Genomic DNA, 57,671 nt, shown 5'->3' with positions numbered 1-57,671 from the left:
GAAGGAAAAGGTTCAAGAATTCGTAATTATCTGAATGGTAAAGGCTGTTTTCCACAGGCCTCATCCTCAGAGGGATACTGAAAGTCGCCCTTTGATCCGTGAGACGTTTTTTAAAGGAGGCTGGTATAACCGATGTTAAAATATAAAGGATATTCTCAAGCAAGCCGTACAATAGTTGCTTCGGTAAAGCCTGTAACAGATGGCTGAACTTGACCCGTGATTGGGTTTTTATGGGGGATTTCAATAGAGTCATTGCTTATATTTCAAGTATGTAACAGTTGACACGAATCGGACAGTCTAGATACGTTTGTGGGTTACAGGTATCTGATTTTTAAAATTGACCATTTGTTTTTACATACTTTAATTCGAACCAGCTATTTTTTCTTATTGGGGCCGGATTTTTGGGATAGCTTATACTGCTGAGGATTGATTGTAAATAAGCGAATAAGGTTGTCCGGGTGGGAGGTCGGATGCTACCAAGTCATTCCATTTTCTGAAATGATGCGCCGCAGCAAAGCCAGGCACAAGAACAAGGATGAAAATTTCTCTCTTTTCACGGATACTGTTGATCAAATAAAAAATAATTTAAAAATAATCTTGACTTTCGTAAAAAAAACTGTTAATTTAACGATTATGAGAGAAGAATTGCTGAAATATCGCTTTTTAAATCAGTTGTTACCTGATTCAAACCAAAGAACAATCGTTTTAATTACAGGTGCCAGACAAACCGGAAAAACAACTATAGCAAGGGAAAAATATGCTGAAATGCCCTATTATAATCTTGACGCTATTGAATATCGGGAGGGTTTAAAAACCATTTCAACATTCGCCTGGGGGAAAGATATTGGAGAAGCAGTTTTTGACGAAGCACAAAAAGAACCATCGATTTTTGAGAAAATAAAATATTGTTTTGATGAAAAAAATATAAATTTTTCTGTGCTATTAGGTTCCAGCCAAATTCTATTAATTAAAAAAATTAGAGAAACTCTTTCCGGCAGAATTAATATCTATGAGCTTTGGCCTTTATTATTGTCGGAATTATTTTGGAATAAAAACTCGAAAACTGTTACAACTCCACTCATTCAAGAACTATTGGAAACAGATTCTATAGACGATCACTTTGACAAAATTCCATCGATCATCATGGGATTGGAAAAAGAGAGAAGAATAAAAATACAGAATTATTATCTGAACTGGGGAGGAATGCCGGCACTGATCAGTTTAAATGCAAATGAAAGAATCAAATGGTTAAAGGATTACGAATATACTTATCTTGAGAGAGATCTTTCTGATTTAGCAAGATTAGATGACCTTGCTCCATTTAGAAAATTCCAAAAATTATCCGCATTAAGATCCGGAAATCTTTTAAATTATTCAGAAATCGCCAGAGATGCTTCTCTGAGTGTAGATTCATCAAGGCGATATCTTGAGTATTTAGCTTTGTCTTATCAGGTGATTCTTTTACAACCCTATTATGAGAATTTAACGAGTTCAATCATCAAGACCCCCAAACTTTATTGGTCAGATATAGGTATTTTACGTCAATTAAGTAATCATTGGAGCGAATATGATGGCAGGATTTATGAGACTATGGTTGTGGGTGAAATCTTCAAAACAATCCGAACATTAGGTATGAATATTGAATGTTATTTTTATCGAACCCGTTCTGGAATGGAATTGGATTTATTGATTAAAAATCAGCATGGTTTTATCGGGATTGAGATCAAAAAAAGAAATAAAGTATATCATTCCGATATTACTGTGATGAAAAAAGTTGCATCTGCATTGGGTAAAAGATGGTTGGGTGGCATAGTTGTTTATAACGGAGATCAATGTAAAAAAATCTGTGACCCGGCAATTTGGTCAATTCCCTCATACAGGCTCTTTATCTGACTCGTTTACCAATCAATTTTTTCAAATCTTAATATTTTTTAGGTTTTATTTTATTGATTATAAAATTGGAAATAATTTGTCTGTCCCAAAAATTCTCTACCTTTATTAGCTTTCCACTAAACATTAAGGTTTATGGATAGGGTTACATGAAAGAATAATAATCCTAAATTTTGTTGATATCAATGGATAGAAGAAACATATCAAGCAAATGCAGCCGATTTTAACCGCCGATTCGTTCAGGCACAATTCGGGGCAATTTCTATTTTAGTTGCTTTGCGTTAGTTTCTCTGATGCGGTTAAAACGGCTGATTTAATTGTTATAAATAACTATATATGTTATCAACTTTGAGCCCGTGTCAAACGCCAACCACAAATTCCCCACGAAAACCCCTATTGATCCCCCCAATCCGGGCCCCATTCTTTGTCTCATCCGTCCCCACCCGTTCTTTACATTTCCCAAACGTTTCCATGTTTTGGATATACCCTCTTGTGAATCCCTTAAAAACGCCTTGAAAAACAGCACACGAATAATTATATTAATAAAGTGTTGTTACACTTATTTTTGCTTTTAACTTATACACAGGAGACAATCCTGAATACGTGCTATAATCCTGCATATCCTGTCCAGTATTTCGGCTAAAATTTACAGCTTTTTATCACACAAGGACCCATCATGAATATTCCCCAAACCCGAAGAGATTTTCTCAAACGCGCCGCAGCCCTTACCGGCGGCATTGCTGCAGCCGGTCTGCTGTCGTCCTGTGCAAAACCGCGCAAACAGCCGAATATCCTGTTCATCATGTCCGATGATCATGCCTATCAGGCACTCAGCGCCTATGACACGACCTTGATGAAAACCCCGAATATAGATCGTATTGCCGATCAGGGTATAAAATTCACCAATGCCTGCGTGACCAATTCCATTTGTGCGCCTTCGCGTGCTGTGATCCTGACCGGTAAACACTGCCACATCAACGGCAAAGTCGACAACCGCTTTCCGTTTGATGACAGTCAGATCACCTTTCCGCAGATCCTGCACGAACAGGGTTACCAGACCGCCATGTTCGGCAAACTGCATTTCGGCAACAATCCCAAAGGTTTTGACCAGTTTAAAATTTTGCCCGGACAGGGCCATTATTACAATCCGGATTTTATCACCAAACATGATGGAGAGATCTATCTCGAAGGCTATACCACCGATATCATCACCGATATGACTCTGGACTGGCTGGAAAACGAACGCGCGCAGAATCAGCCGTTCCTGCTCATGTATCTGCACAAGGCGCCGCACCGCGAATGGCTGCCCGCCGAACGCCATTACAAGGAATTTACAAAAAAGACATTCAAAGAACCGGAAACTCTTTTTGATGATTACAAGGGACGTGGTTCCGCCGCCAAACAGGCGGAAATGAATATTCTGGAACACCAGAACTGGGCTGGCGATTCCAAGGTTTATCCCGAGGTCATGGATGAACTGGGAATCCCCGAAACCTCGGACTGGGACAAACACGCGTTCGAACGCACAGTCGGACGCATGACAGAGGAACAGCGCGCCGACTGGGATGCGGTGTACAAACCGGTGATTGAGGATTTTAAAAAGAATTATCCGAATATGTCACGCAAAGACCTGATGCGCTGGCGCTATCAGCGTTATATGCAGGATTATCTGGCCTGTATCGCCGCAGTGGATGAGGGCGTCGGCAGAGTCCTGGATTATCTCGAAGAAAACGGCCTTGCCGATAACACCATTGTTGTGTATACCTCGGATCAGGGATTTTATCTGGGTGAACACGGCTGGTTTGACAAACGTTTTATCTATGAAGAATCTTTCAAGACGCCGCTGCTGGTGAAATGGCCGAAGGTCATCAAAGCCGGAAGCGTGAATACCAATATGGTGCAGAATCTGGATTTCGCCCAGACGTTTTTAGATGCCGCCGGCCTGGAAGCGCCGTCCGATATGCAGGGCGAGAGTTTGCTGCCGCTGTTCAAAGGCGATGTCAAGAATTTCAGGGATGCGGTGTATTATCATTATTACGAGTATCCGGCGGTGCATAGGGTCAAGCGTCATTATGGTATTGTGACCGAGGACTATAAACTGGCGCATTTCTATTATGATATTGACGAGTGGGAACTGTACGACCGTGTAAACGATCCGCATGAGCTCAACAATGTCTATGATGATCCGGCGTATGCTGATGTGGTCCAGGACTTGAAACAACGTCTGGCGGATTTGCGCGTGAAATACAAGGACAGCGAGGAACTGGATCAGAAATATATACAGAGAACATTATCTGAACAGTAACTGTCTCAACGAGGCGCATATCAGGATATTTTGAATTGACAAATATATTATCCCTACCTGAAGAGGAGATAAAATGAGGCGATCGGTATTATTCATTCTGTTTGCATTAGCACTCACCAGACCATTAACCGCCAAGGTTATTTATCACACATTTCCGCGCATCTGTCCGCGTTCAGAACAATTCAATGTGCGGGTCGAGGCGAAAGAGACCTCTGTCTATCACACCTCGGCGGGCAATTTTGTCTCGTTTGAGAGTGACGAACCGGTATCCGTGCAGGTGCTGTGTTCCGAACCGCCGCAGGGCGTCCGGATTTTGCCTCTGCGTCTGGGCATTGAACCGGTCATCGAATCAAGCAGCATCCGCTTTGAACTGCCGCAGGGCGAAAAGGTTTTAGTTGAAATTGATAATATGCAGCAGCTGTTCGTCTATTCCAATGATATTCAACCCCGGCCGGATCCGGATACACCGGGACTGCGGTTTTACAAAAGCGGACAGGTGTACGAGGTCGGAAAGCTAAAACTTGAGGACAATGAGCAGGTCTATATCGAGGGCGGCGCTGTGGTCCGGGGTACGATCCGGGCCACATCTGCGAAAAATATTACAATATCCGGTTACGGCGTTGTGGATGGCGGTTATTACAGTCATTATGGTGAACATTCGCATTTCATCCGGCTGCAGGACTGTGTCAATGCCAGTGTTGAGGACATTATCATGATCGAACCGCCGGGCTGGATGTTGGTCCTGTATCACAGTTCGGATGTGAGTATTGACAATATCAAACAGCTGGGCAGCGGACATGGATCGGACGGCATCGATATCGTCGCATCGCATAAAGTCCGGATCAACAACTGTATGCTGAGAAACGGCGACGACTGTATCGTGGTCAAATCGTTCACCCGCGACCGCTACAGTGTACCGATTCTGAATACCCACAGCGGTGTGGATGATGTTCTGGTTACGAATTGTTCGGTGCAGTCCAACGGCGGCGGACAGGCGTTTGAGATCGGGCACGAACTGGTGGATAATCCGGTTACCCATATCCGCTATATCGATTGCGATGTGCTGGGCGTACATGGACAGGGCGGGGTGTTCGGTATTCACAACTGCGATGGCGCGATGGTGTCTGATGTTTTGTATCAGGATATCCGCGTGGACCATTATTACAACAAACTCATTGACATGCGCATCGTCAAGAGCCGTTGGTCCCGGATGCCGGAACGCGGACATGTTGAAAATGTAGTGATGCAGGACATTCATGTAACCAATACGATCTATAATCCGGGTTACTCGATTTCGCTGATCGGCGGCTATGATGCGGAGCACAAAATCAAAAATGTGACCATTGAGAATTTTTATATAAACGGTGAAAAAATTATCAATGCGGATGACCTGGATCTATACATCAAGCAGGCGGAGGATGTGGTGATCCAGTAGGTCTTTATAGTCGACTTGGTTGTCGCTGAAATATAAAGATTTCAAAATTAAAACAAGCGGGCATTGTTCAATATAAAGTTCAGGAGAAAATCCATGGTACAGCACGTCAAGTTGATATGCATGATTCTTGTTTTGTCGGCCGCTGCCGTTCCAGCCGGTCCCAATGAGGTAATCCGTGATGAAGCAAAAGTGCCGGATTACAACCTGCCGGATTTGCTGGTGCTGAGCAGCGGTGATACGGTGAATCGTCCCGAGCTGTGGTTTCAAAAACGGCGTCCGGAAATTTTAAATTTATTCAAGACAAATGTCTACGGGGAATCTCCGGTTTTGCCTGACCGTGTCGAATTCAAAGTCGAATCGGTTGAACAAGGGCTGTTCGGAGGCATTGCCAGCCGCAAGCAGGTGACCGTATATTTGCTGTCAAACGATAAAAAACTGAGCGTGGATCTGCTCATGTATATCCCTGAACATGTCAAGGGACCGGTTCCGGCATTTCTGGGACTCAATTTTGCCGGTAATCAGGCGGTACAGCACGACCCGGGTATACCGTTGGCGGATTGCTGGGTAAAAAACAGCGCCACTTATCAAACGGAGAACAATCGTGTCACCGAAGGCTCACGCGGGGTACGCAGTTTTCGCTGGCCGGTGGAAATGATCGTGGCGCGCGGCTATGCGGTGGCGACGGTCTGCTATAATGATATTGTAGCGGATGATCCGGAATTGTTTGCCGCGGCCATGGACTCGTTTTTTCCGGATTATTCGGGACCGGATTCACCGGGCGCGATTTCCATTTGGGCGTGGGGACTGCGGCGTATCCTGGATTATCTCGAACTTGATCCGCAGATTGATCCTCAGCGCGTGGCGGTCATCGGGCATTCGCGTCTGGGCAAGACCGCGTTGTGGGCCGGAGCCCTGGACGAGCGCTTTGCGCTGGTGTATTCCAGCTGTTCGGGCTGCGGCGGCGCGGCTTTGTCGCGTCGACAGTTCGGTGAAACGGTCAAAATCATCAATGAAAAGTTTCCGCACTGGTTCTGCGGCCGGTTTAAAGACTATAATGACAAGGTATCCGATCTGCCGCTGGATCAGCATATGCTGCTGTCATTGATCGCGCCGCGGCCGCTGGTGGTGGCCAGCGCCAGCAAAGACCTGTGGGCGGATCCGCGCGGTGAATTTCTGTCCGCTGTGCACGCGGGACCGGTCTATCGTCTGCTGGGCGAAGCAGGCCTTCAGACAGAGACGGTGCCGCAACCGCATCAGCCCGTCGGCAGTCGTATCAGATATCATATCCGCGAGGGCGGACATAACATCACGCCGCTGGACTGGCATTTTGTGCTGAATTTTGCGGACGAATGCTTGAAATAATAAATGCCGTGCGAACACCAAAAAGGAGCCGGCATGTTGAATCGAAAATCCAAATACCTGACAGATCAGGCGCCCTGGGAGAATATATTCAAATGAATCTCAAAACAACCATTCTGATCTTGTTGTCGTTTGTCATTGCGGTGCCAGCTGCAGATCGTGATGACATAATCAAACAGACGGTGGTTTACAAGACCATAAACGGAATGCAATTAAAGGCCGATGTTTATCTAACTCGAGACAAAACGGATGAGGCAAAACCCGCCATGGCCTTTTTTCACGGCGGCGGCTGGGCGTACGGGAATCCGGACGAGTTCCGCGTCGCCTGTACCCGCTATGCCCGCAAAGGCTTTGTCTGTTTTTCTTTTCAGTACCGGCTTTCGATCACAGAGGAGGGCACAGTCCCGCATCCGGATATCTCACTGATCGAATGCGTCAAGGATGCCCGTTCCGCCATGCGTTGGATTCGGGGACATGCCGACGAGTACCATATTGATCCGGACAAAATCGTGGCCAGCGGCCAGTCCGCCGGCGGTCAACTGGCGCTGGCTACAGTTTTATTTCATGACATCAACGAGGCCAGCGATGATCTGGCAGTGAGTCCGGCGCCGAATGCGTTTGTGCTGTATTCCAGTACTGTCAACACCCTGGAAGCCTGGGCGGATCTATTGATGGGCGACCGCCGTGAACAGATCTGGTCGGTGTCCCCGTTCCACAATCTGAAATCCGGACTGCCGCCAACGATTCATTTTCACGGCACAGCCGACCGCATGGTGCCTTACTGGGTGGTCACGCGCTTCCGGGACAAGAGCGTCGAGCTGGGAAATCATTATGAACTGGTGACGTTTGAGGGTCGTCGGCATTATCTCGGCAACGAGGATCAGGAGGTAAAAGTGTATTACGATGAGGATATTTTGAGACAAACGGATGACTTTTTTGAGAGAATGGGTTTTCTTGAGCAATCAGGCAGCAAAATAAAATGAAGCTTTACGACTACCGCAAAAGACGAGTTCACAAAGACCTGAAGGAGGCTGTACAAATGAAAATGGTTAAAGTCACCTTGAGTATTCTCTGTGTATTAATCCTCGCTGGTTCAGTTCAGGCTGCAACCGTGACGGGAAAACTGTGCACATGGCATCTCCTGGAACTTCATTTTCAGGGTGCCAACGCCCATGAAATGGACGATGATCCGAATCCGTTTCTGGACTACCGGCTGCAGGTGACGTTCACATCTCCGATTGGTGAGTGTTACAATGTACCGGGATTTTTCAACGGTGACGGCAAAGGCGGGGGAAACGGCAATATCTGGACGGTGCGCTTTATCCCGGATCAGTCCGGACGATGGACCTATGTTGCTTCGTTTAGAAAGGGAATGAACATTGCCGTGAATTTGAATCCGCAGGCCGGCGATGCGGCTGCCTTTGACGGGGAATCCGGGTCGTTTACCGTCCTGCCCAAAGATCCTGATGCGCCGGGATTTTTAAAATACGGGCGGCTGGAATAGGTGGGCGGACATTATCTCAAATTCGCCGACGGTCCCTACTGGATCAAGGGCGGAACAGTCCCGAAGATCTGCTGTCCTACGTCGATTTTGATAACACCCCGAATCCGGGACATTATTACAAGGCGCATTTATCCGACTGGCAGGAGGGAGACTCGACCTGGAACGGCGGCAAAGGCAAGGCCATGATCGGTCTGTTGAATTACTTTGCCTCCCGGCATGTGAACTCTTTATTTTCTTAGCATGAACATCGGCGGTGACGGAAAAAACGTTTGGCCGTTTGCCGGCGTGATTAATCCGGAGGGCAGTCCGGAAAATGATAATCTGCATTACGATATCAGCAAACTGCATCAAATATCGAATTTATACTGCTGCATTATTTGCGCAATGATAATTTCAAGACTGTTGAGGATATGTGGAATTACACCTGGTACGCGCGACGGTTTATGCAGGAGCATCTGCCGTTCTGGGAGATGGAACCGGATGACATGTCTGTGATCGGTGCAACAAAGGAGCTGGGCGGCGCGCAGGTGTTTGCCAAACCGGGGGAAATATGCGCCATTTATCTGCCGGTCGCCGAACCGACCGGTTCCTTAACCATGTGACGCATTCCCGGCACCTTTGAACAGCGCTGGTACAATCCGCGTATCGGTGAATTTCAGGGAGATATCCGGCGGTTTCAGGCCGAGGGAACCGTGCCTCTGGGATCGCCGCCCGCAGATCCGCAGGAGGACTGGGTGGTGCTGATTGAAAAGGTTGAGGATAATTAAAGGCTGTTTATACGTATAATGAACAGGTTTTTATACGGTTATAACCCGTATTCATTTCCTGATCTGATCAGGGTGGTCGGCGCGTGATCTGATCGCGCGGGGGTTCAACCCCTGCGCGCAGCATTTCCGGAGGTTCTATCTCCATGTGATCGCGCAGGCGTTTAATCCTTGTGCGCAAAATATATGGAGGTTATTCATCAGTATATTGTAAAGCGATGCGATACAGTTCTGATGATGTTCAATATCCGTTGTCCAGATGAATTCCTGTTATTTGCTGTTTAATTTTTACCTTCTGAAAATTACCTTGACATCCAGATATGAATTGATTAATTTCTTTTTGTCACGAGTAAGTCAATTGAATATAGCATCAGAGATGCTTTTTAGAATGGTTAAAATATTTTTCCGGCTTAAATAATGGGTGTTAAGACTTTGAAACAACCAACTTTTAATTCAAGTGATGAAGAGTATGAACTTGAATTGAAAAAAGTGGAAAAGTTATTCAAAAAGTATTATGATTCGTTAATACATTATGCATACCGCTATGTAAATGATATATCGATTGCTGAAGATATTATTCAGGATATTTTTTTCCAATTGTGGAAAAATAGACATAGCATAAGATTTGGTGTAAACATTAAAACCTACCTGTTCAACAGTGTTAAAAATAATTGTCTAAAGTATTTGGATCGCAAAAAAACTCGAGATAACTACAAGATGCAACAGGTTGAAATCGAGTATGATATTTATTCTCCTGATCATATTATGTTGCGAAAGGAAATGCAGGAATCGGTACAACAAGCAGTCAATTCCCTGCCTCCAAAGCGTTATGAGATATTTTGTATGAGCCGTTTTGACGGATTATCGTATCGTGAAATAGCTTCAATTCTGGATATTTCAATTAAAACTGTGGAAACTCAAATATCTCGGGCGCTTAAAGTTATTCGTAAACGTGTGAAATTTTGAAACATTAGCAAGCCCCTCCTTTTTTTATAATTCCTAGCCAGTCCGAAATATCTACTCTACCCCGAAAAACATTTTCCTTGAAAAGACTGAACTCAGACCTTTATAAATTTTAGATATTTTTTATTTATTTTGTAGGGGGATTATGCTCTTTACCGGTTTAATATATAGAAAGAGAAAAGATCATTAACTCGGATTTAATCATTACTGTGACTGGTCGAGGCGAGGCTATTTTAAGGTAGGCCGTAAAACCAGCCGCAAGAAATATACAGCCAAATGCACGGAAATGAATGTGTGGCTTAAATCTATCAGGAACCAGATAGCAACGAAAGACTGGTGGAAGATATTGAGAGCCAAATTACGAGGACATTTTCAGTATTATGGAGTGAGTGAGAATTACAGAGGGATAGCCAGGTTTTACAGATTCACCCTGAATATGGTGAAGAAATGGTTAAACCGACGTAGTCAGAAACGGAAAATGAACTGGAAGAGATTCAAAGAATATCTTGATCATTATCCGTTGCCCGAACCGAAAATCGTGCACAGCTTTTATGGGTCACGTGTAAGGTGAGATAAACTGAGGAGCCGGATGTGGGAAATCCACAAGTCCGGTTCTGTGAGGGGCATTGAAGTTCCTCACAATAAAGTTAAATTTTGGAAAGGAACGATATTATGTCTACTCGACAATTTATACTGTTATTAATCATTATTTTACTCGGTTTTTTCTATCCCGGAGTTGCCATCCCGGAATATCATTTAAACGGAACCAAGTTTAGTGCAAATGCCAACTCTGACTCATTTCAGAAAGAAAAACGTCGTACTGAACTGTTAAAGATGATGGGGATTCCCTTTGACCGGTGCGATCTTGACCCTGAGTTCAGAGGTAGTTTTGAACATAAAGGACTCGTTATTGAGAGATGGATTTACACAAGTGAACCGGGCTCAAAAGTGACATCACTTTTATACCGGCCAAAAGAATCCAGAGGTCTCATGCCGGGTATGGTAATAACCAACGGGCACGGAAATTCCAAAAGCACTGCCAATAATATTTATACGGCTCAACTCTATGCGAAAATGGGTATAGCCACATTAGTGTATGATACAATTGGAGAAGAGGAGAGGCATATCAAGGGCAAAAAGGGTACCAGGGCACATGATGCTTTCTCTGCTGATGAAAGAGCTGCAAAGGCAGGAAGACTAATGATGGGTAAGATGGTTTTTGATGTTATGAGAGGAGTTGATTTTTTACTGGAAAGAGATGATATTGATCCGGAAATGATCGGTGTTGCCGGAAATTCAATGGGAGGTACAAAAGCTACCTGGATGTTGGCTTTGGAACCGAGGTTAAAAGCTGTTGTTGTATCAGGATGGGGATTTGGTTCATACAATTCAGAAATGGGGAAAAGATGTAGCAGGGTGCCGGCTCTGTTACGTGAAGACATACTCTCATGGCCGGAATATCTGCTTTTGGCAGAAAAGAATGCCTCTGTATTGGTTATGAACGGAGGTATTGATGAAATTATCGACCAGAATGGATCGGGTAAAATTTGGAAGCAGACAAAAGAAAATGTAGCCAAGACTGCCTCAAGGTTTGCAAATTACGGCAATGTGATTGAAACATGGTTTGATCCAGAGGGAGGTCACCGCTCTTACCATAACCATAAGGATGCTTTTCTGTGGCTTTATGAGCATTTCAACACACCGGGATGGTCAAAACAGAATATTGAGCAATTACCGGAAATAACATTTGACCAGTGGCTTGAAAGAAATAATCTGCATTTCGAGAATAGCCACTACAAGTTATACTGGCCGGATCGTCATATGCGTGGTGGTCGGTATTTAGATTTAAATATAAAGTTAATTCCGGAGGAAAAATTAAAGTGCCTTAACCCGGATGAAATCGGATTGCCGGAATATACACTTGAAGGGTGGTTGGATTTAATTGAGAGGAAACAATAATTAAGGAAATCAAAAATTGCTTATAAAATGGAAAAGAATTGCCCGGGTACTCTCTGGTGAGGAAACGAAAAAAGATAGAAAAATGCTTAAAAAACGCCTCAAAAATCCGGATTTTTCGAAATACATGGCGAAACTGCAAACAATATTTTCAATGAAACAGAAAAAAATGGATTTGACGGATGCAGATGATGTCTGGAACAGAATAAGACAGGATATTGATCATATCAGAATGCAGGGAGAAAATCATCTGGAACTCCCTTTTCATGATCAATTTGGGGTACGCAAAAAGAATATGAAAATGATCTTTCGCATTGCCGCAATGCTCATTTTAACAGCGGCCGTCTCAGGGTATTTTTTTATGGATGATATAAATCAGGTGTTTACAACTACAAAACAAACTTCAGAATACCGGGTTGTCAGCGCCGGTGTGGGCGAAACGATCCGCATCCAAGCAAGCGATGGCACCCGAATCATACTGGATGCCGGAAGTGAGCTTCGCTATCCCAAGGTGTTCAAAGATCGGCGTGATGTATATCTTGAAGGAGAGGCATATTTTGAAGTTGTGGCAAACAAGGATGTACCTTTCTATGTGCACGCAGATCATGCTCTGGTAAAAGTCGTGGGTACGAGATTCAATGTACGTTCCTGGGATGAAGCCCCCGAGGTATCCGTGACCGTAATGGAAGGAAAAGTGGCTGTTTCCAATAAAAAAACGGAACGTTTGCGGTATTTGGTAAAGGGTGAACAGAGCAAGATACAAACCAATGGAAATGTAACAGAACCGGTAAAAGTGGATTCTGAAAAACAAATCAGCTGGATGAATCATGAGATTCATTTTGAAAATGCCTCTGTAAAAGAAGTGTTGGCTCAATTAGAGCGGTGGTATGGGTACAAGTATTCTTTTTCAGATACATCGATCTTGAATCAGAGGCTTACTGTTCACCTTGGTGAAGAAAATATATCCGATGTGTTTATGCTAATTGGCTTGGTTACCAATACCGGAATCAGTCACAAAGACAGTCTGATCCAATTTATTTCTAAGCGGAGGTAAAAATCATGCGGTTTTGTTTGTTTAAAATTATCACTTTGGGTGTTTGTGTAATTATGTTTGGTTGTTTTAATGCTGGAACATTAAAGGCTGAATTTTCTGAAGCGGTTCAAGGAGCTAAAATTCCTAAAACATTGAGCAGAAAAGTATCGATAAATTTTGAGAATATATCCTTAGAGACGGCATTGGCGAGTATTACCAAACAAGGTCAGATCCCCCTGAGTTACAATCGTGATATGATACCTTTGGATCAAAAGATTAATATTGATTTGCAGAATGTCAGTGTTCATACCGTTCTGCTGGCTGCCTTGCAAAATACCAGCACGAGTTTGCGGGTAACCCCGAATGGTACGCTTGCAGTAACTCCGCAATCAACGCAATCGGCGAGCGGCAAGAGCAAACGTAAATTGGCTACGGTCACGGGAAAAGTCATCGAAGGCTCTACCGGAGAACCATTGCCGGGAGCCAATGTCTATCTGGAAGGAACCAGTTTTGGTGCTGCGACGGATAGAGAGGGAGAGTACATTATTAGTAATGTGCCTGTCGGAACATATACGATCAAGTTTAAATATATTGGTTATAAAGAGCTGGAAAAAACCGTTCAGGTTGCAGCAGGGAAGAACATATTGCAAGATGCTGAAATGGTTTTTGAAATTGTAAAAGGCGAGGTGGTTACAATTACCGCCCAGGCAGAAGGGCAGCTTGCCGCTATTAATCAACAATTGAGTGCTGAAAAGATTGTAAATGTTGTATCTTCAGACCGAATTCGCGAATTGCCCGACCAGAACGCAGCAGAGTCAGTGGGACGTTTACCGGGTGTGGCAATTCAAAGAAGCTCGGGAGAGGGACAAAAAATTATGGTGCGGGGCTTGTCGCCGAAATACAGCGTGGTCACAATAAACAATCAACGCGTTCCTTCAACGGACAGAACTAATCGCTCATTGGACTTGAGTATGATTTCATCGGAAATGCTGGAGGGTATTGAACTGAGCAAGGCCTTGACTCCGGATCAGGAAGGAGATGCGATTGGCGGCGTCGTCAATTTTACGGTAAAACAAGCGGACCCGGGGTTCCAAAGCCGTGTGAATCTGCAAGGTGGATACAACAGACTCCGTGATAACTATGGTAACTATAAAGCAAATGTTACATTAAGTAATCGTTTTTTTAATAATATGCTGGGTATTCTAGCAACGGGCAGCTATCAGAATGTGCAAAGACCCAATGATGAATTTTCCGCTCAATATAGTGCAAGTGGGATTGATCTTGAAAAAGATGAATATATCATGCAGACCAGTTCTCTTAGTCTGGAACATTCTCAGCAAACACGTGAACGCTATGCCATGAGTTTATATGCTGATTTTGAAATGTCGGCGAATCAACTGTTACAATACAGTGGATTCTATAGTGTACTCAACAAAGACGGGACAAACCGACGAAAAGATTATGAAGTAGGTGACGGAAGCCTGAGCTGGGGTATTAACGAGTGGGAAAATAACATTCTGCTTTGGAATCAAACCCTTTCCGGTGAGCATTCCTTATTTAATGATATAAAATTGGACTGGGCACTCAGCCAGTCTTCGACTAAAAATAAAAGTCCCAACAACTACTCACTCAATTTCAGACAGGAGGGTGGTTTTTATGGTGAACTACTTGATGTGAAAAAAGGAATTGATTTTGTACAACAAGCTGCGAAAAATGATCTGAGCAAGTCACATTGGAGTACAAAAAGTGCGTTTTCAACAACGGATATCATGGAAGCTCATCAGTCGGCACAGACAAGCCTAAAGGTTCCATTTGCACTTGGTAATATGCTAAGCGGGTATCATAAAGTGGGATTCAAGTATCGTCGTATGTATCGTGAAAACAGCCGTTATACAATGGGTATACGAACGGAAGACCGCTCAAGATTATCGAACCAAATACATTCCGATAATCCTGACAAGTATAATCTCTATAACAGTTATTTAACGGCTGAAGGGTTCGTGGATCCCGATTTTAAAGATGATGATTTTTTAGATGGACGATTCGATTTTCCGAGAGGATTGAGAACAGGAGTCGCAGAATGGCTCTATGAAGACCACACGAGTTATTTTTCAGTGTTAAATAGTTCACTTGGCGATGACTATGACGCCATGGAAGCTGTTACCGCTGCTTATTATATGACTAATATTCATTTATGGCGTCGTTTGATGATCATTGGCGGCCTTCGTTATGAGCACACCCATAATGATTATACCGGAACTTTTTCAAAGGGTGGTGGAGAATGGAGTCGTGTTTTTACTGATACATCGACTACGTTTGATTACGAAGACTGGCTGCCGATGATACAGGCTCGATACAAGCTTACCAGTTTTCTGGATATGCGAATGGCAGCGACACGCACCCTCGTTCGCCCTGACTATATGTTACAGGTTCCCAGAATACATATTGACGTCGAGCAGTCTCAGGCGACCCAAATCCGGACTTGGAACATATTAAAGCCTGGAATTATGACCTTTCCTTTTACCTATTATTCCGGACGATTCGGTTTGTTTTCGGTCGGAGGATTTTTTAAACGGTTGGAAAATATAAGCTATAGGGCAAGAAGAGTACAGATGGATCCCGATAAGGAATATTACGGCTATAGTATTTATGAACCGCAAAACACTGACGGGATTACAGATGTGTACGGTTTTGAGGTTGACATGCAGACCAATCTATTGTTTTTGCCCAGCCCGCTGGACGGGTTTGTGATCAACGCCAATTATACGCGTATCTATGGGCATAGTTATTTCCCCGTAAACAAAAGCATTACGGGTCCGCCTCCTTATTATTCCGTGATCTATGTGACCGAAGAGCGTAAAGGACGCATACCCGGACAGTCCGATTATATTGCCAATTTGTCTTTGGGCTATGAGAAAGGCCGTTTTTCAGGTCGTGTGACTATGAACTATCAGTCAGATATGACTTACGAGTGTGGGTGCACAGGCCCTGGAGGATCACTACCAGCATGGTTTTGTCCGATGGGACGCCACAGCTTCTTTCCGGTTGATTGATGGATTACTATTATATTGGAATCTGAATAATTTTACCAGTATGACCGAGCGTGTTTTTGAAGGTAGAAAAAGTTTCCGACGCATGAACAACATTACATGTGGACGACTGATCTTGGAATTCGATATACATTATAACTTTGAATCGGTTTGGAAGGGAGTATGCCTATGGAATGAGATTCCTTGTACTGGAACCTGAACCTATTTATATTCTATTAATGAAATATGAAGATTTTTAAAAAAGGAGCATTGAGATGATGAAAAATTTCACAAAAAACAACGTTTTATTATTGGCAACCATGTGCCTGGTTATGTTTTACGCGGGTTCTTTTGTTTACGCTCAAAAAGTTATTGAACCCGGCTTGGGAACGATCAATGAAACCATTATGGGGGACACACTTTCTGATGGGTCTCGTGCTGAAACGCATTATATCCTGAAACAAGACGGCTGGTACATTTATACGGAGACCATGCATATTGATTTTTCATTGACCTTGGAAGCAGAAGCAGGTGACGGTGCAAGGCCGGTCATCAAACCGGTTGCCATGGAGGGCGGAGCGACACGACCCTTTGAAATCAGAAATAGCGGTGTGACGGTAACCTTTCGCGGGTGTCATGTCGATGGACATGATAACTCTTTACCGGCACCCGGATTGAGATCTGATGAATATGCTCTTCGAGTATATGCTGATGATGTTCGAATCGTTATTGACGACTGCCGCTGGGACCGTGTGCCAAAGTATATATTTCGCACGGACAATCCCGGAACCGATTTTATATTAACAAATTCCACATTCGGGAACTTTTACAAGGATGGATGGCCCCTGAGTAGTGGTTTCATACGAAACAAATCCGAGGGTGATACGTTGGTTGTATCAAACTCTACAATATACAACGGCGGCGTTTTTTGTCGATCTGATAACACCATGTGGAATTACACCAAAATTGAACATTGTACGTTTGTCAATCTGATGGGATGTGGTGATTGGGACCGTAACAAAACGGATTCACTGCGTGCGGAAATTTCTCAAACATGGGCTGTTGTCAATACTCATGAATCCAAAATGGTTGTATTTCGAAATAATCTTTTGGTAAACACCGGAATTCTTGGTCGACACACAGAGGAAGCGCTGGTCCCTCAGTATGTTGTCGGTACTGAAATGATTCCGGTTGATACGCTGGGTAATTATTCACTTCCCGATGGAGTGGATATTCGAAACAATAATATTTGGTTCGACTCTGCACTGGAAGGAGCCTATGGTGATTCAGTGGAACTTTATACACAGGATCGTTTTTATGACCCCACAATGCAGACCTTTATTGATTCATTGGATCGAGCTTGGTTCTTTGATGAATACAGAAGTTACCTTCGTGGACGGCCCCAGAACCCCGGTCGAATGGGTTGAAGCGGCGTACCATGGTATAGAAACAGCTGGTGGAAATGTTGATGGCATTGTTGCCACGAGACTCACGTATTATGGAAGGACCGGATGTGGAGGGAACACTGGACTTTTCTTATTCCAATGAAGCCCTGATGACGGCATCGACACAGGGTCAGCCTTTGGGAGATTTACGCTGGTTCGAAGAAGAAATGCTTCCGACAAATGATGACTTTTCAAGTATGACAGGTGTTAAAGATCTTGACCTGAATACACCTGATAACTATACACTGAGTCAAAATTATCCCAATCCGTTCAATCCCAATACCACTATTTCCTATCAGCTTGGAAAAGCTGCACAAGTTGATCTGGCCGTTTATAATTCTCTGGGTCAAAGAGTGAAAACACTTGTGAATGGTGTAAAAAAGACTGCAGGAAATCACTCTGTGAAATGGAATGGCCTTGGCGAATCAGGTCAGGCAATGCCCACCGGTGTCTACTTTTATCGTCTCGAAGCGGATAATCACACACAAATGAAAAAAATGATTCTGATGCGATAAAACAGATTTTAATTTGTATTTGATCAAAAAAACCTGAGAGGAGAATCTTCTTCTCGGGTTTTTTATGCTGTCATTATTTAATTTACCTCTCAATGTGTATACCAAGTTGACAAAGGCAAATTTTAATTTTTGTTGAAAGCTTTGAACTGGAAGTGAATTTAAAAAAGTACTTTTGGGTTGCACGGTGCAAAATTGGTTTATGAAATGGTATTGTGATGAAAACAAGAAATTCATTCGGACTTTTTATTATATGTTATGTCTGCCTGTCCAGTTTAATTTCGGCAAATCCTGTAAAGGTCACAGATGATCTTTCTCATTCGGGATTTGGGTATTATAATACCTGCCCGGAATCGCCGAATGGCCATAAAATAGCTTTTACAAAAATGCTTGACCATTCAAGCAGTGACCGGTATGCGGTGTATCCCGCTGAATTATGGGTATGCAACCGGGATTTGACCGGGCATGAAAAAATATTTGCTATATCAGGATGCAGCAATCATAATTTTTCAAGAAATATTTGGATCGATGATAAAACGATTGTGTTGCACGATCAGGGGGCAAACAAGGTTTATATTATTGATATCAATACAAAATCTGTTAAATTCTCCGTAAACGCAAAAAATATTGGACATAATGTTTTTAATGATAAATTATTATTAGGTGATGCCGGGTCTGTCGATGGGATATACACATTTGATTGTGCAACAGGACAAAAAAAGCTCATCATCAGCAAAGATAAAGTCGGAACTCTATGCAATCCATTGATCGGGGGCAATGATGATCCTTCAACATGGGGATTGGGGCATTTTCAATTTTCTCAAGATGGGGCAGTCATCGCAATCAAAATTAAAGCTGGTGGGTCCGAGAAAAACAAGTATTTAATAACCTGCAAGGTGAATGGTGAGGATCTGGAAAATTTCGGACCGAAACCCATGCACTTTTTTTGGTATGATTCCAGCACAATTGCGGGACATGATAATCAAATTGCAGACGGCCAAAGAAATAACCGACAAATGCGCAGATGGGATCGTTCGCATCAATTGATCGAGACGCTTGCCGGCAGTGGAAATCATGCGGCCATGTCATTTGATAAACAATGGTACGCTTCGGATTCCTGGTATCATTCATCTTCAGTCAAATTAAGTTTGTATAAAAAAGGCACCACCCAACCCCGGGCGGTATTAAATCTGGGTTCATTCTCAAATACAGTCTGGACATTGGGAAATCATTTGAATCCAGCTTTTTCACGCGATGGTAAACGTGTTTATTTTATAAAACCTGCCAATAATGACGGAAAATCACAGGCTTATTATTGGGATTTGACCCGTCAAATACAAATTGATACTATTCCCCCGTCTGTACCTTGTAATCTCAATGCACAACCTTTTTACAATAACTGTTGGATTGATCTGAGCTGGTCTTCTTCAACAGACAATGTGGATGTGGTTGACTATCATGTCTATCGTAATGATGAATTGATAGACCGTGTCTCTGATACAACTTTTATCGACAAAAATGTTTCTAGTGAAAAAACATATCATTATCGAGTTGCTGCAATTGATGCGGCTGGAAACATATCCACAAACAGTTCTTTAGCAACAGCTGCGTCCCAGTCAAATAAAAAGCCGGAAATATATCGTTATAGTTCAGAGTATGATGCTAATAGAGCTGAAAATTTACTGGACGGTATTACCAAAGAGTGGTCAAGGTGGTCTGCAGAGGGATTCCCGCAATGGGTGATTATCGATTATGGTCAACAACTATCGATTTCAGGAACGAGGCTGTGGACATGCCAGCATCGATCTTACCGATTTACTATTGCATTGTCCAATTCACCTGATAGCAATTATAAAACTATTGTTGATCATTCCGCTGCAAATATCCATTATGAACAGCTTTTCAAAAATGAATTTACGCCTGTTAATGCACGTTATGTGAAAATTAATATCATTGGAGATGATTCCAATATAGATTCCTGGTGCCATTTATCTGAATTTGATATTGTTTTAAACAGCGTAACCAATGTGTCAATGGAAAATGACGGTTTATTACCGGAGAACATTGAGCTCTGTCAGAATTACCCCAATCCTTTTAATCCGTCAACATCAATAAAGTTTTCAATCCCTTTTCAAAGCTGGGTACAGTTAGCTGTCTGTGATTTATTAGGTAGAAAAATCAAAACATTGATCAGCGGCACGCTGTCACAAGGCAGATATGAAGCAGTATGGAATGGAATAGATTCACAAAATGATCAAGTGACAGCCGGTATGTATCTATTAACCTTAAAATGTAAAAATCAGTCATTGTCCAGAAAAATGCTGTTAATTCGATAGTATCGAAAGGAATTGGCTAAAGTTTTAACCTATGAATATTGAAAATGATCTATCCTGTTTGGGAGAAAGAAAATGATTCGTCCCCTGTTTTTAATTTTATTGTTCGTGGCAATACATTTACATGCCGGGTCAATCTCTGAAAAGAAAGTTATTAATTATCTTGAATACGTGACCAGTTGCGCCGATCATTTGCTCGAGTTCGGCACGGATCATTACGGCAGCAGAAAAACAGCCATGTGGGCGAGCATTATCGATACACGTGATTATTCGGTTCCCGAATACGGCGTCCCGGCCACAAAGGGTGTGCGCAGCCATGATCGTGCGCATGGGGGCAGTAACCTCTATCAGGATGTGACAACGCTCAAGGTGTTTTACGCGTTAAGCGATATTTTAAATACAGATACATACAAGGACGCTGCGAACGCATATGTCACAGACTATTTTAAATTTGCTCAAAGTAAATATAATGGATTATTGGGATGGGGAGAACATCTTTATTATAATTTTTACGCAGATTCCGTAATGATTGATCAAGAAAAAATGGAAAATAAAGGAACTCGATACTTTCCTCACGAATTTTTAGGTTGGACGCCGCCCTGGAAAAAGCTATGGAATATTAATCCTGAAAAAACAAAAAGAGCGATCAGAGGATTGAAATACCATTATAATGGTCCTGATCCAAAGATTTACCTTTTCAATCGACATGCAAATTATTTTAGCACATCTCATCAGAAAAATATCATGCCCTGGATCAAACACTCTGCACTTTACGCTTATTCCTATGCCGTCCTTTACAATAGAACCGGTAATTCAAATGCACTTTATTGGAGTCGACATAGCGGGAATCTCTATTGGAAATTGCGTGATACTGAAACCAATTTAACGCTGAGCTGCCTGTTCCATCATAATGCTTCAACCGGAAAGACATCAAGTATTTCCGGCACATCTTTACTTGCCTACTGGCTTTACAAGGCGTATGAATTAACCGGTGAGGAAAAGCAAAAAATCAAATCACTCGCTTTATTTAATGCATTGGATGAATATCATTGGAATAATGAACAACAGCAATATTATGCATCATTGAATCTTGATGGAACCCTGCATGAAAATTCCAAGATTTCCACCGCCTGGAAAAAGGGGTATGGCTCTTCCAGTATTTTACGATTTGGAAGAGTCGCCGCCTATTTGGCAAAAAAAGAAAATAATCCACATTTTATCCTTATGGCGAAAAGATCTGTAACAATGTTAAATCAGGAAACTCTGCCGGATGAATTTACAGCACAGAATATCGCGGATGTGATGAATATCAATTTGGATTTTTACGATATAACAAAAGATAATTGTTATTTACAGACAGTAGAAAAATTTGCCCATATTGCCGTTGACCAGCTCTGGAACAACGGGTTGTTTGCCCGTCAAAATAATCATGATCCTTATTATGAAGCAAAGTTGGCCGTCGGAGATCTGTTGGTGGCTTTTCTCAGACTGCATTTAATTTATCATCCCGATAACAGTAAAAATATTAAATATGATTGGAGTTTTTGATTATGAAATCTGCAAAATTAGCTTTATTGATGTTGATGTCCTTTTTTACGATTTCTTTGTTGGGTCAGGCTGAAAAAGATGTGTTCTCGGAAAAATTTATCAAAAAACAAATGATAATGACTGCTGACTGGCAATTTGAAAATTTATTTACAGAAACCCCGCTTTCGGATGGCGGAATCGAACCCGTACCGGAAACCGGTTGGATTCGCGGTGCCTTTTATACCGGGGTGATGGCTTTGTATAAAACCACAGGTAATGAAAAATATCTGAATAAAATGCTGGAATGGGGTGAGGGGAATAATTGGCAACCCGGTAAAAGAGAACGTCATGCTGATGATCATGTGGTGGGACAAACTTATCTGGACCTTTTTTTTATCAAAAAAGACAAAGCAATGATTGCACCGTTGAAAAAAAGATTTGATAAAATGATAAAAGATCCAAAATGGGGCCCGGTTGCGGGCTGGACAAAAAAATGGAACTGGAGTTGGTGCGATGCCCTTTTTATGGCGCCTCCCGCCATGGTTAAAATGAGTGTGGCAACCGGTGATGAAAAATATATTGATCTAATGAATCGTATGTGGTGGAATACATATGACCATCTTTATTCTAAAAAATATCATTTGTTTTATCGTGATGATAACTATATATCGCATAAAGACGGTAGCCAGGTAAAGACAAAACACGGAAAACCCGTTTTCTGGGGGCGTGGAAACGGCTGGGTGATGGGAGGCTTGGTCCGGGTTTTAGATCATCTTTCAAAAGATTATAAGGATTATGAAAGGTATGTGGATTTGTACAAGGAAATGTCTGAAAAAATAGCCTCTCTTCAGGGCAAAGACGGATTATGGCGCTCCAGTCTGCTTGATCCCAAAGAGTTTCCGCAACCGGAAACCAGTTGTAGCGGTTTTTTCTGCTACGCGTTGACCTGGGGAATCAACAATGATTTATTATGCAAAGATGAATATCTCCCGGTGGTGAAACAGGCATGGGTAGGGCTGAATGGAGCTATGCATCCTAACGGTAAACTGGGTTGGGTCCAACAGGTCGGGCATGACCCCCGTTCCGTCTCAAAGGATGATACCATGGAATATGGAACCGGAGCATTCCTTTTGGCCGGTAGTGAGATTATCAAACTCGATCTGCAGGATGATCAATAATTAAACCTCCTCAAAAGGTGATCCAATGATATACAAGAAAGTTTTATTGATTCTGATCTTGTGCGCGATAACAAGTGCGGAAACAATTGAATTGTCGCAATGGAAATTCAAAGGCACACAGGACCTTACAGGTGCCGAAAATATCAATTTTGACGACAGTGCCTGGGAAACTGTGAAGACACCGCACTCTTGGGTAAAGAAAACAAATCAGCGAAATGTCAAATATAAAGCAGCGTGGTATCGTACCACATTTTCATTTACAGAAGATATAAAGTCAAATACTGTTTATATTTTCTTTGAACGTGCCTCTCTCAATAGCACGGTGTTTTGTAATGGTCATAAAGTCGGTACGCATCGGGGAGGTTACACCAGTTTTATCTTTGATGTTACAAAATATATCAACCCGAATAAACCCAATCTTGTGGCCGTGAAACTGAATAATACCCAGGATCTGCAGGCAATGCCCGCCAATTCCTTTGGTGGTTTGTGGGGTAACGTGCGGATTATTATGAAATCTGCTGTTCATATTGATCCCACATTTTATGCCGCTTCCGGTGTGTTTATCACACCACAGGATGTATCAGATGCCGGTGCTGCTTTGAACCTAAAGACGTTGTTGAGAAACCGAAGCGAATCACTTGCCCGTGTGCAGGTCAAACAAATCCTGGCGGATGAAAATGAACAGCCTGTGATACCTGAAATAGAACGTTCCGTACAACTTGAACCACAAAAGACTGCTGCTGTTGAGTACGTATTGGATGTCAAAAATCCAAAATTGTGGGAGCCAGAGAATCCTTATCTATATACGCTCAAAACTGAGCTTTTTGTCGATGGTGTATGTGTTGATAGTCTCATCGAAAGAACTGGCATTCGAACAGTAAGAATCAGCGCGGATGAATTCCAATTGAATGATCGGGCGCTGAAACTATATGGCGCCTGTTATTGTCATCCCACGAACGAATCCCTGGGTGCCGCTTTGACAGATCGTGCGATTCGGTTTGATCTAAATGTTATGAAGCATGATTTGGGTTTTAATGCGGTTCGCTTCAGTCATTGGCCATTCCCGAAAGCCGCCTATCAATACTGCGATGAGATCGGTTTGATTTCCATGGTGGAAAATGGATACGCCTGGCATGAAGAGATCGAAATCGGTCCCGAGGGAGATCGTCAGACCCGGGAGATGATTTATCAGGCCTGGAATCATCCCAGTATTGCTTTCTGGAGTGCAGGGAATGAAAATCCGCATCCGGGCTATTATCATTATGCTCAAGTGATCAGTGCAGCAGACTCGAGCCGGATCATAACGTGTGTAGATGACAAGAATGATTTTATTACAGGCGGGACTGTACGTGTCCCCAGGCAGCACCATGATGTTGTTTTTCAGAATAAATATTTCGGTTGGTATGAGGGAAAGCCTTGGGATTACGAGCGTTTTTTTAAACGATTCCATTTTATTGGTGAAACCGGAGGCGGTTCTCTGCGCACAAACCATCAACCTTATTTTAGTACAAATTTTGAACCCAGTCAATTTGAACCGGAAGAATGGTCGCAATTGCTTTACGAAGCATTGTTACAAACGGCTTTTGTGACGCAACCGGAAGATGTAAGCGCCTTGTTCATATGGCACTATCGTGATATTTTTTCCGGAAAGTATAAAGGCTATAACACAAAGGGATTATTCGCAGCGGGGCAGTTTAAAAAAGACAATTGCATTTTGTATCAATCCTTTTTGAAGCCGGATAATCCGATCCTGCGTATTGTCGGAAAACATTGGTACGTACGTCGGGGGGAGAATGACTTGAAAGTATATGCCAATGCTCGTCAAGTTCGATTATTTGTCAATGGAAATAATATAGGGGTACGATCAAACGGCCAGTATCATCATCATATGTATAGAGATCGTACTGTCAATAATGTCTTTTATTGGTTGGATGCCCTGGAATCAGGACGCAATGAAATACGGGTAGTGGATGATAGTGGGCATACAGATTCAACCGTGATCTATGTTGCTGATGAACATTATAACTTACCATCTATTAAAGAACCACCGATTAAGAATCTTTCCTGTACAAACTCCAAAAATAAAGCACTATATCTTAACATGTCTCCAGAGAAGAACTGGCCTGTGTATTTAGACGCCGGAGATTCCCGTTTAACTGGTGAAGAAAGTGACAATACGTTTCTGCATATCCCGGAAATTCTTCATGGAGCTAAAAGAATTATTACTAAACGGCAGAGTGATCCAAAGCTTAATTCAGAGATTTCATTTAAAATCGCCGGGCCGGGCGGTCTCACGATTTATGTGATGGCTACCGATAAACATATTCCCGTGTCGTTAAAACAATCCGGATTTGTGGATACATATACTCGCGCCCGTTGGAGAAATAATAACTCGGTTCCTGTTGACTGTAAGATTTTCAGTAAAAAGGTACATTTGGGTGAAACAATAAATCTCAAAGTTGACTCTGTGGACTGGGTCATATTTCTAAAAACAGAGATGTAAATGAAATAGAAAGGTAACGGCATGACTTTTATTAAATATGCAATTATAATGGCACTCGGTGCTGCACTTATGACGTGCACTTTTGGTATTGAATTATCAGGCAGGCAAAGTTCAAGCATGACCGGAGACTGGACATTTAACTATTTCCCGCAGTCAGAGTTTGATACACGTTTTGTACAACCCCAATTTGACGATTCTAAATGGCAGGCTGTTGCCATACCTCACACGTGGTCGACATATGAAACAACAGGGGAAGTCCACCCTTTTATTTATACTCCCTCTGAACGCGATGATACATATTGGTGGTATGGTTGGGGATATTACCGAAAAACATTCCGGCTTGATCCCTCTTTGAAAAATAAAAGAATAACAGTAGAATTCGACGGCGTACAGAAATATTCCAGAATTTATCTGAACGGCAAGTTTATCGGTGATCATAAAGGTGGATTCACCAGTTTTTATTTTGATCTGACAGACGAAATCAACTGGAAAAACGAGAATGTTTTAGCTGTTCTGGTGAGCAATCGCCGTAATGATGAACATCAGATACCGCCAATGACGGCCGGAAACTGGAATGTTTACGGCGGTATATACCGCAATGTTCGAATGGTTGTAAAGAATAATATCCATTTTCCTTATCAGGGATCATACAAGCATGAGGGAGGTACATTTATTACAACATCCGGTGTTTCCCAACATGCAGCCACTGTACATATAAAAACATATGTACAAAACAGTTCGTCGAAAGATGAAAATGCTGTTTTAAAAACAACTGTTATTAGCCCGGAAAATAAAAAGTTTACTTTGACTGCTTTAAAAAAAGTTAGTGCCGGAGATATGGCCTGCTTTGAACAGGATAATAAAATATTGGATCCTATATTATGGTCTCCCGACTCGCCATCCCTCTACAAGGTAGTGAGTACACTAACCGTCAATGATCAGATAGTCGATGAAATCAAAAGTCCGTTAGGTATACGCTGGTTCAGATGGGATTATGATACAAACGATCTTTATGTGAATGGAAGCAAAATAAACATCAAAGGAATCAACCGGCATCAGGAATATCCGTGGCTGGGAGATGCCATTCCCAAATGGATATCTCGAATGGACATGGTAGACATTAAACAAAACCTCGGGCATAACTTTATGCGGTTGGCCCATTATCCAAATGACGCGTATTTATATCATCTGGCTGATTCACTCGGGATCATTATGGTAGAAGAAGCGCCCAATATTAAATCCATTGATTTCAATGAAAAGGTTCAGGAGCAGAATGTCCGCGAGATGATTCGCCGTGATCGCAACCATCCGTCCATATTTTTCTGGAGTATGGGGAATGAGACACATGATGCTGCCGACTCGAAGTGGGCAGTGGAAGAGGATACGTCCCGGATTATTCACCTGAGAAAGGGACAAGACGGCGGTGACTATATTCAGCACACCCACAAAAATCTTGATATGGAGCAATTGTTGCGGGTTACGATTCGAGGGTGGTTTGATGAAGATGATGCCCCTGAAGGATTCAGTTCAAAACCATCCAACGGGCAATGGGCAAGCAACAATACCTGGCAGCATCAGGCAGCTCGTATAAGAGAAGCAAGTGTCAGAGGTCTTTTGGGTGATAATTGCAATGCATGGCTTTATGAAGACCATGGTGCGGACCGTGAATACAAAAACTGTATCTTGAAACATATCAATCCAAAAGGCTGGGTTGATATGTATCGGCAGCCAAAATATATTTACTGGTTAACCAAAGCGTTTTATACAGATATTCCAACAGTATTTGTACATCCGCATTTTTGGAGAACCGAATATATCGGTGAGAAGAAAGACATTCAAATTGATGCCAATACCGAGGATATTGAATTGTTTGTCAATGGCAAAAGTTATGGTGTGCAATATCCTTCAAAACAATCATTCAACACGGTCACTTTCAAAGATGTTTTGGTTGAAAGGGGAACGTTAAAGGCGGTCGGGAATATCGGTACCAAAAAGCTTGAACACAAGGTGACCATGCCGGGGCAGCCGTTTAAACTTACCTTGACAACCAGTCATGATCAAATTACTGCTGACCGCAGCAGTGTTGCCATCGTGACGGCTAATATTGTTGATGATGCCGGTAACCCCGTCATTGATGCACAAAACATACTGAAATGGCAGGTAACAGGACCTGCCACGCTTGTTGGACCTTCTTTGTACAAGTCCGATATTATGAAACATGAAGAACCCCAAGGTACAGGCTATACCGTGGTTCCCGTGTCAAATGTTATCCGGGCAACCAATCAAGCAGGTAAAATCACTGTAACCGTCTCTTCCAAAGGTCTACAACCGGCAACTGTGATGATTAATGCAATACCACCTCAACCAAAAGACTCATGGCTGATTCAGAAAGCACTTGATGATCAGAATCGTTCAAAAGTTACTCGTGACACCAGTTTTGTTCGCAAATCTGACGCGGTTCCGCAATTTATTTTGCCAACCAGAGAAAACCACACATTTAAAGAACATGAGAACACTGATTATGAAAAGATAATTGAAAATTTTATTCATGATCGGAACAGGGGAGTATACGAAGACATGATTGCTTTTCCTGTTTTAATTGATGTATTGGCAAATAAACTTGCGAGCAGTAATGGATATCTCATTGCTGATGATTATAATTTTTTCATTCATCAATTTAATGTTCTGTGCGTTTTGGAAAAGGCAATAGACAGCGCACTCTCAGACCCGGCCAAAGCAGACAAACTCAAGAAAACCTATGCCGTAAATGTTTTGGAAAAAGGTCAGCAAATTGACCTGGAAGAAGAGATAGAAAAATTGTAGACATGACCAAATGACAATAATGCCTTGTTTATTAGAAATGTTAAAATTGAATGATTTTCTAACACTAGCCTGGATTTACGATGTTGAAAATAAAATTACGCATGGATCATAGTTTTTATTTTATTTTATTGGCTGTTTTTGTTAAATGTCTTTTGGCACAAACAGATTTGCCGGAACGAAATTTTGGACCCAGTAAAGGGCGAATACCGATCGATTATTATGAAAAGATCATGAATTGTCTGGAGGAGAATGATAAATCTGCAACAAAATATTTTTGTAAACTTGCTATCAACCATTTTTTAGATGACGATAGTCCGCTGCCGAAAAATATTTATGGTATTTTTCGTGATGAAAATGGCAATGATGTCGCACCATTGTATCGGTCGCATGAAGGGTGTGATGACTTGATGTATGCGTTATTGCAGGGGGTTAAAAGATATCCCGAGGATATTGATTTTCAGAATTATTATGAAAAAATTCTGGATTATGCTGATGCTATGCTGGAATTTGCAACAGACCGATATGGCAATATAAAATCACCTCTTTTAGCGAGTATTTTAACCCGGGATCCGGTTCCCAAAGTACCTGAAGATCCTGATCATCCGGGCCATGGTGTACGGATTAAAAAACACAATGTTTACAGCTATGATAAAGATGGAATAAAGAATAATTGGGTAGCTGTAGGTGTCGGGAATATCTGGTATGGCTCCAATGAATCGCATAAATCATCATGGCATGGGACTGATTTAGCTCAGGATGAAAAGCTGTATGATCTGCTCTACGAATTGAGCGCACTGACAGAGAATTCCAAATACAGAAATGCAGCTGCCGCCTCACTTGAATTTTGGCTGGCCAATTGTTCTACAGAGACGCATCTTTTTCCCTGGGGTGAACATAGTGGATGGAATTTTTTTACAGAGCATTATGATCAGGGATGGTATCATTCCAGATATCATGAGTTTGATGGCGGTGAGGGGATGTACGATAAATTTATTGAGCATCAGCCCCGTGTGAAAACAGGCGAATTAACCGTTATGGAAAAATTTGCTCTTGCGCATGTTTCGACCTCAATCGGGCGAATTCTGGACGGAAAATTGCAGGGAATGTTTGTTTATGGACGCCATCAACCTTTATGGGCTTACAGGGATAGCGCTGCCATAGAAGACGCTGATCTGAAAGAGTTTGGCAATTTCCCCCGCATCGCCGGTTCTATTTTATATTCACAGGCGTTTGCGTACAACCGCTCTAACAATCCGGATTTTAAAGAATCTGTTGTAAAACACATGAATCTCATCGCTGACGGGTTGGAAGAACAACGGTCCAGACTTGGGGTTGGTTTTTATCCCTACTTGTATCCCGTCAGTTCTAAAGGAACATTTGATACATTTAAAAATTATCAAAATAACAGACTTGGTGTGAATGCAATGCGGGCAGCCTTTCTCATGAAACAGGCAAATGCTTGCAAAACCATAATTGATAAACTAATTGCAATCGGCAAAGCTACTGGAAAAGATAAACCTGTTGTTGTCGAATCGTATTATGGCCCATCAATGGTTACGGGTGTGATACCTGAAAATAAAAGTATGATTTCAGATTCTATCGTTACTTTAAGCTGGACTCAAACAGAAAGAGCTGATTCTTATCATATTTACGTTTCTGAACATGCTGATGATCTAAGAACGGCCAATACGAATTCCCCTTGTTTTGTTGGAAATACAAGTGATACACATTGTTCACTCGCTCATCTGGAACCAGAGAAACAATATTTTTGGTCAGTTGATGCCGTCGGGAAAGCTGCAATTCGTAAGGGTGAAATCAATAGCATTTGGATTAAAACTGCTCATCCTTAATAGATGTCACGCATCGTTTAATAATGAATAGACATTATGTAAAGGATGTAATTATCTCAAAAGCTAAAATGTGATAATTTTACAACCTTTTTGATGCGCGTCAAAAAATAGTTATCAAATATAAATACGGATTTATTCGAAAAAGTGGAGCTGTTACTATGAAAAAACTGTTTTTCTCTCTGGCATTATCACTATTGATTAATGTTAATGTTTACAGTCAAAATTCAGGCTCATGTGCTTCAATTGGTCGCCCGTGATGCCGGGGACGATGAAATCGGGCGTTGGACATATCCAACACATACGCCCGAAACTCTGAATTTTATCAAGCCGGGAGATGAATCAAATATCCGATTTAAAGAAAATGAGGATGAATACCGGATTGAGGTTGGAGAATTGATTTATGTCTTTGACAAACAGAATGGTCAGCTAGAAAAAGTCCGGGCCTATGGACATAGTATTCCGCTTTCTAAAGGGCCTGTGTTCGTCAGTCGTGAAAAAACTGTAGAGGATGTAAAGGTTTTCAAAAACAAAAATGGATCAATGTCAATTACTGCAATTTATAAACAAAAAGCAGATTCAATAACCTGGACAATCCAAAAAACCGGATTACTAAATCTTTACGTTGCTTATCAGCCGGCTCATGATGCTGCTTATGCGGGGATAAGTTTTTCTTTTCCCGAGGACATGGTGAAAACCATGGAATGGATGGGGAAAGGGCCGTTCAGAGTTTGGAAAAACAGAATAGTCGGAACCAACGTAGGTGTTTGGGAAAAAGAATATAATAATACCATCACCGGACATAAAGGATTTAAATATCCCGAGTTCAAAGGTTATCATGCAGAAATGTACTGGGCCAATTTAAAATGTAAGCAGGGCAAAGGCTTTAAAGTGTATTTTAAATCGAATGATATCTTTTTTCGCTTGTTTACACCTGATCAACCCGAGAACCCCAGGTCAACAGTAGTTGATTTTCCCAAAGGTGATATTTCATTTTTACACGGCATAAATCCTATTGGTACCAAATTCAAAGAAACCCGTAATCTGGGCCCTCATTCTTCCACATATTATTTCAGTCCGAAAAAAATTAAAGGACGAAAATTGCGAATGAAGCTGATTTTTGATTTTCGCAACAGCACAACATATTAAGGATAATTTAAAGTGCTATTATGAATGTCAAAAATCTGGTAAAAATAATCAGATGAAAAAACTGTAAGATAAAAGGAAAAGTTAAATGAAAAAATGTTATTCTGGGATGAATCAAAGAACCATGATGTATTGGTTGTTGATAATTATTTTAACACTATTTACCGGTTGTCTCTTTGGGGAAGCTGATCTGCCGGAGCGGAATTTTGGTCCGAGTAAAGGCCGTATACCCATAGATTATTATGATCAAATTATGTATTTTGTGGAATATGCCGGAAAGGCCTCAACAAAGCACATGTGCAATTTGGCCATTGATCATTTTCTTGATGACGATTGTCCGCTACCCAAAAATATTGACGGCATATTTCGTGATGAAAACGACAATGATGCACCTCCCTTATACCGGTCTCATGAAGGGTGTGACGATTTGATGTATGCCTTGTTGCAGGTTTATAAAAAATATCCTGATGATAAGGAGATGCAGGGTTATTATCAGAAAGTTTTGGATTATGCTGATGCGATATTGGAATATGGCACGGACCGGTATGGCAGCACGAATTCACCTCTCATTGCCAGTATCTTAACCCGAGATTCGATTCCCAAAGTACCCGAGGATCCTGAAAATCCGGGCCATGGGGTACGGATTGAAAAGCACAAGGTTTACAGTTATGACAAAGGTGGAATGAGAACAAATTGGATGGCTGTCGGAGTTGGAAATATTTGGTATGGTTCTGATGAATCGCATAAATCTTCATGGCATGGCGCTGATTTAGCTCAGGATGAAAAGTTGTATGATCTGCTCTACGAATTGAGTGACATATCCGGATTGTCCAGGTACAGAGATGCAGCTGCTGCCTCGCTTGAATTCTGGTTGGCAAATTGTCCGACAGAGACGCATCTTTTTCCGTGGGGTGAACACAGTTGCTGGAATTTTTTTACAGAAAATTATGATCAGGGGTGGTATCATGCCCGATACCATGAGTTTAAAGGCGGTGAGGGCCTTTATGATAAATTTGTTGAGCATCAGCCGCGTGTGAAAAAAGGCGAATTTACAGTGATGGAAAAGTTTGCCCTGGCGCATGTTCCGACGGGGGTTGGAGAGGTAAAAAATGGCAGTTTGAAAGGAATGTTTGTCTATTGCCGCCATCAACCCTTATGGGCTGACAGGGTTAGCGCCGCTGAAAAAGATGCTGATTTAAAGAAATTTGGAAATTTCCCCCGCATTCCAGGTTCATTTTTATATTCCCAGGCATTTGCCTACAATCGTTCTTATAATCCGTCGTTTAAAGATTCTGTTTTAAAGGACATGAATTTAATTGCTGATGGTTTGGAACAACAACGTTCCATGCTTTATGTTAAATATTATCCTTACTTGTATCCCGTCAGTTTTAATGGAACATTTGATCAGTGCAAGAATAGCCAAAATGACAGGCTTGGAAAAAGTGTGATGCGTGCCTCTTATTTCATGAATCAGGCCGCAGCCCATGATACCATTATTGAAAAATTAAACACAATCGGGCAGGCAACGTCTCACTATTATCCGATTGTTGTTGATCCTTATCACGGTCCTTCGATGGTTACAAATGTGATACCTGAACATGACAGTACGGTTTCAGATTCCATCGTGACTCTGAGCTGGTTCGAAACAGATGGGGCTGATTCCTATGATGTTTATGTATCGCAAAATTCGGAAGAACTAAGGTCCGCTTTAACGCATTCTCTTTCTTTTGTTGGAAATACGAGTGACACCAGCTGGACATTAACCAATCTTGAAACAGAAAAAGAATATTTCTGGGTCGTGGATGCAGTGGGCAAACATGACATACGCAAAGGTGAAATATATTGTTTCAAAGTAAGCGAGGTTTCAACCTTTGCAGAAGATGGGGAAAAGAATAAATTGATTTCAAAATGTAAGCTTGAGCAAAACTATCCCAATCCGTTTAATCCGTCAACAACAATAAGCTATAGTATGCAAAATCCGGGTCGGGTACTATTAAAAGTTTATAATATTTCCGGGGAAACAGTTGCAATATTGGTTGATGAATTTCAATCAGCAGGTAAACATGAAGTAAAATGGAAAGCCAATGGTCTGTCGAGCGGAATATATTTTTATAAATTACAAACGAATACTTTTACAGAAATACGCAAATTGATATTGCAAAGATAGTAAATATCTTTTGTTGATCAGACACAAAGGATTGATGGATGTAAATGATAGAATTACTGTATGTTATTATTGAGAGTTTAATCATGAAACAAAGAAACTTTTAAAACATCAGCTGAATTTTCGGTAGCACTGGTCATGCCCGGTGTATAGTCCTGTCAGTACCCGATTTATCAGAAATTGTTTCCTGACTTATAATTTAGGTGGAAGAAATGCAATATTGTAAAAAAATTTTTATCTTATGTGTCCTGATGCTGTTTATCATGGTTACCCTGCAGTGTTCTACTGAAAAATCTGATCCATCTGTGGTGAACTTTCCGCAGGTATCAGAACCCATTGCCATAACAAGCGGACCTCTGGAGCATTTTTACGCCAGCTATTACGGCATCACTTCCTGGAGTGAAAATCAAAAGTATGCGACGGTGCTTCAGACGGACATCAAATTCCGGCTGCCGACCGGGGATGATCCGGCGACTCTGGGTCTTGTGGATATGGAAACCTGTGAGTTCCTGCCTTTGGCCGAAACCCGCTGCTGGAATTTTCCAGCAGGGCTGTATGGCGCACTGGTTGTCGGATTCGCTGGTGATTTACAATGATCTCAAAGACGGAAAATTTATTGCTGTCATTATTAATATCCATAGTAAAGAAAAACGGTTTATCAACCACCCGGTCAGTGCGGTTTCACCGGACGGCAGGCGGGCGGTCAGCATTAATTTTGCGCGCCTCCGGCATACGCGTCCCGGATACGGATACGGCGGGGACGGCCAGGACGCGCGCATGGATATTGCCTTTCCGGAAAACGACGGACTGTTTCTAATTGATCTGAAAACAGGCGAGACGAACCTGATCTGTTCCATTGCCCGAGTTCAGGAGCTGGTGCCTGAATTGCCGCAAGAGGGACGGGAGTATTTTAACCACACCTTGTTCAGCCGTGACGACAGCAAGATATTCTGGCTGGCGTGCGCTATACCGAAACGCAACACCACATCGCTAACTGTCAACCGGGACGGCACGGATCTGCGCGCCTGTTTTCCGCGAGGCTGGGGCGGATCGCATTTTGACTGGCTGAACGGTGATGAGCTCATGGTCACGGCCCGGCATCAGGGAAAACAAAGGCGGCATATTCTGTTTACGGTCGGACAGGACAATTATCGCGTACTCGGCGACGGATTGCTGGATTTTGACGGCCACGGTACATTTTCACCGGATGAGCAGTGGATGGTGACCCATACCTATCCCAATAATCCGACCCGGGAGAACAAGTTGTTTTTAATGCACATGCCCACCGACGCCACGATTCCGGTCGGGCGTTTTCTGGAACCGGAGACATTCACCAGCAAATGGCGATGTGATAATCATCCGCGCTGGAGTCCCAAAGGCGATATGATTGGATTCAATTCCACCCATACCGGCAGTCGGCAGGCGTATATTTATAAACTCAACTGGAAATAATATTTTGTTATTTTGAAAAAGTATAGACTATGAATTGACAACACAAAAGCATTTTCAAAGGAAAGTTCTGATCAGATATATAAGTGCATTGCTGTTTATTTGCCTTTTGATCTCTTCGCTTTATGCCCGGGAGCAACTCGATTATCATCTGCGACTGGAACCGGTCTGGTCGCGGGTGGCGGATGCGTTGGGGGAACCCGGCTCGGTGGAAAGCGTCGAGTTTTCACCGGATGGCAAAACCATTGTCAGCGGCACCAAATATGACAATTCCGTAATTCTATGGCGCACTTCGGACGGAGCGGAATTATGGCGCCGGTATACAAAAGAGGAAGTGGAGCGCGTCGGCTGGTCTGCCGACGGCCAATATGTGGCTGCGGCCAGTGAAGATTATCGGGTCACCCTTTATAAAGCAGCAAGCGGTGAGGTGTTCAGGGTGCTGGATCACACACAGGGTATTGACGGTCTGACCTGGTCGCATAAAGGACAACTATTGGTGACCGGGGAGGAAAAGACAGAAATGAACGACAGCACCACCCGGGGATGGATCCGGGTGTTTGATATATCAGCGGATAAAGAGATTTGTAAACTGGATTTTGGTAATACGGTAAACGAATTGTTTTTCACAAAAGACGATCGTTATCTGCTGGCTGTGGGACACGGTGCGGTGAAGGTTTACGATACATCCGACTGGTCGCTGGCACAGACGTTAAAACCCGATTATTATGTGACTTTTACCAGCGGTGTATTTTCCCCGGACGGAACCCATGTGTTTGCCGTGGGCCAGGGCGGCACCTCGCGCGGCAATGCCTATTTGTGGGACTGGCGGAGCGGTGAACTGCTGAAAATGTTCAACCACAGCGGTAAAAAAATCGAATCTGTATCCTGGCATCCCAACGGTGATTATATTGCGCACGCAGGACATGATCCTTATATTTATGTATACCGGGTGACGGATATTCTGCGCTATTTTAGTGACCATATTCCGGTCGCCCACAAAGTCTGGGCCGGCGATCATGCCGAGTACATTAATTTTAATACGGACGGCAGTTTTCTCGTCAGCGCTCATCAGAACGGTCTGATCAAACTCTGGGTCTGGATGGGGGAGGATTCCGATTTGAATGCCAGACGCCACAGCTGGATCAAAACGCATCAATCGGATGCCGGGCATTAGAGATGGTTTACCCGAATGAAAAGAATGTGCTGTGACCATCTGTGATCGCGCAGGGGTTCAATTCCTGTGCGCAGTATCTCCGGATGTTCTACCTTTGGCCTGTGACGGTCTCAAGGTAGCGGATGCCAGAGGGCAGAACCCTCTGTTATTGTGCGTGACGGGGGTAGAACCCCCGCACGATCCCCTGGTCCAGGTCGAGTTTTGATGTTTGGTATAAATTCTAGTGTTCTGCCATCCAGGTGCTTGCGAATATGATCGGCAATGGGCAATGTAGAACACAAAGTGTCAAGCACAATGCGGGCTGCCTCAATGTCCCATTCCATGCCGCAGTTTCTAACATATTCTTCTAAAGGCTGATAATCTTCCAGATTTTTATAGGGATTTTATAGCATTTTGAAAGGGTTGTAAAATGATGCGGAGAGATTTTGTAAAGAACGTAGCGGCTTTGTCAGCCGTCGGTAGCATGACAAAAAGTATCGCCGGCAAACCGCTGACGGACACTCTTGGAAAAGAAAATAAAACAGATCGTCATACCGCAGTTCGTCCGCGTGCCATCAGTATGTGGGATTTTTCCTGGATTGAACGGCGCTGGCCGGGTGCCGGATATGAGAACTGGGATGTTGCGCTTGATGAATTAATGGAACGCGGATACAATGCCGTTCGTATTGATGCGTTTCCGCATCTTGTTGCGGATAATCAATGGAAAGAATGGACTTTACATAAAGTCTGGGGGGGATTCAGAACTGGGGCAGTCCGAATATCAATATAGTCCGGATTCAGCCCGGCTTGAACACCTTTATTGCCAAATGCCGGGATTGCGGTATTTACACGGAAAAGCCGGACTATTGGAAAAAACTGTTAACGGACAAGATACATCTCGTAGCCGAACATACCGCCAAAGCCGGGTTGCCGCTTGTAACGACTGAATGCTGGGGCATTATAGATTATAAGGACTGGCCGCTTTTATCCTGGGACTGGGTCAAGGAGCTGTGCGAACTGGGCACCATCACCGCTGCCTCCACGGGTCAGTGGATTGCCATTGCGACCAGTAATTTTTGCGGCCCGCAGTTTGTCGGGATGTGGCGGGATGTGGAATGGCATCAGCGGTTGACGGAAATTATAAAATCAGCACCGATTCATGCGAATCTGTCGGATAAAGCTGTAAACGCATTGAGCTAGAATCCGCTTTTACCTGTATAAAAACTGAAAAATCCGGGTTTAAAACGGTATCGAGTATGTCATAACTCTTGCAATTTATACGTAATCGCTTTATATTCAATATAAATAAAGAAAAAATAGAATAACCGTGTACTTGCGGAAAACAGAAATTACAATTTACGACATTACCCGGGAACTTTCGACCGCGTCGGTTTCCCGGCGTTTCAGGGGCGGTCTGGAGAGAGTCAGGCGCTTTGCCAAAAAATAAAAAAACCGGTACTTTACTGTTCTTGCAGGAAACTGGAGGTTTCTATGAAGAAAGCATATACGCTGTTATTTATCGTTCTCATGATAATTTTTGCAGGATGTCAAAAAGATCAAATCGAATCATCTTTTTCTCTGAGTTACGAGTCCGACATTAAAAGTCCGATCGAAATTCCGCCTGGAAAAATAAATGCGTCCGCCTCCCAGCTTTCCGGCGCCGTTGCCGACGCCGAAACGTTGGTCTTTCAAAAAACACCGGCAATTTTCTTTGGCAAGGCAAACCGTGATCAAACCACATTTTGTACGATTCTGAAAAAAAGCCTTTCCGGTGAACCGATCAAAGTCGGTGAATCCGGTTATAACTCTCCATTTACCTTTCAGGATCAGGAAACCGGAAGCCTCCTTTTAAACGAGGGGGATGAGCCGATACTGGCCTATCAATACGAGCAAAAACTCGAAAACCGAGTGCCCAAACGCTACAAACGTTCCACTTATGTGCATCCATTATATGATTTAAACGGCAGGGTATTAACCGATGATTTTCCAATTGATCATTATCATCATCGCGGATTGTCCTGGAACTGGCCCAAAGTGTGGGTGAATGAAGAACGTTATGATTTGTGGCATATTCACGGCATGCGCAATGAGTTAAAAGGGCTTTACCAGATTTTTGATAAATGGACCCTGAGAGAAACCGGACCGGTGTGCGCGTTGCTGGGCATTAAAAACCACTGGGAGACGGAAGACGGGCAGCATGTGATGGATGAAAATACGCTTTTCAGAGTGTTTCGCAAAACCGGTACCGGCAGAGCCATTGATGTTCAGCTGACCTGGACGGCGATCGAGTCGATAAAAATATCCGGTCAGGATAAAAAAGGATACGGCGGATTTAATCTGCGTTTTGCCCCGCGCGAGAACACTCAAATCACCTCACAGGCCGGACCCGAGGCATCGGACAGTAATTTGAGAACCTATGCCTGGGTTGATTTTTCCGCTCAATTTGAAGGTCAGTCTGAATATTCAGGGGCGGCTGTTTTTCAGCATCCGTATAATCCTGATTTTCCGGCGGGCTGGTGTCTGCGCTATTACGGTTATATCGGAGTGGCCTGGCCGGGACTTGAAGTGCTTGAACTCGAACCCGGCGAGTCGTTCACCTTAAAATTTCGACTGTACGTGCATGACGGCGATGCAGCTCAGGGTCTGGTTGAACAGGCTTATCATGTTTATCAGGGACAGTTGATGCTGGAAGATTAAATTTGGAGGAGTCGTTATGAGCAGCAAACAACAGAGCAGAAGAAATTTTTTGAAAACCGGTTTGGCCGGATTCGCCGGTTCTGTATTGTCACAGACCATTGTTCCCGGGTCTGTGATTGGCGCCAACGCGCCGAGTAACCGGATTTATGTGGGAGCAATCGGAACGGGACGAATTTCACGGGCTCATGATATGCCGGAAACTTTAAAATATCCCGATACCGAGCTTGTTGCGGTTTGTGATGTGGATTCAAAACGGGCACGTGAAGGCAAAGAGTGGGTGGAACAATATTATCGGCAACACCGGAAAAAGTCGATCCAGGGCGTTACAGCCTATGGCGATTACAGGGAATTGCTGGCCGATGAACGTATTGATGCCGTGCTCATCAGTACACCGGACCACTGGCATGTGATTCCCGCCATGGAAGCGGCCAGGGCCGGCAAAGATATCTACCTGCAAAAACCCACATCTTTGACCATTGCCGAGGGCCGGGAACTGAGCAATGTAATCCATCAGACAGGCCGGATCCTTCAGATCGGCAGTCAGCAGCGTTCTGTTTCTCCCTGGCCTCAGTTCAAACGGGCCTGCGAACTGGTGCGCAACGGCCGCATCGGTGAGGTGCATACGATTTATATCGGCCTGCCGGGTGATCCGGCCGGTGAGGTGGAAGCGGAAATGCCCATTCCCGATAACCTTGATTATAATTTTTGGCTGGGACCGACTCCCTATGTGTATTACACGGAAAACAGAGTGCATCCTCAAGCTGATTATTCCCGGCCCGGATGGCTGCGTTGTGAGCAGTTTGGCGCCGGCATGATCACAGGGTGGGGAGCACATCATATCGACACCGCGCACTGGGGCATGGGAACGGAATTCACAGGTCCGATTGAAATTCAAGCTGAAGCGGAATTCCCGGAAAAAGGATTGTGGAATGTGCACGGCGATTTCAAAGTTAAAGCCCGGTATAAAAATGGCGTAACCATGCACATCAGCGGCGAGTATCCCAACGGTGTCAAGTTTGTTGGCAGTGAAGGATGGATTTTTGTGTCGCGCGGCTCCTATTCCGTGACTGCAAGTGATCCTGCGAGCGTTGCGGAAAATACCAAGGCGCTGAATGCAAGCAATCCTGAAATATTGACATCAGAGATCGGAGCGGATGAAATTCATCTCTATGAAAGCCCGGAGCAGCACGGCAACTGGCTGGACTGTATTCGCTCGCGGCGTCAACCGGTGGCCCCCGTTGAAGTGGGGCATCGATCCTGTTCCGCCTGTCTGGTGTCCCATATCGCCATGAAACTGCCGCGAACCTTGTATTGGGATCCTGTGCGTGAACGATTCCGGAATGATGATGAAGCGAATTCGATGCTTTCCAGGCCCGCTCGATTGCAGTGGAGATAAAAAACGTGGGGGTAACCTGAATAAAATTGTTTTTTATCTGCTGTTGAGCTTGCCGGTTTTTTCGGCAAATCCTTTTAGGTGAATTCTGGATTAGAACGGCGTCTGGCAGACCGCTGAAGGTGGGATGCATGCACTGGAACCGCGTGCGTTACTGTATTGGATTTCCACCGGATTTCTGCTATGATATCGCCGATGCGGTCGGGATTGTGGTACTGGACGAGTTCCCCGGCCGGCATTTAATTCTGTCCCTTGAACAGGGCGCATGCCTTGAGGAAAGCAGGCATGCGGAGCTGGTTTTTATGCAACAGCGGGTGGAATCCTCCGGAATTGTGCGTGACGGGGATGGCCGCGCGCACGATCTCAACTATTTATACGTATACCGGACATGCATTTATACGTCGATAGATTCTTTCAGGGTTTAAGGGTCGATGAGCCCAATCAAAAGATGAACAGAATCGCTTTGGGGTTCTTTGCTGGCGCGCAGTATATAGCCAAGGCATGGCAGGCGGCTGCATGATCACTAACCGTTGTGCTAAAGATTTTTGAGTTTCTTTTCAATCAACTGCGCCAGCTGATCCGGTGAAAACAACAGGGCATGATCCGGATTGATCGTGGACACTGTCTGCTGCAACTGGTCCAGTTTGTTCTGTAAGAACTGCATTTTTTCTATCAACCGGTCTCGGTCCCCGGTTTCCCAGTATTCACCTTCATCGATAACCTGAAGATCGGGGATATATTTTTTCTTCAGAAACCGCAGCAGTTTGACAATTGAGATGTGTAGGTCCGGCGGGGCGAACTGGGTTTTGACAAAATTGTATACCTCTTTGTCGTTTAACTCACCCTGTTTGATCGAAATCAAGGTGATTGGACTTGTCAATCGGCCCTGCGGGTCAAAAAACAAGGTCAGGGATTCGCTGGCCGGGTGCAGTTGGATAGAAATTCCTTTCAATGGCAAATGCCCCGTGATCCCGCCGTCGGCAATTTCCGCTGTACAGGGTTTCGACCAGTCCTCATCAAGTATCTGATACGGCCAGTCCATAATATCGGCTATATCGGAAAGTTCATCGACGAGTTCAGTGATCAAATCGGTGTTTTTTAATATTCCAGAAAAATGGATCGTGATCCCCATGTTGTATTGTCCTTTCGTTTTCCCCGGGGTTGTGATTTGAGTGATATGATACAGATAAATTTAATTATTTTCAAGAGGTTTTTTTGTTATTCAAATAGATATGTTTACAAAAGATTTGTTTTTAATCGCGTTGGCCATTGTTTTATTACAGATGGATATATTTGAAAATTTTATGATAATACGATGTTATCAAAATGTTTGCCTATGCATAATTATATCTATTCTTTGTGCACAGATGCTGTGCATGATATATGAATTCACGATACAATATCTGAATTCAAACATGAAATAATGATATGGCGTTCAAAAAAATTGTTTTATTTCAATCCAGGGTAAACTCGTTTCAATGTGCATTGTTTCCGAAACGGTACGCGACACTCACAAATCCTTAGAATCAAATACTTTGGCATAAAACCGATCCAAAGCCCGGCTGTATTCCTGTTTTTGCGGCAGATCATTGTGTCCGCTGTTTTCAATAATAACGAGTTCTTTTTGTTCAGAGCTGGAAATCCCATATAATGACTCGGCCATGGACGCAGGGGTAACCTGATCATCTTCTCCGGCAATGATCAGCAGCGGCAGCTGCATCTTTGCAATCCGCTTTGTATTGCTGCTTTCCAGCAGGGATGAATCAATGTCAAATTGGACAAACGGTTTTAAAAACCATGGCAGCAGTCGGCTGGTCCAGTCTTTGGCATCGGTCACCGGACATTCCAGTACCAGCCCCTTGGACGGCTTGCTATCAGCAAGAAACGCTGCTGTATAGCTGCCCAGCGAATGACCGTGAATCACCAGAGAATCCGGAGAGATATTGCGTTCCCCGGTCAGAAATTCATAAGCGCCGATGGCGTCCTGCTGCAGTCCCGCTATGCTCGGTTCGCCGGGATTCTCGCCATAGCCCCGGTAATCAAACACCAAAAGGTTTACCCGCTGTTCAATGATGGAGCGGATAATGTGGTACGACGTCACCATGACAAATCCGTTGCCGCCGCAATAGAGCACCGTACCGCGCGCCTGCGGATGTTGTATGAGCCAGCCGTTCAGTTCAAGACTGTCACCGGAAATAAATGTCACAGATTCGAATTCATAGCTCCTGTCGCGAAACCATTGTGCATCAATGGTGCGTTTGACGTCAAACGCGTCTTTTTCGGTCAGTTTGATTTTTGTGCAGCCGGATAAGAGTAAACCGAATACTGCGATCAAACAAAATACTCTTCTCATTGTTCATCCTTGTCGCTTTTATGGTGTAACAACGATCGATCTGAAAATATTTTCAATATTTTATTAGAGCATTACCAATGGATTCTATTCCCGAATCAGGCAGGTGGTGTACCTGGGATTATCAGACTGTCTCAGGGACCACGCGGATCCCGCCACACCAGGTGTTCGTCTTTTCGTTCTGCAAAGAAATCCGGACAGTGTCCGTCTCCCTGACCGCTGAATCCGCCGTCGGGGGCACAAAGTATACTGCCCTTTGCATCATAGAGTGTACTGAATTGATCACAGCATTGCGCCGGCACATAATAGACGATCCGGCCTTTGTAGGTGTATCTCCATATGGATTGCGGCGGATTTCCCACCGGTGCATTTTTGAATTCGGTTACAAGATCATTTAGCCAGTCCGGATTGATATCCGGAGACAGCGAGCGTTCGCAGCTGGAATACAGCATTATCAAAACAATCATGATAAAAAGGGTTTTTAAATGCATTTCATTTGCCTCCCGATAAAATCAGAATCTGCTAACAGTATGATTTTTATCTATGACTCCATATTATTACTCTGATAATTCATACAACAGTTTGTCAATAAACTCCGCCTGTCCCTTTAATATTTTCTCCCGTGCCTCCTCGATATCAAACCATCCGGCCCGGTCAACCTCGGGATAGGACTTGACTTTTCGAGTTTTTCGCCCATTCCAGTTCAAAGGTGTTGCTCTCGATTTTGGATACATCGACATCCTGCTGCAAAGCCCAGGCGTGCATGATTTTACCGCTTTTCTGTTTTGATTCGCCCAAGGGAATAAAATCCCAGTCGGCTTGAACCGGTTTCTTTTTTGAATTCGCGTACCGCTGCTTTCAGTGGATCCTCATCGTTGAATTCACCTTTAGGGATCGACCAGGCGCCTTTGTCCTTGCGGGTCCAGAACGGTCCGCCCGGATGCACCAGCATGACCTGCAGAGACGAATCCCTGTATCTGAACAACAGAATGCCTGCGCTGTGACCGCTCATCTTTTTCCGGCAATATCTAATGATATTTGTTTATTGAGAATACAAATTTTCGCGGGAACATGCAAAAGGATTCTGTTGTCTGTTTACCAGACTGGAAAACAGCTGGTCCATATCCGGACGCAGATAAAGATCAAGGTCATGGGGATGAATGGCGATCCGGCCGGTTTGTCTGCGTGACCGGAGACGGTTGACTGCATTGTTCAAACGCAACGCGCTGCGCCGCAGGCGAGTGTCGGCTTCAAAACCCAGTAGCGGCATGGGTTCGAACCGGTCGGGATTTGAATCATACAGCCCGTTCAGGAACTCGTAACATCGAAAGGGCAACTCGCGCAATCGCTGACGGGAAATTTTCCCCATAGCCCAGGCAGGCGGGACATAGAGTTCAGGAACCTGCAGCCCGTTGTCCGGGAACCAGTGATGACAGCGACGGATCAGGGCCGCAATCTCTGATTCGCTCAGCGACAGATGCTCTGCGACCCGGCGGGAAATGACCAGGGCGTGCAATTTGTGATAAACGCTCCGGCATGCATCCACATGATGAATCCATCCGTGTCCCGCCAGTTGATGACCCTGGTTCTGCAGGCTGCGCAAAGTCATAATGTCTTTGCGGTCCCATTCTTTACCCGGAACCACCAGCAGGGTCACTTTATGAATACCGTAACCGGACAAATAGTCGAGGAGTTTTTCGGGTTTGTGAGAGGGTGGACGGCATGACATCGTGAATGGATATGCAAAATTTTTCAGCAGACATGTCAGTTTTGCGCAAGGTCCGCTCCCTGGAGAATAGTTTGCCAATGGGTCAATGTCTGATCGTTGACCGCGCGGGTGATCTGATACGCGGTTTCGGCCTTTGCCTGCAGGGTGTGCGGTACATCACCGGCAATGCGCTTCAGGGCGCCGGCCAGGGTTTCATCCTCCTGAATGCTGTACAGTCCCTGCGCCAGTTCCGGCCATTGCAGAATGCCGCAGTGTTGAGAGACCAGAACCAGCCGCCCGCGCGCCATGCCTTCCAGCGCCACGGTGCCGAATGATTCAATGTGAGAGGGCAGAATCAGCATATCCGCCGCATCGATCTGTTCGAGCAGCTGCTTGCGCGTCAGCCAGCCGAGGAGTTTGACATTGTCCAGAGTCTCGGCTTTTTTCTGCAAAGCGGGACGTTCCGGGCCTTCGCCGGCAATGAGAAATTTTTGATTCGGGCACACCTCGGCGGCTTCGATGAGTGCCCAGATGTTCTTTTCGGATGCCAGACGTCCGGCAAACAGAACGGTTTTAATTTTTCCTGAAAACGGACGGATTTCTTTATGAAAAAAATCTTTGGAAATACTGGTGCCCACACAATGCACCTGTTTGGCGCCCACCTGTTTGGCTTCCTGAGCCATTTCTTCTGCCGTGGCGACTACGGCATCGGCGGAGCGCATGAGAAAACGGCTCAGACTCTGCAGACAGTTGCGGCTGACAAACGCGCGCAGTCCTTTCCAGTACATCTGTGTCAGTTTGTCATATGCCGTATGATGTCCGACGATGAAGCGAATGTGATGTCGACGGGATAAAATATAAGCAAAAGCACCGAACGGCCCCAGCGTGGGGGCCACGATAACATCCGGTTTGATCTCGCCCATACGCCGGGCGATTCGAATGATATTCGGGAAATTGATGCGCTGGGTATAATCGCCGGGCATACGCAGAGAAATACCGCTTTGGCGGAAGTAGCAGTTGGCTTTGGCGGGAATCATTTCCACATGATGGGACAGCTCACCGAGATAGGCCATCAGATCGCGATAATACGTCCCCACCCCGTTCCGGTCGGGAATGGCATCCGACAGCACTACAATGCGGCAGGCTGATTCATGGCACGGGGCGTTGTCCTGCTTTTCAACAACAACCGGACTGTTTTTATGTATGGATACAGTACAAACATCGCTATTCGGCAGTAGATGAGCTCCCATCCGTTTGTGGACAAGTGTGGAATCGGGTCAAAAGCGCGGACGCAAACTTGAAATCCGTTTTTAGAGATTGTAAATACAGGCCAAAGTGGTCCGGGCTATAGTGATGACCGCTCTTGTAGGCACGGGATTGCCGGTCGAGACGATCCAGTTTATTTTTATAGTTCCGGGTCAACGGCAGGTTGAATTGTTTGTATACATGCAAAATCGAGTCGCGCAGACGTGAGTGCAGGTTCTGAATCGGCAGCACGGTATACTGCTGCTCGGTAAGACCGGGCAATGTGTTCAGCAGAGACCGGTAGTGATGTTTCATCAGCGCGATCATGTTGTTTTGGAAATCCGGATCGGATGCCGCCCCGCCGAATGAACGCCGGGCCGTGTCCGCGACGCTCAGCATCGAAGGGACGCTTTTCACTGGATCGCGCGCGCAAATGATAAACCGGGCGTCCGGGAACGTTTGATGCAGATCGGATAGCCAGGGATTGAATGACGCGTTCTTGGACAGCAGTGATTTATGCGCACCTGACACATACAAATGTTTCTGCAGACAGGCTTTGTAAAATGCGAGAATTTGCCGTTTATCCTGTTTTGAAACCGATTCGTCGAAAAATGCATAGCGCCAAAGCCGTCGACTCTTCGGGAACAGCAGGATCAAACCCGAGCAGGTCAGGGTCATACACATGAAAAAATAGTCCTCTTCCGGAGCCTGCAGGGCGCTGGGATGCATGTCATCCGCCATGTGCAGGATTTTGCGTTCAATGCTGGATACGAGTTGTCCAACCGGGCTATTCAGTTGCCGATCTATCGCGGCTGCAAGATGCATGATCTTTTTCTGAATGATGCTTGGCGCCAGAAACAGCTCCCAGGTGGACGGGGTGGTGAATTGGCCGCGGTCCTCTGCCAAAACACGGTGCAGATGGGTGGTGCCGCTGCGCGGCGGTCCCAGGATGAAGAGCGGTCGGCGGATACTGGTTTTGGAATATTCAGGGTAAAGCAGGGCGTCAAGGAAAAAGCCGAGCCAATGGACGAGTTGTAATAGAGTAAAGAAAGGTAGAAATACAGAAATGAAAAGAGCGCGTTTTATTTTTTCACTCAAAGCTGCCTGCGGACTGGTTTTAAACGCGTCCCGGAGTAACCCGGGAACCTGTTTAACAGTGTTAAAAAATAGATGGGTGTGCTTTTGTTGTTGTTCCATTTGAATTTTCATTCCGGTGCGGTCAAACCGTGTCAAGTTTTTAAATATAGAACAGGGCTGATAAAAATAGGGTTTTGAATGAATTTTATCAAGTTAAGTGTATGTGATTTTTAAGCAAAGTTTGGGAAAACAATCGGATACAAAAGACTCGAATAATACGCTTGTTTTTCTTTCTCTTTGCCGCAACTGACTGCTATAGTTTATTATTGAACGTACAAAGTACTGTCAATATGTTGAACAGTGTAAGTTGTAAAATATCAAGTATAAGCGATACTGTCTTGAATCTAATAAATTTGATGTAAAGAATTTAAACATTTTAAAACAATATGATAAAGTGGGAATGTTCCAAGTTGTTGATATTAAATGATTTATGATATTGGCATGGTGTTTGCCGGAAAGCTATATAAGCATATCATTTTAACCTGTTATTGTGGAGGATCGCTTTGATACCAACGAGAGACAGTCACCCTGAAAACAATCACAATCAGTTTCGTTGTTCTCCCTGTCAATTGATCCGGATGAATTCAAAAAGTAAATTTTTGCAACACGCAAACTATAAAAGAATTGTCATATCAACTAAAAAAATGCCCAAGGCGTTCAGTTTTCAAAAGGTTACAAATTTTATCCCAATCATCATGACCTGTAGAGTTCTTTTTACCCCCATTCAAACGTTATTTGGCGCAGATTATTCGCTCAGTGGGCAGGATTGCAGTAAATGGTATTCATATCGAACAGAGCACATAAAACGGGAAGAAAAAGGAGAATAAAATGAGAAAAAATAATGTTTTGACAGGACTCATAATGGCAGTGATGCTGATGGTATCAGCGAATCTGTTTGCAACGGATTATGAAGTCAGCGGAGCAGGAATCGCTGACATAAACGGAACCTATGTGGAAAACGGCACAAATTGTGGTAAGCCAAAATACGAATTTACAAATGGTGGCACTACATATTATTTGGCTTTTAACAATATAGATTTCGGAGATTATTGGATTATTGGAGAATCAGCGGCCTTAGTTGATATGCCTGGTTCTGAATATTATATTTCTTCAAGTAGCGATACGCCTCCTTCAGATGGATGGAATGTTATGGGGAGCGGGGACCCTGCACCAACTGTTTCATTAGCAAGACCGAATCTTTCCCGGAACGCAGATATTTTTTATGAATCTACAGATAATGACGGTTCTATCGCTAATACGATAACCATTACCTATAACCTTCCGGAGGGAGATTCATTTTCGGGTAGTAACGGCACTTTCAGCACAGATAATTACACAACTGCAAATGTACCTGCCGGATTAAGTGTAAGCATCACAAAAAATAGTGATACCGAGTTAAGTGTTGCCTTGACCGGGAATGCTTCCAGCCATGCTTATACCGATGATATTTCCAACCTGGAAATAACATTTCTCGATGCGGCTTTTACCAACGGAGACGCCTCCGCAGTAAATAACAGCACCCAAAGCAATATCGAGGTTGATTATGGACTGCTCATTACTTCACTGACGGATTTACAAACCCTATCCAATACTTCAGCCAACTGGGATGAATACATTATCCAGACCATAGATATTGATGCTTCAGCTACAAGCGGATGGAACAGTGGAGCCGGCTTTTCGCCAATAGGGAATTCTACCACGAAGTTTACCGGCTATTATAACGGTGGTGATCATAGCATTGATAACCTTTTTATTAACCGTCCGGCTACCGATTATATCGGGTTATTCGGGTATGTGGACGGAGCAACGATTAAAAATATCGGAGTGACAAATGTTGATATAAGTGGAGAATATTATGTCGGCGGCTTGGTGGGCTATAATAATAATTCTTCTGCAGTCAATAATTCTTACAGTAGCGGTAGTGTAACCGGTAACAATCGTTATGTTGGTGGCTTGGTGGGACAGAATTATAATTCTTCTACAATTACTAATTCTTACAGTAGCGGCAGCGTAACTGGTAGTGCTGATTATACCGGCGGCTTAAGTAGGGAGGAATACAACTTCAACAATTACCAATTCTTACAGCAGTAGCAGTGTATTCGGCCCTTCTTATGTCGGTGGTTTGGTAGGGAGGAATAATAATGCCACAATAAGCAATTCTTATTCCACGGGCGATGTCACAAGAAATGCAGGAAGTACTTCAACATATTTCGGAGGATTTTGTGGATATAGTTATAACGGTAGTATCGAGTCTTCCTATTCTGTAGGCAGTGTCTTTTATGCCGAAGCTACTGACCCAACGGATAAAGGTTTTGTTGGGGGTGAAACTGGTGATAATAATACATACACCGCCAACTTCTTCGATAGCGATGCTTCCAATCAAAGTAGCGATGCCGTTGGAGCTGCAACAGCTTTGAGTACTGCCCAAATGCAGGATTACAATACATTTACGGATGTTACCGGAACAACTGTCGGATTAACTTCTGCCTGGGATATGATTGGAACAGAAAACGATGATGCAGGCACAAATGACTATTGGGATATGGACCAGGAAGGTACGGTAAACAATGCTTATCCTATATTAAGCTGGCAAGACGGTGCGGATGATATTCTTTTTGAACTTCCATATTCCGGCGGCAGCGGAACATCCGGCGACCCATATCAAATCGCCACAACCGATGACTTGATTGAATTATCAAACACTTCTGCCGATTGGGACAAACATTTTATCCAAACTGCTGATATTGCCTTTGATGCCACCGAAATCAATGTGGATTGGAATGGCGATGGCTCTACCGGACCTGCAGAGGGCTTTTCACCCATTGGAAATAACACCACAAATTTCACCGGCTCTTATGACGGGCAAAACCATACCATTGACAATCTATTTATCAACCGCCTTTTTGAAGCTTACATTGGATTATTTGGTAATACAATGAACGCAATCATTAGAAACCTTGGTGTAACAAATATTGATATTACTGGCGATTACTATACTGGAGCATTAATTGGTAGCTCAGAGTCGGGAAGTGTATCGAATTGTTATAGTACAGGAAGTGTATCAGGTGATTATGACATTGGTGGTTTAATCGGTAGTGCTTTTGGTGGTTCAGTTTCCGACTCTTACAGCAGTTGCACAGTGACTGGTTCCAATTATTATATTGGCGGTTTAATTGGCAGTAATTCAAATTCAATTGATAACTGTTATAGCACCGGAGATGTAGAAGGAAGCGATAATGTTGGAGGATTGCTTGGATTTAATTCGGGGGCAGTTTCACAATCCTATAGTACTGGCAGTGTCAGTGCTGATTATAGCTGGAAAGTAGGAGGCTTAATAGGCATCAACATGATGGCATCCATTGAAAACTGCTATTCTACCAGTGATGTTACGACTGGATTAGATATTTCGGAGCAAACAGTGGGTGCCTTTATTGGCTCAAATGGCGATGGAACTGAAGGAGCCGCCGGCGGGGATGTATCCTATTGCTATGCTACTGGTGATGTGGTTTATGATGGTGGTACAAACCCAACGGATAAGGGCTTTGTGGGGGTGAGTGTTGCTACGGGTGATCAGACTCCGGTTTACACCGCCAACTTTTTCGACAGTGAAGCTTCCAATCAAAGCAGCGATGCCGTTGAGGCTGCAACAGCCAAAACCACCACAGAAATGCAAACGCAATCGACCTATACCAATGCCGGCTGGGACTTTATCGTTGAAACGACCAATGGCACGGATGATATTTGGAAATCGACCATCACGTATCCGCATTTCGCCTGTTTTATACCGCCCACCCAAGCCTGTGAAGTGGGCTGCTCGGACGCAGGAAGCGGCAGTCTGGAATTATCCTGGACGCGCGGCAACGGCGACGGCAATGCTGTTTTTATAGCTCAGGCAAGCAATGGTACTGCGTCGCCTGTGGACAATGAAGAATACACCGCCAACACCGAATTCGGCAGCGGTGAGCAAATCGGCGCCTCTGGCTGGTACTGCGTCTATGTCGGCACGGGTACCTCGGTCACGGTGACCGGCTTGAGTTCGGAAACGGCCTACCGGGTGCATGTCTGCGAGTACAATCTGGGCTCCATCTATTATAATGATGAAACCTCAACCAACAATCCGCAGAATTATGAGGAACCGGTGGTTGTTGAATTGAGCGCGTTCAAGGCTCAGATATCGAATGCAACTGTTACCCTCACCTGGAGCACGGAAGGCGAGACCGGAACCGCCGGATTTCATATCTATCGCAGTGCAGACCGGAATGGTTCGTACGGGCGCGTGAATGCCGCACTGATTGCGGCAACAGGCGCAGCCACCCGCGGCGCTGATTATGACTATATAGATGATGAACCGCTGTCCGGCGACGCGTTTTACAAACTGCAATCGGTGGATGTGGACGGCAGCACACAGTTCTCCCGGGCCGTTTCTACGGCCTTGACCGGCGTGGAGGAGCAGAATATGCCGGAGCGCTTTGCTCTGCATCAGAATTATCCCAACCCGTTCAATCCGACCACCACGCTGCGTTACGATCTGCCGCAGGATGCGCATGTCACCTGTGTGGTGTACAATGTGCAGGGCCAAAAACTGGCCACGCTGATTGACAGTCACAAACCGGCTGGCGAACACGCCTACACCTGGAATGCCGCTGAACGGTTTTCCAGCGGATTGTATATTATCGTCATGCGTGCCGGGGAACAGGTGTTCAGGCAGAAAGTGTCGCTGGTGAAATAGAAACAGAATCAACTTATAGTACACCTTTCAGGTGTGCTGCGAGTCGATCAGCACCTGGAAGGAAAATGCTCGCTCGGGGCTAAAGTCCCTTATGGTATGAGCTCTATATCCCCGCGCTAAAGCGCGGGATATGAAACACCTGACAAAAGCCAGGTCAACACCTCGTAGTACACCTTCCGGGTGTGCTACGAGTTCAAGTGCACATTTCATAGCAATTTTCAATTTTCTTCCCTCCAAAATTATCGCGGGATGATGCAGCGCATCACCGGCACAAACCTGCCGCTTCACCCGTATCTTACGCATTCCCAGCCAGAGGCTGGGAACGAGATGGTAAAATCTAGTTTAAGCGCATATTAAATATTTTGATTGATTTTTGATTAAAAATGTTGTAAATATAAAAAAGGCCTTTACAATAATAACTTGAGAGGAAAAGCATGTCGTGCAATTATGATGATATATTGGAATTAATTCATAAACTCCCTGAAAAAGATATCGAAAAATTGACAATCACTTTACAGTCAGAGATCAAGTTTAAAAAATCATCAAATTCGATCAACGAGTTGATATTAAAGGCGCCAACCTGGACTGATTCAGATTTTGAGCACTATAAAAACGCCAGAAAATCAATCAACCAATCAAGGCTCGCATGATATTATTAGATTCTTCAGTTATAATTGAATTATTCCGAAAAAAAGATAAACAGAACACACTGTTTTACAAAATAGCTGAATCATACTCTGAACTTTATATATCCTCTTTAACTCACTATGAGGTGGGAATAGGCAATAAAGAAAAGCATTTTGACTACTGGCAAACATTATGTAACAATTTGACAGTCATTCCTTTTGATAAAACATGTTCACTGACAGCCATATCTATTTATAAAAAATTAACAGGCCGAAATAAAATGATTGATCTGGCTGATATTCTGATTGGGGCAACAGCAGTCTCACATCATTTTCCGATAGCCACATTAAATGCAAAGCACTTTGAACGAATTGAACATCTGGAAATTATTGCCCATCTGTGAGTTGCTAATAAAAATCTATTATATTACGATCGTTCAATAGCGAAAGCGGGCTGGTCGTTTGTTACAAGTGATGGCAATTGCATTTTGCTGAAAGATAACAACATCAACAATACAAAAAACGACCGTGCACAAACGAATTCTTTTACAAACTACATAGACCTGGGCGTTAGCACGCATTTTTCCAACCCTGTTTCCACTATACCAACCGGCGCGGAAGAGGAAACCATCCCGGAAAAATGTGCTCTACACGAAAATTTCCCCAATCCGTTCAATCCGACCACCACGCTGCGTTACGATCTGCCGCAGGATGCGCATGTCACCTGTGTGGTGTACAATGTGCAGGGCCAAAAACTGGCCACGCTGATTGACAGTCACAAACCGGCCGGCGAACACGCCTATACCTGGAATGCCGCTGAACGGTTTTCCAGCGGTTTGTATATTATCGTCATGCGTGCCGGGGAACATGTGTTCAAGCAGAAAGTGTCGTTGGTGAAATAAGAAAAAACAGACTCATCGTACACCTGTCCGGTGTGCTACGAGTAAACGAACATCTCATCCCATTTGTCGCACACCTTTTAGGTACTGCGAGTTTACATTACCACAAGCTTTAGATTTTCATTGCCACGAGCTTTAGCTCGTGGATACCAATCATCTCACTCAAAACCGGGGCGCCGGGTATCAGTCAACCGATGGTCAGCTCTTGTCTGGTGCGGTCTGGTCTAAACTTTTAAATGCCGAGGGGGGGTACGGGCTGAAACTCTATCAATCATGCTATAACCAGTTGATAGTTGCGTCCCCACTCTGTTATCGTGTTGTTGACGAAATATAGTATTGATCCTGCTGTTATTGCATTTTTTTTAAAAATTGCACGGTTGACCATATTTACTGTTGCTAATGTGCTTTTGTTCGTTTATCTTTATAGATTAATTGAACCAATTATTGCTATGGATAGTCATCTTAAAAAAGCTCACATTGTAGACAACGCTTTACCCCATTCCAAAGAAAATGGAAGATTTTGGGAAAACCGCCAAGACCGCTTTCATTGTGGTATGGATTTGTATGCGCCGCCTTCAAGTCCGGTTTATGCGATGGAGACCGGCCGAATTGTATCGATTCATCCATTCACATCACCCCGAATTCTTGCATATTGGAACAACACCATTGCCGTGGTGCTTGAAGGTGAATCCGGTTATTTGTACAAATATGCTGAACTGGACTCGGCAAATGTGAGCGCCGGCGCGCGTGTTCAGCGCGGTGATATGCTGGGCAAAGTCGGCAGTGTACTGAACGTGAATCAGATTGACGGAAACGCTCCTGAATATATTCAGGAATTAAAAGAAAAAAATGCTCCAGTATGCTGCACCTTGAAGTTTACAAACACCGCCCGTATGTACTGGATTTTTATTCCGGCGGCAATTTATTTTCTGAAACAAAGCCCGAACATTTGTGCGATCCCGCTATCGTACTGAATCGACAATCTTGACAGGCAACCGATGCAACCGACATTTTTGATTTCACATTTGAATAGCGGAGGATTGATTACCAATTATTCATGCAGCTCAAGATGCCGGCATTGCCTGTATCGTTGCAGTCCGGAGTGGCCGAATGATTATATTGACGAGTTGACGTGCAGACAGAATCTTGCTACGGCGAAAGAATTGGGCTGCCGGTCGATGCATATTGGAGGCGGTGAACCCGTTCTGAACAGGCGAAAACTCTTGCGGGTGATTGAATTGTTTCAGGAAGAGGATGTGGTTTTGGATTATGTAGAAACCAACTCGTCATGGTACAAAGATCATAAAAGCGCCTGTGATCTGCTAACAGATCTGCATAGGCGCGGTTTGGATACCTTGCTGATATCCATCAGTCCGTTTCACAATGAGTTTATACCCTTTGACCGGGTCAATGGGGTGATCAAAGCGTGCAAAACCACAGGAATGCGGGTTTTTTTATGGATTGATGATTTTTATGAGGAATTGAATTCCCGGGATGGGAGTCGGTGTTATGATCTGCAGAATTATGATGCTCAATATCTGCAAAAACTGCCGCAACGTTACTGGACGAGTCCGGGCGGCCGTGCGCTGAATTTTCTGGGTGAGCATTTGGGACGAATTCCTCTCGCCCGAATTTTGAGGGTGCATGCCGGGGGCTGCTCGGAACTCGAAATGGTGGATCATTTCCATCTGGACTTGTATGGAAATTATGTACCGGGATTGTGTTCAGGGCTCTCCATTCGCCGGGATGATCTGGGCGCTTCTCTGGACCCGGAAGTTTATCCGATGGTGACGCTGTTACGCAAGCACGGGATTCGGACGTTTCTCGAAATGGCATGTAAAAAATACGATTTTCAGCCCCGGGAATCTTACGCGAATAAATGTGATCTTTGTTTTGATATCCGTCGATATTTTGTGATCGAATGCGGAATGAGGACTTTTGAACTGCAACCTGTTTATCATTATGTTGAGGCGTCTTCCGATGAATGATTCCGGTAAGAAAACCATATTGACTATAGAGGAGTGGGTTTGTCAATGAAAAAGACGCTTATACTAGATACCAATGTCATTCTACATGATTCGAACAGTGTGTTTCAATTTGAAGAAAATGATATTGTCATCCCCATTACCGTGATCGAAGAACTGGATGCATTCAAAAAAGGCCAGGATCAGATTAACTATCATGCGCGCGAGTTTATCCGTTATCTGGATACGCTTCCCAGTGACGGGCTGGTCAATGGCGGCGTCAAGCTGGGTGATCATAAAGGATTGATCCGTATACTCACCCAGTATAACGATGACAATGAGATTACCAGCCTGTTTCATGAGCATAAACCGGATCATCGCATTTTAAGCGCCGCCATGCATCTGCACAAGGCGTTGCCGGGAAAATCTGTGGTTCTGGTGAGCAAAGATGTGAACCTTCGCTTAAAAGCCAAGTCTTTGGGTATACTGGCTCAGGATTATTATTCCGACAAGATCAAGGATATCAAGAATCTGTACCGCGGCAGCCGACTGATTGAAGATTATGACACCTCTGTTATAGACCGTTTGTACACGGATCATGCTGTTCCTCTGGATGAAACCGGAATTGAGAATGCCATGCCGAACGAATATTTTATCCTCAGGCGCGGCAATAAATCTGCGCTCGCCTTTTACAATCCGCGCCAGGAACAGATTGAGCATGTAAAAAAGAATACCGGATATGGCATTGTCCCCGGAATCCGGAACAGACTTTTTCGCTGCACGCACTGATGAATCCCGATTTACCGCTCGTCACGCTGAGCGGCAAAGCCGGGACCGGCAAAACTCTGCTGGCCCTGGCCGGAGCCCTGGAGCGCCGCAAGCTGTACACACAGATTTTTCTGGCGCGGCCGATTGTCGCCCTGTCGAATCGGGATATCGGTTTTCTGCCCGGCGATGTTCAGTCCAAGATTGATCCCTATATGCAGCCTCTGTATGATAATCTCGGGGTGATCCGCGGACAATACAGGGAAACCGAACGCGGATATCAACTGATTGGTGATTTACTGGACCATAATAAATTGATGATTTCGCCTCTGGCTTATATCCGCGGACGCAGTCTGAATAATATTTATTTCATCGTTGACGAAGCGCAGAATTTGACGCCGCATGAAGTGAAAACCATCATCACCCGGGCCGGCGAAGGCACAAAGGTGGTGTTTACCGGCGATCCGCATCAAATCGATACACCTTATCTGGACTCCCGGTCCACTGGTTTGAGTTATGTGATCGAGCGCATGAAAGATCAACCGCTGCACGCGCATGTGACACTTGAAAAAGGTGAACGATCGGAATTGGCCGAGTTGGCCAGTAATTTACTTTGAGGGCAGGGTTATGAAAGATTACAGCGATGCATTACAAATTGAAAACGGGTGTTACAAAACAACACCGCGCCCGACAAATGTGTGGGCGCGTTTGTTTCCGGGACTGGTCTTTTATTCCAAAATTATCAAAGTTGTATTCGGCGCTTCCAAAGATGCACGCAGCGGGCGCCTGACTGATAATGCCTACCGCTGGTACAGTGTGCGTGTGCTGCGTGCCGTTGAGGCGGTCGGCGGCACGGTTGAAATGATGAACCTAAATGCTGCGCCGTCCGATGGGTGGCCCTATGTTTTTGTCGGCAATCATATGGGTACGCTGGAAACCATGCTTTTAGCCTCTGTGCTGATTCCAAAAGGCCCGATTTCATTTGTCATCAAGGAAAGCCTGACAAAGTACCCGGTCTTTAAACACGTCATGCTGAATCAGGACCCCATTGTCGTGGGGCGTGAGAATCCCAGAGAGGACCTGACCACGGTCTTGAAAGAAGGGCAGCAGCAGTTAAAAGAAGGAAAGAGTGTCATTATTTTTCCTCAGCGCACGAGGTCGCTGACGTTTGATCCGTCTACGTTCAACAGTATCGGTATCAAATTGGCGCGACGCGCCGGTGTTCCCATTATTCCGATCGCCATTCGAACCGATTTTTGGGGCAAGGGAAAATGGGTCAAGGAGCTCGGTCCCATTTCTCCGGAACGGCCGGTACAGATCAAGTTTCACCCGCCACTGTCTATCTCCGGCCGGGGCGAAGCGGAACATCAAAAAAGTATCGATTTTATCCAGTCTACGGTGGATGCCTGGTTAGCGGAAACCGATAACCGACGCCACCGTACCAACCAGATCCTGGTCAGATGCTGTGGGAATGATGTCTGAGCCACACTGAATAAAGACGATTGGCTAGAGTATGGTTAGTCATGCAGTGGCTTCTGTCCCTTGGGTGTCCAGCTGTGTGTCAAATGTAGCTGCAGTGGGATGGCTACGGTGCATGCGGCCATCACCACCACCTCTGCCATGGCCACGCATCAATGTCAGGAAGCGAGGTCTCCACTGCCACCAGGATGCGGAGGAGAGGTGCACAGCTCGCTGCAGTGTCCAGGACAGGCATGCACACCACGTCACACATGCCTGGACTAGAACGAGCACTGTCCCACCTTTCGGGTCAAGGTTCAGATCACTGGAGGAGAAGTGAATGAATGGCCACCACTCCAGCAACAGAGACCAAAAAAAAAAT

The 57,671-nt window shown here is 44.2% G+C and carries 44 protein-coding genes and 2 pseudogenes; 38 read left to right on the top strand and 8 right to left on the bottom strand.

All coding sequences use genetic code 11. The features are described 5' to 3' along the window. Window positions 1-450 precede the first annotated feature (450 nt). The 29 genes from U5R06_12395 (at window position 451) to U5R06_12255 (ending at window position 40,833) form a co-directional block, all read left to right on the top strand. Window positions 451-1,893: an ATP-binding protein gene (locus U5R06_12395; GenBank protein MDZ7723571.1), complete on the top strand. Its 1,443-nt coding sequence runs from the start codon at window positions 451-453 to the stop codon at window positions 1,891-1,893. 673 nt (window positions 1,894-2,566) lie between these two features. After that, the gene (locus U5R06_12390; GenBank protein MDZ7723570.1) at window positions 2,567-4,195 is read left to right on the top strand and encodes a sulfatase-like hydrolase/transferase; all 1,629 of its coding nucleotides are present in this window, start codon (window positions 2,567-2,569) and stop codon (window positions 4,193-4,195) included. 73 nt (window positions 4,196-4,268) lie between these two features. Further along, window positions 4,269-5,630, top strand: coding sequence for a glycosyl hydrolase family 28 protein (locus U5R06_12385; protein ID MDZ7723569.1), 1,362 nt, complete (start codon window positions 4,269-4,271; stop codon window positions 5,628-5,630). Window positions 5,631-5,723: 93 nt separating this feature from the next. Further along, complete coding sequence (locus U5R06_12380) at window positions 5,724-6,992, top strand: acetylxylan esterase (protein MDZ7723568.1); 1,269 nt, start codon at window positions 5,724-5,726, stop codon at window positions 6,990-6,992. Window positions 6,993-7,084: 92 nt separating this feature from the next. Next, window positions 7,085-7,972, top strand: a complete 888-nt coding sequence (locus U5R06_12375) for an alpha/beta hydrolase (protein ID MDZ7723567.1) — start codon at window positions 7,085-7,087, stop codon at window positions 7,970-7,972. Window positions 7,973-8,028: 56 nt separating this feature from the next. Then, window positions 8,029-8,493 (top strand): DUF5060 domain-containing protein, encoded by a 465-nt coding sequence (locus U5R06_12370; protein MDZ7723566.1) that lies wholly within the window; start codon window positions 8,029-8,031, stop codon window positions 8,491-8,493. Between the two features lie 377 nt (window positions 8,494-8,870). Next, on the top strand, window positions 8,871-9,095 hold the full coding sequence (locus U5R06_12365; GenBank protein MDZ7723565.1) for a hypothetical protein: 225 nt from the start codon (window positions 8,871-8,873) through the stop codon (window positions 9,093-9,095). A gap of 594 nt (window positions 9,096-9,689) precedes the next feature. Further along, window positions 9,690-10,223, top strand: coding sequence for an RNA polymerase sigma-70 factor (locus U5R06_12360; GenBank protein ID MDZ7723564.1), 534 nt, complete (start codon window positions 9,690-9,692; stop codon window positions 10,221-10,223). 669 nt (window positions 10,224-10,892) lie between these two features. After that, complete coding sequence (locus U5R06_12355) at window positions 10,893-12,179, top strand: acetylxylan esterase (protein MDZ7723563.1); 1,287 nt, start codon at window positions 10,893-10,895, stop codon at window positions 12,177-12,179. Window positions 12,180-12,330: 151 nt separating this feature from the next. Then, window positions 12,331-13,230 (top strand): FecR domain-containing protein, encoded by a 900-nt coding sequence (locus U5R06_12350; protein ID MDZ7723562.1) that lies wholly within the window; start codon window positions 12,331-12,333, stop codon window positions 13,228-13,230. Window positions 13,231-13,235: 5 nt separating this feature from the next. Then, complete coding sequence (locus U5R06_12345) at window positions 13,236-16,262, top strand: TonB-dependent receptor (protein MDZ7723561.1); 3,027 nt, start codon at window positions 13,236-13,238, stop codon at window positions 16,260-16,262. A gap of 251 nt (window positions 16,263-16,513) precedes the next feature. Next, a complete protein-coding gene (locus U5R06_12340) occupies window positions 16,514-17,665 on the top strand; it encodes a hypothetical protein (protein MDZ7723560.1) in 1,152 nt (383 codons plus the stop codon). A 41-nt stretch (window positions 17,666-17,706) separates the two neighbouring features. Then, entirely contained in the window at window positions 17,707-18,198 is a 492-nt protein-coding gene (locus tag U5R06_12335) for a T9SS type A sorting domain-containing protein (protein MDZ7723559.1), read from the top strand. Window positions 18,199-18,650: 452 nt separating this feature from the next. Further along, entirely contained in the window at window positions 18,651-20,531 is a 1,881-nt protein-coding gene (locus U5R06_12330) for a discoidin domain-containing protein (protein MDZ7723558.1), read from the top strand. 72 nt (window positions 20,532-20,603) lie between these two features. Further along, window positions 20,604-22,076 carry a hypothetical protein gene (locus U5R06_12325; GenBank protein MDZ7723557.1) on the top strand — a complete coding sequence of 491 codons (1,473 nt, stop codon included), beginning with the start codon at window positions 20,604-20,606 and terminating at the stop codon, window positions 22,074-22,076. A gap of 2 nt (window positions 22,077-22,078) precedes the next feature. After that, a complete protein-coding gene (locus tag U5R06_12320; protein ID MDZ7723556.1) occupies window positions 22,079-23,233 on the top strand; it encodes a glycoside hydrolase family 88 protein in 1,155 nt (384 codons plus the stop codon). A gap of 25 nt (window positions 23,234-23,258) precedes the next feature. Beyond that, window positions 23,259-25,736, top strand: a complete 2,478-nt coding sequence (locus U5R06_12315; GenBank protein ID MDZ7723555.1) for a glycoside hydrolase family 2 TIM barrel-domain containing protein — start codon at window positions 23,259-23,261, stop codon at window positions 25,734-25,736. Between the two features lie 69 nt (window positions 25,737-25,805). Further along, window positions 25,806-28,559 carry a glycoside hydrolase family 2 TIM barrel-domain containing protein gene (locus U5R06_12310; GenBank protein MDZ7723554.1) on the top strand — a complete coding sequence of 918 codons (2,754 nt, stop codon included), beginning with the start codon at window positions 25,806-25,808 and terminating at the stop codon, window positions 28,557-28,559. 80 nt (window positions 28,560-28,639) lie between these two features. Then, entirely contained in the window at window positions 28,640-30,409 is a 1,770-nt protein-coding gene (locus tag U5R06_12305) for a hypothetical protein (GenBank protein ID MDZ7723553.1), read from the top strand. Between the two features lie 207 nt (window positions 30,410-30,616). Next, window positions 30,617-31,555: a hypothetical protein gene (locus U5R06_12300; protein MDZ7723552.1), complete on the top strand. Its 939-nt coding sequence runs from the start codon at window positions 30,617-30,619 to the stop codon at window positions 31,553-31,555. A gap of 1,030 nt (window positions 31,556-32,585) precedes the next feature. Next, complete coding sequence (locus tag U5R06_12295; GenBank protein ID MDZ7723551.1) at window positions 32,586-33,719, top strand: T9SS type A sorting domain-containing protein; 1,134 nt, start codon at window positions 32,586-32,588, stop codon at window positions 33,717-33,719. A 209-nt stretch (window positions 33,720-33,928) separates the two neighbouring features. Then, entirely contained in the window at window positions 33,929-34,312 is a 384-nt protein-coding gene (locus tag U5R06_12290; protein MDZ7723550.1) for a hypothetical protein, read from the top strand. Further along, window positions 34,272-35,168, top strand: a complete 897-nt coding sequence (locus U5R06_12285) for a hypothetical protein (protein ID MDZ7723549.1) — start codon at window positions 34,272-34,274, stop codon at window positions 35,166-35,168. Before U5R06_12290 ends, U5R06_12285 begins: the two co-directional genes overlap by 41 nt. A 106-nt stretch (window positions 35,169-35,274) precedes the next feature. Further along, entirely contained in the window at window positions 35,275-36,339 is a 1,065-nt protein-coding gene (locus U5R06_12280; GenBank protein MDZ7723548.1) for a hypothetical protein, read from the top strand. Between the two features lie 409 nt (window positions 36,340-36,748). Then, a complete protein-coding gene (locus U5R06_12275; GenBank protein ID MDZ7723547.1) occupies window positions 36,749-37,108 on the top strand; it encodes a cellulase-like family protein in 360 nt (119 codons plus the stop codon). Window positions 37,109-37,125: 17 nt separating this feature from the next. Then, complete coding sequence (locus U5R06_12270; GenBank protein ID MDZ7723546.1) at window positions 37,126-37,518, top strand: cellulase-like family protein; 393 nt, start codon at window positions 37,126-37,128, stop codon at window positions 37,516-37,518. A 291-nt stretch (window positions 37,519-37,809) separates the two neighbouring features. Continuing rightward, window positions 37,810-39,015 carry a PmoA family protein gene (locus U5R06_12265; GenBank protein ID MDZ7723545.1) on the top strand — a complete coding sequence of 402 codons (1,206 nt, stop codon included), beginning with the start codon at window positions 37,810-37,812 and terminating at the stop codon, window positions 39,013-39,015. A 16-nt stretch (window positions 39,016-39,031) separates the two neighbouring features. Next, a complete protein-coding gene (locus U5R06_12260) occupies window positions 39,032-40,411 on the top strand; it encodes a Gfo/Idh/MocA family oxidoreductase (protein ID MDZ7723544.1) in 1,380 nt (459 codons plus the stop codon). 128 nt (window positions 40,412-40,539) lie between these two features. Beyond that, entirely contained in the window at window positions 40,540-40,833 is a 294-nt protein-coding gene (locus U5R06_12255) for a hypothetical protein (GenBank protein ID MDZ7723543.1), read from the top strand. Window positions 40,834-40,943: 110 nt separating this feature from the next. Here the strand turns inward: U5R06_12255 and U5R06_12250 are convergent, their stop codons facing one another. From U5R06_12250 to U5R06_12220, 7 genes and pseudogenes are all read right to left on the bottom strand, one after another. Further along, entirely contained in the window at window positions 40,944-41,540 is a 597-nt protein-coding gene (locus tag U5R06_12250; GenBank protein ID MDZ7723542.1) for a hypothetical protein, read from the bottom strand. Window positions 41,541-41,918: 378 nt separating this feature from the next. Continuing rightward, on the bottom strand, window positions 41,919-42,761 hold the full coding sequence (locus tag U5R06_12245; protein MDZ7723541.1) for an alpha/beta hydrolase: 843 nt from the start codon (window positions 42,759-42,761) through the stop codon (window positions 41,919-41,921). Between the two features lie 131 nt (window positions 42,762-42,892). Next, window positions 42,893-43,249 carry a hypothetical protein gene (locus U5R06_12240; GenBank protein ID MDZ7723540.1) on the bottom strand — a complete coding sequence of 119 codons (357 nt, stop codon included), beginning with the start codon at window positions 43,247-43,249 and terminating at the stop codon, window positions 42,893-42,895. 66 nt (window positions 43,250-43,315) lie between these two features. Then, a pseudogene (locus U5R06_12235) lies at window positions 43,316-43,770 on the bottom strand (NUDIX domain-containing protein). Window positions 43,771-43,800: 30 nt separating this feature from the next. Then, entirely contained in the window at window positions 43,801-44,487 is a 687-nt protein-coding gene (locus U5R06_12230) for a polysaccharide deacetylase family protein (protein ID MDZ7723539.1), read from the bottom strand. Window positions 44,488-44,522: 35 nt separating this feature from the next. Then, window positions 44,523-45,716, bottom strand: a complete 1,194-nt coding sequence (locus U5R06_12225) for a glycosyltransferase family 4 protein (protein ID MDZ7723538.1) — start codon at window positions 45,714-45,716, stop codon at window positions 44,523-44,525. Next, window positions 45,691-46,908 (bottom strand): sulfotransferase, encoded by a 1,218-nt coding sequence (locus tag U5R06_12220; protein MDZ7723537.1) that lies wholly within the window; start codon window positions 46,906-46,908, stop codon window positions 45,691-45,693. The genes U5R06_12225 and U5R06_12220 overlap by 26 nt, the downstream gene beginning before the upstream one ends. Before the next feature lie 768 nt (window positions 46,909-47,676). Between U5R06_12220 and U5R06_12215 the strand changes: the two genes are divergently transcribed. The 9 genes and pseudogenes from U5R06_12215 to U5R06_12175 all read left to right on the top strand — a co-directional run bounded on the left by U5R06_12215 (window position 47,677) and on the right by U5R06_12175 (window position 57,313). Continuing rightward, window positions 47,677-48,939 carry a GLUG motif-containing protein gene (locus U5R06_12215; protein ID MDZ7723536.1) on the top strand — a complete coding sequence of 421 codons (1,263 nt, stop codon included), beginning with the start codon at window positions 47,677-47,679 and terminating at the stop codon, window positions 48,937-48,939. 322 nt (window positions 48,940-49,261) lie between these two features. Beyond that, window positions 49,262-51,577, top strand: coding sequence for a GLUG motif-containing protein (locus U5R06_12210; GenBank protein ID MDZ7723535.1), 2,316 nt, complete (start codon window positions 49,262-49,264; stop codon window positions 51,575-51,577). A 434-nt stretch (window positions 51,578-52,011) separates the two neighbouring features. After that, complete coding sequence (locus U5R06_12205; protein MDZ7723534.1) at window positions 52,012-52,227, top strand: hypothetical protein; 216 nt, start codon at window positions 52,012-52,014, stop codon at window positions 52,225-52,227. Continuing rightward, entirely contained in the window at window positions 52,224-52,607 is a 384-nt protein-coding gene (locus U5R06_12200) for a type II toxin-antitoxin system VapC family toxin (protein MDZ7723533.1), read from the top strand. Before U5R06_12205 ends, U5R06_12200 begins: the two co-directional genes overlap by 4 nt. 84 nt (window positions 52,608-52,691) lie before the next feature. Further along, complete coding sequence (locus tag U5R06_12195) at window positions 52,692-53,105, top strand: T9SS type A sorting domain-containing protein (GenBank protein MDZ7723532.1); 414 nt, start codon at window positions 52,692-52,694, stop codon at window positions 53,103-53,105. 446 nt (window positions 53,106-53,551) lie between these two features. Next, window positions 53,552-54,076 (top strand): M23 family metallopeptidase, encoded by a 525-nt coding sequence (locus U5R06_12190; protein ID MDZ7723531.1) that lies wholly within the window; start codon window positions 53,552-53,554, stop codon window positions 54,074-54,076. Window positions 54,077-54,100: 24 nt separating this feature from the next. Continuing rightward, window positions 54,101-55,090: a radical SAM protein gene (locus U5R06_12185; protein MDZ7723530.1), complete on the top strand. Its 990-nt coding sequence runs from the start codon at window positions 54,101-54,103 to the stop codon at window positions 55,088-55,090. Between the two features lie 45 nt (window positions 55,091-55,135). Next, window positions 55,136-56,448: pseudogene (locus tag U5R06_12180) on the top strand (PhoH family protein). A 10-nt stretch (window positions 56,449-56,458) separates the two neighbouring features. Beyond that, a complete protein-coding gene (locus U5R06_12175) occupies window positions 56,459-57,313 on the top strand; it encodes a lysophospholipid acyltransferase family protein (GenBank protein MDZ7723529.1) in 855 nt (284 codons plus the stop codon). A 39-nt stretch (window positions 57,314-57,352) separates the two neighbouring features. On the opposite strand, the gene U5R06_12170 is transcribed toward U5R06_12175, so the two are convergent. After that, window positions 57,353-57,583, bottom strand: coding sequence for a hypothetical protein (locus U5R06_12170; GenBank protein ID MDZ7723528.1), 231 nt, complete (start codon window positions 57,581-57,583; stop codon window positions 57,353-57,355). Window positions 57,584-57,671 lie beyond the last annotated feature (88 nt).

This window comes from candidate division KSB1 bacterium (assembly GCA_034521575.1).
Classification (GTDB): Bacteria; Zhuqueibacterota; Zhuqueibacteria; order Residuimicrobiales; family Krinioviventaceae; genus JAXHMJ01.
Note: the sequence above shows the minus strand (reverse complement) of the source record. Positions and strands in the feature narration are given on the sequence as shown.

Bases quoted from the DNA above. Each gene is read 5' to 3' on its own strand.
- U5R06_12390 (MDZ7723570.1), top strand. From the start codon at position 2,567: ATGAATATTCCCCAAACCCGAAGAGATTTTCTCAAACGCGCCGCAGCC.
- U5R06_12275 (MDZ7723547.1), top strand. From the start codon at position 36,749: ATGATGCGGAGAGATTTTGTAAAGAACGTAGCGGCTTTGTCAGCCGTC.
- U5R06_12240 (MDZ7723540.1), bottom strand. From the start codon at position 43,249: ATGCATTTAAAAACCCTTTTTATCATGATTGTTTTGATAATGCTGTAT.
- U5R06_12220 (MDZ7723537.1), bottom strand. From the start codon at position 46,908: ATGGAACAACAACAAAAGCACACCCATCTATTTTTTAACACTGTTAAA.
- U5R06_12250 (MDZ7723542.1), bottom strand. From the start codon at position 41,540: ATGGGGATCACGATCCATTTTTCTGGAATATTAAAAAACACCGATTTG.
- U5R06_12205 (MDZ7723534.1), top strand. From the start codon at position 52,012: ATGTCGTGCAATTATGATGATATATTGGAATTAATTCATAAACTCCCT.
- U5R06_12285 (MDZ7723549.1), top strand. From the start codon at position 34,272: ATGGCGCACTGGTTGTCGGATTCGCTGGTGATTTACAATGATCTCAAA.
- U5R06_12200 (MDZ7723533.1), top strand. From the start codon at position 52,224: ATGATATTATTAGATTCTTCAGTTATAATTGAATTATTCCGAAAAAAA.
- U5R06_12190 (MDZ7723531.1), top strand. From the start codon at position 53,552: ATGGATAGTCATCTTAAAAAAGCTCACATTGTAGACAACGCTTTACCC.
- U5R06_12315 (MDZ7723555.1), top strand. From the start codon at position 23,259: ATGATATACAAGAAAGTTTTATTGATTCTGATCTTGTGCGCGATAACA.
- U5R06_12310 (MDZ7723554.1), top strand. From the start codon at position 25,806: ATGACGTGCACTTTTGGTATTGAATTATCAGGCAGGCAAAGTTCAAGC.
- U5R06_12325 (MDZ7723557.1), top strand. From the start codon at position 20,604: ATGATTCGTCCCCTGTTTTTAATTTTATTGTTCGTGGCAATACATTTA.
- U5R06_12355 (MDZ7723563.1), top strand. From the start codon at position 10,893: ATGTCTACTCGACAATTTATACTGTTATTAATCATTATTTTACTCGGT.
- U5R06_12385 (MDZ7723569.1), top strand. From the start codon at position 4,269: ATGAGGCGATCGGTATTATTCATTCTGTTTGCATTAGCACTCACCAGA.
- U5R06_12225 (MDZ7723538.1), bottom strand. From the start codon at position 45,716: ATGGGAGCTCATCTACTGCCGAATAGCGATGTTTGTACTGTATCCATA.
- U5R06_12260 (MDZ7723544.1), top strand. From the start codon at position 39,032: ATGAGCAGCAAACAACAGAGCAGAAGAAATTTTTTGAAAACCGGTTTG.
- U5R06_12265 (MDZ7723545.1), top strand. From the start codon at position 37,810: ATGAAGAAAGCATATACGCTGTTATTTATCGTTCTCATGATAATTTTT.
- U5R06_12300 (MDZ7723552.1), top strand. From the start codon at position 30,617: ATGTTTACAGTCAAAATTCAGGCTCATGTGCTTCAATTGGTCGCCCGT.
- U5R06_12345 (MDZ7723561.1), top strand. From the start codon at position 13,236: ATGCGGTTTTGTTTGTTTAAAATTATCACTTTGGGTGTTTGTGTAATT.
- U5R06_12230 (MDZ7723539.1), bottom strand. From the start codon at position 44,487: ATGTCATGCCGTCCACCCTCTCACAAACCCGAAAAACTCCTCGACTAT.
- U5R06_12185 (MDZ7723530.1), top strand. From the start codon at position 54,101: ATGCAACCGACATTTTTGATTTCACATTTGAATAGCGGAGGATTGATT.
- U5R06_12335 (MDZ7723559.1), top strand. From the start codon at position 17,707: ATGGCATTGTTGCCACGAGACTCACGTATTATGGAAGGACCGGATGTG.
- U5R06_12370 (MDZ7723566.1), top strand. From the start codon at position 8,029: ATGAAAATGGTTAAAGTCACCTTGAGTATTCTCTGTGTATTAATCCTC.
- U5R06_12340 (MDZ7723560.1), top strand. From the start codon at position 16,514: ATGATGAAAAATTTCACAAAAAACAACGTTTTATTATTGGCAACCATG.
- U5R06_12245 (MDZ7723541.1), bottom strand. From the start codon at position 42,761: ATGAGAAGAGTATTTTGTTTGATCGCAGTATTCGGTTTACTCTTATCC.
- U5R06_12320 (MDZ7723556.1), top strand. From the start codon at position 22,079: ATGAAATCTGCAAAATTAGCTTTATTGATGTTGATGTCCTTTTTTACG.
- U5R06_12175 (MDZ7723529.1), top strand. From the start codon at position 56,459: ATGAAAGATTACAGCGATGCATTACAAATTGAAAACGGGTGTTACAAA.
- U5R06_12255 (MDZ7723543.1), top strand. From the start codon at position 40,540: ATGCACTGGAACCGCGTGCGTTACTGTATTGGATTTCCACCGGATTTC.
- U5R06_12305 (MDZ7723553.1), top strand. From the start codon at position 28,640: ATGTTGAAAATAAAATTACGCATGGATCATAGTTTTTATTTTATTTTA.
- U5R06_12380 (MDZ7723568.1), top strand. From the start codon at position 5,724: ATGGTACAGCACGTCAAGTTGATATGCATGATTCTTGTTTTGTCGGCC.
- U5R06_12350 (MDZ7723562.1), top strand. From the start codon at position 12,331: ATGAAACAGAAAAAAATGGATTTGACGGATGCAGATGATGTCTGGAAC.
- U5R06_12290 (MDZ7723550.1), top strand. From the start codon at position 33,929: ATGCAATATTGTAAAAAAATTTTTATCTTATGTGTCCTGATGCTGTTT.
- U5R06_12215 (MDZ7723536.1), top strand. From the start codon at position 47,677: ATGAGAAAAAATAATGTTTTGACAGGACTCATAATGGCAGTGATGCTG.
- U5R06_12375 (MDZ7723567.1), top strand. From the start codon at position 7,085: ATGAATCTCAAAACAACCATTCTGATCTTGTTGTCGTTTGTCATTGCG.